The sequence below is a fragment of the Paraglaciecola sp. 25GB23A genome, assembly GCF_040012495.1.
Lineage (GTDB): Bacteria > Pseudomonadota > Gammaproteobacteria > Enterobacterales > Alteromonadaceae > Paraglaciecola.
In genome coordinates this window covers 57,672-115,342 of the sequence record NZ_JBDYKM010000002.1, presented here as the reverse complement: position 1 = coordinate 115,342, position 57,671 = coordinate 57,672, and the positions used below count along the sequence as shown (strand labels likewise).

Genomic DNA, 57,671 nt, shown 5'->3' with positions numbered 1-57,671 from the left:
ATCCACAATCAACCACTGCCCCACCTAATACATTGCCATGGCCAGCGATATATTTAGTTAACGAAGTAATAGTGAGTGATGCCAACACTGATTTGGCGTCAAACAGATTGGGTGGAGTCATGGTGGTATCAATCATAAACAACAAATGATTAGCCTGACACCATTGTCCTATAGCCCTTAAATCAGCGACTTGAGTGACAGGATTGGCGATAGTTTCCAGATACACTGCTTTTGTATTGCCTTGCAGTGCCTTTTCAACTTGCTTGATATCGGTCACATCTACAAAACTCAGTTCAATGCCTAAGCTTTCCAAGGTTTCAGATAAACTTCGGGTATTGCCGAACAGAAATCGGCTCAGAATAAGATGATCACCTGCTTTAAATAAGCTCAACATCGTGGCAGTAATGGCTGCCATCCCTGTCGCAAAAGTTATTGCACCAACACCACCTTCAAGATGGTTTAAAATATTTTGCAAAGCAACTGTTGAAGATGACGAGGAGCGTGAATAAACGTGGCCCATCTGTTTACCCTGAAATACGTCAACCAACTCTTGTGCCTGTTTAAATTCAAATAATACTGAGTTATTAGTTGATTGGTGAACGGCGCCGAACTCAGGCTGGTTTATTAAACGGTCTGCGTGGATCAGGCGAGTGGTAAAGCCTTTGTTATTCAATCTTTATCTCCAGTGTGAGGTACAACGATGGTGGCCACATTGTTGGGATACTTTCCGTGCACATGGCTAAAATAGGTATATATTCGATTTAACTCGTATTGCATATCATCACCGATCATGAGCGAAGGACCAAATTCAATCTGTTTTTTCTTATAATCAAATGCGACTAAAACTACCGGTACATTGGCTTTGTAGGCAATTTGTAAAAAGCCGGTTTTCCAGCGTTCAATTCGGCTGCGAGTTCCCTCAGGCGCTATACACAATACCATTTTATCGGCATTAACCATGGCTTGTGCCATTTGCTCTACAACACCATGTGACTGTGAGCGCTCTACCGGTATACCACCCCACTTTCGCATAAAATAAGCAAAAGGAGGTATAAACAGGCTGTGTTTGCCAAAAAAGGTGATTTTTAAACGCAGAGAAAATGCGACAGCAATACCAATAACAAAGTCCCAATTTGAAGTATGCGGGGCAACAGCAATAATCATCTTAGGATGAGCTGGAAATTCTCCAGAAAAACCCCAGCCCATTGATTTAAGTACGCGCTGCCCTAACCAACAGCTAAATTTATTACCTATTCTAGGAATTTCTGCTGATAGAATCGGAGTATTTAATAGTTTTCCCATTTCATTCTTGGCTTGTGCAATCAAAACTGTGACAATGTTCGCACTAACTAGTGCATTTTGTCGAGCCACAGCATCACCTAAATCAAAAGCTTGTGCGGAACAATCTACGTTACTTTTTTTACAGGAAGATTCTATTGAGACATTTTTTAATTCTGTTGTTTTTGTTTAGTGCCTATGCCCAAAGTCAACAAACCGCGCAAAACCTATTTAGCCAGTACCAATCCGCCCTTTATCAAATTCGTATAATAGAGTTGGAGTCGGGCAATAAGTCTTCCATCGGCTCTGGATTTCAAATCGACCCACAAGGCAACATGATCACCAATTACCATGTTGTATCAGAGTACGTTTACGATCCCGATAAATATCGGATTGAATACCTCACTATTGATGGTGAGAGTGGTCCCCTGCAGTTAATTAATTTTGATGTGGTCAATGATTTGGCTCTTGTCCGAAAAACAGAATTAAATGCCTTGGAAGATATCTTTCCTATTGCTACTAGTTTACCCAATCAAGGTACCACCATCTATTCTCTAGGAAACCCTCATGATCTTGGCATGATAGTCGTTCCTGGTACGTTTAATGGCATTAAGAAAAACAGTTTTTATCAGCGTATTCATTTTACTGGCTCAATCAATCCTGGCATGAGCGGCGGCCCAGTGGTTAATGAAAATGGCCACGTGATGGGAGTCAATGTCGCGACTGCGGGTAATCAAATCGGTTTTTTAATCCCTTTAAGTAAAATTGAACAGCTTTTAACAAAACATGCTGACGAGCCTCTCCCTATTAGCGAGTTCAAATCAACTATTCAGCAGCAATTAATGCAAAACCAAACAGAATTGTTGAGCAAGTTGCAAAATGCGACTTGGCAAATGGCACCATTAGGTCAGGCAAATGTGCCGACTAAAATTGGCGAGTTTCTGTCTTGTTGGGGAGATTCAAATACCAATAATGAAGAGGCTCTATTCCTGTCAGTAGAAAATCGCTGTCGTTTGGATGAACAGATTTTCTTACATGGTGGCTTACGAAGTGGTGGAATTGAATTAGAGTTTGAATGGTTGAATGGCCAAAAGTTGGGAGAAAACCGGTTTTATTCACTGTATAACAGTAGCGTTATCGGAGCTGGGGCTGGCAATGCCGCCACTAAAACCGATGTGACTAATTACCAATGTGAAAACAGTAAAGTCACAAATAAAAATAACGTTTCGAGTAAAACTGTTTTGTGTGTACGCGCCTATAAAGAATTTGCTGAACTCTACGATGTGCTATTTATTGGCGCTACCTTAGATCATAAAGAACAAGGTCTGATTAGTCACTTTACCCTCGCTGGCGTAGCAAAAGATTCAGCACTTAGTTTCACCAAACAATTTATGGATGCTATCGAATGGCAATAGTATTAGAGCTGTTATCACGCAAAAACATGCCACTTAAGCATTATAAATTTGACCAGGATTATGTATGTGTAGGCCGAGATTTTAATAATGACCTGCGGCTCGATGACCCTTATGTATGTCCAAGTCACATGCTAGTTGCGATAGATCCAGAATCAGGCTTATTAATGGTTAATGATTGCCAATCAACCAATGGCATTAAAATTAATAATAAGTTTATGAAACATGCGACTTTACAGCCAAATGACATCATTAAAATTGGCCGAACTCGTCTTAGGATCATAGATACCAAAGCCCCATTACCTAAAGCGATGCCCTTAAGTGAACTTGAAGAAAACCTCAGTTGGTTGAACAAGGCTTTTTTAGCCGTGTGTTTAAGCTTTGCTTGTCTAAGCTATTTATTACTGTCTAAATACATTGGCACCGTGAGTGAATTTAAAATCATTGCAGCCTTGCCCAGTGAATTAGGGCAACTAGCGGTTATTAGTTTATGGCCTCTGAGTTTTGCGGTTCTAGCAAAAGTAGTAAAAAAAGAAAGTCATTTAATTAATCAAATAAACCTTACTTTAATTATTACCCTGGTCTTTTTTGTGCTGAATTTATTACAGTCTTTTATTATGTTTAACATGAATCCTGGCTCTTGGTTTATGTGGTTAGAACTGGTTATTGTTGGTTTAATTATTGTAGGTTTTCTGTGGCTCAGCTTATTTATTGCCTTTCATCAGCCTCCCATCAGACGCAATGCCATTGCTCTGCTTATGTCTACGCTGATACTGGCACCGCTAGTAATCTTTGGCTTCTTTAACAGTGATGATTTTAGTAGTCGTCCTAGTTACAATTTGACCCTCTTACCACCGGCTTACAATATTAGTGGTTCAGTGGAAACCACCGTTTTTATTGATAAAACTCAAGCGCTCTTCAAGCGTGTTGACCAACAAAAAAGTAAATAATCCCTGTGTGCATACTCTTTGTCGCCATTGAACAACATGAGCATTACCCGCTAATTATAGCGGCAAATCGGGATGAGTTTTTTAATCGCCCGACCTTGCCCTCACATTTTTGGGGCGAACAAAAGCAAGTTCTGGCTGGCATTGACGAGCAAGCAGGTGGGACGTGGATGGGCATTAATCAAGCGGGAAACATTGCAGCACTGACCAATATTCGCGCACCTGACAGTATTCAGCAGGATGCGATTAGTCGTGGTAAACTTGTCAGCCACTATTTATGTCAGCCAAAAGTTGACTATGAAGTTGATTTACAGCGAACTAAACAGCACTACAACGGCTATAACTTGCTTTATGGGCCGTGGAATAATCTCAAAGTATATAACAACCATCTTGACCAAATATCGACTTTGACTCAGGGTTTTTATGGCTTATCAAACGCCAGTTTAAACAGCCCTTGGCCCAAGCTGAATAAGGGTGTAACAAGATTAAAAGCCTACTGTGAACAAGGTGAGCAAGACAGTCACAACGTTGAATTTACAGCCTTATTTGACTTATTGTTAGACACAACTCCCGCATTAGATCACGAACTACCTCAAACTGGTGTGCCAATCGATTGGGAACGCAGACTTTCATCCATCTTTATTCAGGGTGAAAACTATGGAACACGTTCATCAACAATATTAAAAGTAGACAAGCACAACCGTGTAAGTTGGTGTGAGCGCACATTTAGCAACACAGCAAACTGTGTTTCTGAACAAAACTATCAATTCAACATAAATTAGTTACTATTTGTCTCGAAATTTGCAGCGTCGGTGGCATAATGACCACCCTAACCTGCCTATCATCTTGAGTTTTTGAGGAACCCTATGTTTGAAGTATTACCGCAACTTCCCGCCGATCCTATTTTGGGCTTATCCGCCGCATTTAAAGCCGACCCTAACCCACTTAAAATTGATTTAGGTGTAGGTGTCTATAAAGATGAAGAAGGCCGGACTCCAATTTTGAGCTCGATTGCCAAAGCACAAAAGATATTGCTCGATACAGAAACTTCTAAAACCTATATCACTCCACAAGGGGTTCAAGGCTATATCGATGGCATGATTGAGTTGTTACTGGGTAAGGCTAATCCGGTTGTATTAGCAAACCGTGTGGCAGCTGTGCAAGCCCCAGGTGGCTGTGGCTCTTTGCGTATATTGTCAGAACTCATTAAGCGTTGTAATACAAATACAACAGTATGGGTTAGTGATCCGACTTGGGCGAATCATATTCCCTTAATTGGTAATGCCGGATTAAAAATTGAAACCTATCCCTACTTTGATAAAAGCCAAGCCAGCATCCGCTTTGATGCCATGGTTGAATGCTTAGAAAAAGTTAAAGCGGGTGATGTCGTCTTGCTTCATGGATGTTGCCATAATCCAACAGGCGCTGACTTAACTAAAGAGCAATGGCAAATTGTACTTGAGTTAGCCCAGAAAACCGGCTTTATACCGTTTATAGACGTTGCTTATTTAGGTTTTGGTGACAGCTTAGAAGATGATGCCTTCGGCACACGTTTGTTAGTTAACAACTTACCCGAAGTAATTATTGCTGCGTCATGTTCAAAAAACTTTGGTTTGTATCGTGAGCGTGTTGGTCTAGCCTTGATGGTTACGCAAAACAGCGTGACGCGCAATGCGATTCAAACTCAAATTCAATCGATCGCTCGAGCTATCTATTCTATGCCTCCTTCATATGGCGGCGCCTTAGTGGACATCGTCTTAAGCAATGCTGATTTGCGCGCCGAGTGGATCAATGAAGTAGAAATGATGCGCAGTCGCATGCAAGATTTAAGAGCACTATTAGTCAATAAATTAAAAGAGTATGGCGCTGACCGTGATTTTGATTTTGTTAATCGCCAGAAAGGTATGTTTTCATATTTATGTATTTCACCCGAGCAAGTGATGGCTATGCGGGATAAACACAGTGTTTATTTTGTTGAGTCAAGTCGCGTCAATATTGCAGGGATAAGCCTTAAAAATGTCGACAGCTTAGCCAAATCACTGGTATCTGTTTTATAGCTCTATCTTTAAATTAATAAAAAACCGGCAAAATGCGCCGGTTTTTTATTACCCTTAGATTCAGTTACTCTATGGGTTTGGTATTTTCAACCCGACTTTTCAGTTTTTGACCCGGTCTAAACGTCACTACACGGCGCGCTTTAATAGGAATATCTTCCCCCGTTTTAGGATTACGCCCAGGTCTTTCATTTTTCTGACGCAAGTCAAAATTACCAAAACCTGATAATTTTACCTGCTCTCCAGATTCTAAAGCTTCACGCACTTCTTCGAAAAAAGTTTCAACGAGTTCTTTCGCGTCTCGTTTATTCATTCCTAACTTTTCAAATAAGTGTTCAGCCATTTCGGCCTTGGTTAACGCCATATCGTCAATCCCTCAAAGATGCCCCAAATTTTTCTGACAATTCCGTCAGAATGCCATCAACAAATGTTTGAATTTCGTGTTCTTCTAGTGTTCTGGTTTTATCTTGTAATATTACAGATATTGCTAAGCTCTTAAAGCCAGGTGCAATCCCCTTCCCTCTATACACGTCGAATAAGTTTAGGCCAACTAATTGATTTGCGCGAAATTTTTCTATGCAACTCAAAATTTCACCAACAACTTTATCATCGTCTACAACGATTGCAATGTCACGTCGATTTGCCGGAAATTTTGAAATTTCTTTTGCTTGAGGTAGTTTTTTTAACCCTAACTGGCTAATTTCAAGTTCAAACACAAAAGTACGACCATTAATTCCGAGTTTTTTCTCAAATTGCGGATGAATTGCACCCATGTAACCAATACATTGATCACCACAATAAATGGCCGCAGCCTGACCACTATGCAGAGCACTATGAGAACAGGCTTCAAATCTAAAATCAGAGCGACCAGTTGTCGCCAACAAACGCTCAACATCAGCTTTAAGATCGAAAAAGTCTACAGGACGTGTTGCTTGTGCCCAATGTTCATCGCTCACCAAGCCACTTACGACACCACCAATAACTGCTTGCTGTAACACCCCAGTTTTTTCATTTGCATTGGGGATAAAACGTAAACCCGACTCAAATAATCTCACTCGGCCTTGCTGGCGCTTTTGATTGTAAGATACTACCTGTAACAAACCTGGCCACAAGCTAACCCGCATGCTCGACATCTCTACCGAGATTGGATGCGGCAATACTAAGCCACTAACATCAGGAAAAAGCAGACTTTGGATCTTAGGATCAACAAAAGAATAGGTAATTGCCTCTTGATAATCATTATCCACTAAGCTACGTTTTAGCTCATCCAATTGCACCTTTTGTTCTTGATGTTTGGACATACTCAAGCTGGCAACCGGCGCAATGTTAGGTATTTGGTTATAGCCAAATACCCGCGCTATTTCTTCAATAAGGTCTTCTTCAATACTAATATCAAAACGATATGCAGGGACTATTGTTGTCCACTTACCTTGTGCAAAAGTAACATGAAAACCAAGGCGAGTAAGAATATCACTTACTTTGTCTTTCTCGATTTCTATACCTAAGACTTTACTTAAGCGCGCTTGACGCAAACTTACGGGCTTCTCTTGAGGGATGTTTGACTCGCTCACTGCTTCAACAATGGGACCCGCCTCACCACCAACAATATCAAGCAACAAATTGCTCGCTCGTTCCATGGCTGTGCGTTGTAATTGTGGATCGACACCACGTTCATAGCGATGAGAAGCATCAGTATGCAAACCATAAAGTCGCGCTTTACCACGAATTAAATCAGGCGCAAAAAAAGCACTTTCTAAGAAGATGTCTTTGCTTTGTTCAGTAACACCAGAGTCCAATCCACCAAAAATACCAGCCATCGCTAAGGCCTTATTTTCATCGGCAATAACCAAGGTATCTGGTTTCAGCGTGACTTCATTACCATCTAGCAGGGTTATCTTTTCATCTTTATGCGCTAAACGCACAATAACCGCACCTTGCAGCTTGTCGTTATCAAAGGCGTGCATGGGATGGCCTAACTCTAATAATACAAAGTTAGTCACATCTACCACCGGATCAATGCTTCTAACCCCTGAACGACGCAGTTTTTCAACCATCCAAAGTGGGGTAATTGCATCAAGGTTAATATTTTTAATGATACGACCTAAATATCGCGGGCAAGCTTGTGGTGCATCTAATTTAATTGCACGGGTATCGTCAATTGATACTAAGGCAGGCTTGACAACAGGTGTGCACACTTCAAGGCCATTGAGTACGCCCACTTCACGGGCCAAACCTTTAATACCTAGGCAATCGGCGCGATTAGGCGTTAAATCAACTTCTATGGCTAAGTCATCCAATTGCAAGTAGGCACGAATATCGACGCCAACTGGAGCGTCTAATGGCAACTCAATTATGCCACTATGATCATCTGAAATACCTAACTCAGAAAAACTACACAACATACCATTAGAAGGCTGTCCGCGTAATTTAGCTTTCTTGATTTTAAAATCGCCAGGCAACACAGCACCAATTTTAGCGACGGCGACTTTTAAACCTTGGCGACAATTGGGAGCACCACAAACAATATCAAGCAATTCATCTTCGCCAACATTAATTTTGGTCACGCGCAGTTTATCCGCATCAGGGTGTTGGCCACATTCAACCACTTCGCCCACTACAATGCCGCTAAAATCACCTGCGACCGCATCCATTCCATCAACTTCAAGGCCAGCCATACTAAGCTGCTCAGACAACTGCTCACTGCTGATACTCGGATTGACCCATTCCCTTAACCACTTTTCACTAAATTTCATATTCTCAACTCGACTTAATTAAATTGCTTAAGGAAACGTAAATCATTTTCAAAAAATGCGCGTAAATCATTTACTTCATAACGCAGCATCGTTAAGCGCTCAACGCCCATACCAAAAGCAAAACCCGTGTAAATTTCAGGGTCAATATTCACCGCTCTAAGTACATTGGGATGGACCATTCCACAACCCAATACTTCCAACCATTTACCATTTTTACCCATGACGTCTACTTCAGCAGAGGGCTCGGTAAAGGGAAAATAAGAAGGACGAAAACGAACCTGCAGGTCAGCTTCAAAAAAATTGTTTAAAAAGTCATGCAGTATGCCTTTCAACTCAGCAAAACTGACATTTTTATCGACCATTAAACCTTCAACCTGATGAAACATGGGTGTATGGGTTTGGTCGTAGTCGTTCCGATAAACGCGACCGGGCGATATAATCCGTAAAGGTGGTTTTTCCACCTCCATGGTTCTAATTTGCACGCCAGAGGTTTGCGTTCTGAGCATTACATCTGGATTAAAATAAAAGGTATCATGATCGGCTCTAGCAGGATGATTAGCCGGAATATTCAAGGCGTCGAAGTTATGAAAACCGTCTTCAACCTCTGGCCCTGTTTTAACTTGGAAACCCAATTCATTGAAGAAACTTTCGATACGATTAATCGTGCGCGTAACCGGATGCAACCCGCCCATACCAAGGCCACGACCTGGTAGGCTAACATCGATCTTCTCACTGGCTAGTTTAAGCTCTAGCTCTGCGCTGCGTAATACCTCACCACGAGCTTGTATCAACTGTTGCACAAGTTGTTTGGCATCATTAATACGCTGTCCAGCCGCCGGGCGTTCTTCCGCACTTAATTTACCTAGGCTTTTAAGTTGCTCAGTTAATAAGCCCTTTTTACCCATGAAATCAACACGTACTGAATCTAAGGACACTGCATCTTGTGCCTCATTAATCTGTGCTTCGGCTTGTGCAATTATGGCATCGAGATCCATACTTTCCTCAATTTGAATTAGATAATACGTATCTTATAAAGATACTTAAAAAATGACCGGTAATTCTACACGATCCGGATATAGACCCGCTACCGATAAAAAGAAAAAGTCTTGATAAATTAACACTCTAAGGCTTAATTGTGAGATTTTTAGACTTAAAACGAAAAACGGCGAGCATCATGCTCGCCGTTTTCCGAAAGAACTTAAACTTAGTGTTTAATATTAAGCTAATGCACCTTTAGCGGCATTTACTAATGCGCTAAATGCATTTTTGTCATGAACCGCGATATCGGCCAGTATCTTACGATCGATTTCAACAGAAGCTTTTTTCAAGCCATTGATGAAGCGACTATAAGACAAACCGTTTTGACGTGCGGCAGCGTTAATACGTGCAATCCACAATTGACGGAATTGACGTTTTTTCTGACGACGGTCACGATATGCATATTGACCTGCTTTTGTTACTGCTTGTACAGCAACACGATAAACTCGACTACGAGCTCCGTAATAACCTTTGGCTTGCTTCAGTACCTTCTTGTGACGGGCACGTGCAACAACACCACGTTTTACTCTTGCCATTATTCAGTCTCCTCTTAAACGTACGGTAACATGCGTTGGATAAGTGCTGTATCCGACGTATGAACTAATTTTTTGCCACGTAGGTGACGTTTACGTTTAGAGCTCTTTTTTGTCAAAATGTGACGCAAATGAGACTGCTTGCTTTTGAAACGGCCAGAAGCGGTTTTTCTAAAACGCTTGGCTGCTCCACGGTTTGTTTTCATTTTAGGCATTGCTAAAACTCCGCATTGTTAATAACTTAAAGTTTTGCAGAAACGATAAGTTTAGTGATTACAATGTAGCAAGGTGAGTCAGGGGGCAGAGTCCTGATTACTTGTAGACCTTAACTACTTCTTAATTGGGGCAAGCACCATGATCATCTGACGACCCTCTACCCTATTAGGGAAAGATTCGCAGTTGGCAATATCATCTAAATCGGCTTTAACTCGAGTTAATTGATTAATACCTATCTCTTGGTGGGCCATTTCACGTCCGCGGAAACGGATCGTTACTTTAGCCTTGTCACCCGCTTCTAGAAAGCGACGCAGGTTGCGCAGTTTTACCTGGTAATCGCCTTCATCAGTGCCAGGGCGAAATTTAATCTCCTTGACCTGAATTTGCTTCTGTTTTTTCTTTTGCTCTTTTAGAGACTTGCTTTTTTCGAAGATGAATTTCCCGTAATCCATTACTTTGCATACGGGCGGCTCTGCATTAGGGCTAATCTCAACCAAATCTAAACTTGATTGCTCAGCAGTTTCAATCGCTTCACGAATTGACACTACGCCAATCTGCTCACCATCTTTACCAACCAAACGGACTTCTTTTGCCGTTATTTCATCGTTAATCCGAGCTTTATTCGGATCTTTAGCCTTAATGTTAGCGCCTTTAATATGTCATTCCTCCACGAAATTTATCGGATTTGTTTGTTTGCGACCTCAGCACTTGCGTGCTGGATAAATGCCTCTATTGACATTTTCCCTAGGTCATCACCCTTGCGAGAGCGTACTGCAATTTCGCCGGCTTCCATTTCTTTATCACCAACGACTAACAAGTACGGGACGCGCTTAAGCGTGTGCTCGCGGATTTTAAAGCCAATCTTCTCATTTCTCAAGTCAGACTTTACTCTAAATCCACTTTCTTTCAGTTTTTTCACCACAATTTGACAATATTCAGCTTGATTGTCGGTAATATTCATTACAATTGCTTGGGTCGGGGCCAACCATAGTGGAAATAGGCCCGCATACTCTTCAATTAGAATACCAATAAAACGTTCAATCGAGCCTAAAATAGCCCTGTGGATCATTACTGGGACTTTTCTTTCGCCGTTTTCAGCAACATAAGTTGACCCTAAACGGTCTGGCATAGAAAAATCGAGCTGTACTGTACCACATTGCCACGCACGATCTAAACAATCATGTAAAGTAAATTCAATTTTAGGACCATAAAAGGCTCCTTCACCCGGTAAATAGCTAAAATCTATGTTTTTACTCTTCAACGCGGTGGCTAATGCTTGCTCTGCTTTGTCCCAAACTTCTTCACTACCTACTCGTTTTTCAGGTCGCGTCGATAATTTAACCACAATTTCTTCAAAACCGAAGGTTTTGTATGTATCGTAAATCATATCGATACAGCCACCGACCTCATCTAACATTTGTTCTTCGGTACAGAAGATATGAGCGTCATCTTGAGTAAAACCACGTACCCGCATTAAGCCGTGCAAGGCACCTGATGGTTCGTTGCGATGGCAACAACCAAACTCAGCCATACGCAAAGGCAGATCACGGTATGACTTTAAACCTTGATTGAATATTTGAACGTGTCCAGGACAGTTCATCGGCTTGATGGCGTATTCACGTTTTTCAGATACCGTGGTAAACATCGCATCAGCGTATTTTTCCCAATGGCCAGAACGCTCCCACAAAGAACGGTCCATCATTAAGGGGCCTTTTACTTCGTCGTAGTCATAGTTGCCGAGTTTTTCACGCACGAACTTTTCAAGCTGGGTATAAATAGTCCAACCGTCGTTGTGCCAAAACACCATACCTGGCGCTTCTTCTTGCCAGTGAAACAAATCAAGTGCTTTACCAATTTTACGGTGGTCACGCTTCTCGGCTTCTTCTAAACGTTGTAAATAAGCCGCTAGCTGTTTTTTATCAGACCAAGCAGTACCATAAATGCGTTGCAACATTTTATTGTCACTATTACCGCGCCAATAAGCCCCGGCCACTTTCATTAATTTGAATTGCTGGCAAAAACGCATGTTAGGTACGTGGGGACCACGACACATGTCGGTATATTCATCGTGATGATACAAAGCAGGTGTGCTGTCTTTCGGAATATTTTCATCCAAGATCTGCATCTTATACAATTCGCCACGTTGCTCAAACGTGTCGCGGGCTTCTTGCCAACTCACAACTTGTTTAACAACATCGTAATTTGTTTTAGCCAACTCCAACATCCGTTTTTCTATTTTGACTAAATCCGCTTCATTTAAGGGCGTATCTAAATCCACGTCATAATAAAAACCATTATCAATAACCGGCCCAATAGCCATTTTAACGTCAGGATAAAGTTGCTTAATAGCGTGACCAATTAAGTGTGCACAAGAATGTCGAATGATTTCGATCCCTTCTTGGTCCTTCGCGGTAATAATCTGCAGTGTTGCGTCTTGGTCAATAAGATCGCAGGCATCAACCAAGACGCCATTAACTTTACCAGCGATAGTTGCTTTAGCTAAACCGGGACCAATATCGAGGGCAACATCTAAAGTTGAAACGGCTTTGTCGAATTGACGTTGACTACCGTCGGGAAGTGTAATTATGGGCATATTAAATCCTTACGCAGTGGTGACACCTACCAAGCGCCACGTGCAAGTTGCAATGCATTAAGAGTCGAGCTCTAGTTGCAATTCATAAAAAAACACCCATTTGGGGTGTTAAGATAATAAGCTCTGTTACCATTCAGAGCGGTAGGCGATTATACAAATAAGAGAGCACTTGATGCAATGCACAATGACGTTTAACAGGAAGATAGCGCTATTGCTGTTGTGTTTTTTAACGATTAACCCCGCCCATAGCGAGGAACAATGGGTGCTAGAAAAGTCTAAAGGTCCAATTGAGGTATTAAGCCGCCATATTTCTCAAGATGGTAGTTTACAGCCTCAGAAAGAAATTTGGGCTAAAACCGTAGTTAAAGCATCACCTAGTTCATTACTGCGTTTGCTGAATGACTTAAGTCAAGGACCCCAATGGATAGATAATTGTATTGACCTTAGGTTAATAAAAGGTGGTGATTCAAATATTAATATTGTGCAAAGTACTTTTTCAGCGCCTTGGCCTATGCAAAACAGAGACATGGTGACACAGTCTATTACACATATAGAAGGCGACAACATCGTCATTAATATCCAAGATGTGGGTCAACAATACCCAAAGCAAAAAAACACAGTGCGGATGACCAATATTCAAGGACAATGGACGGTAACTAAAATAGATCCCGACTTAATCGAAATTAACTATCAAGGCACCGGTAACGCCTCCGGTAACGTCCCCTGGTGGCTCGCCAATAAAGTCCTTATTGATTCAACGTATCAGACCTTTTTGCAACTCAGTGACATCATTAGCCATAATAAATATCAACTGGCTTTAATTACTCATTAATCTAAAAAATCTAATATAAATAGCGTAATCGAACATACAAAAGCAAAACCTCGACCATAATTAGGCAAAACACTTGCTTATGGTTAACTTTATGTGGCATTTCATCAGTGAAGAAATATCAAAGACACTCGATAAAGAATTTATCTGTGATGACATTAGAGAAATTACTACAGGGAACTCACACAAAGCCTTTAAAATTACTGACGGGCGCAGGCGCTTTTTTGTTAAAACTAACCAAGATGTTTATCAAGCAAACTTTCAAGCCGAAAGTGATGGGCTTGAACATTTAGCAAAAGCACAATTGTTTAAAGTTCCAAAAGTCATTTGCTCTGGGGTTGTCGAAGAAAGTGCATTCTTAGTACTCGAGTATCTTACCTTTAGCGAAGGCCAGTCTGGCAACTGGTATCAGTTTGGACAATTATTGGCTCAGCAACATAAAACCCAGACTCAAAATATGTATGGCTGGCAAGAAGACAATTTTATTGGCTTGACGCCCCAGCCCAATCAATGGCAAAAGAAATGGTGTCACTTTTTTGCAGAACAACGCATTGGGTTTATGCTGCAACTGCTTGCGGAAAAAGGCCATCAACTGGCAGACATCAATAAAGTCGTTGTCACTATAAAAAACTTACTCGGCGGGCATTCACCTGTATCAAGCATGTTACATGGGGATTTATGGTCAGGAAATAGCGGATTTTGCAAAAACACCCCTACACTCTTTGATCCAGCGCTGTATTTTGGTGATCGCGAAACAGATATTGCCATGACAGAATTATTTGCTCGCTTACCTGATGCTTTTTATCAGGGTTATCAAGACTATTGGCCACTCGATGCAGGTTACGAATATCGCCGACCCGTTTATCAACTCTACCATGTTCTTAATCACGCATTAATGTTTGGTGGCCATTACCTTCAGTCAGCACAGGCTACCTTAAAAAACATGGAATAATATACTTCCAGATCAAAAGGCTGACACGGTATGCTTACACTAAGTTAAAAAGAAAATAGAAATGTAAATGAATGCAAAAGTCATGTTAGTTACCGGTGGTGCAAAACGCATCGGTGCCGCCACCGTTCAATACTTCCATCAATTAGGATGGAATATTGTCTTACACTACCAACAATCTGAACAACAAGCGATTGCTCTAAGTAATGAACTAAACGCAGGCAGAGCCGATTCGGTTAAGTTAGTGCAAGGATCGCTATCCAGTATCAAAGATACCGAAGTTGTTGCGCAAAAAGCCATTGAGGCTTTTGGAAAACTAGATGCCTTAATTAATAATGCCTCTGCATTTTACCCTACCCCTATTGGCACCATAAGTGAAAACGACTGGTTTAATTTAGTAGGCAGTAATATGCAAGCCCCACTGTTTTTAGCGCAATATTGTCACGCCACCTTACAACAAAATAAGGGGGTTATAATAAACATGGTCGATATCCATGCAAGCCATCCACTTAGAAGCCATACTCTTTATTGTATGGCAAAATCAGCATTGGTCACTATGACCAAATCCTTAGCACAAGAACTGGCTCCACAGGTCAGAGTGAATGGCTTAGCACCTGGGGCCATACTTTGGCCTGAAAACCCATTAGCTGAAGAAGACAAAGCCAACATTTTAAAACAAATCCCACTGCAAAAACTGGGATCAATGTTAGACATCGCTCATGCGATAGAATTTTTAATCAACGCAAGTTATGTCACGGGCCAAATCATAGCCATAGATGGAGGGCGCAGCATAGCTTCTAATACAAAAGCATAAATTGAGGTAGTTTATCCATGAACATAAAACATACCACCATTACCTGCCCCCATTGCGGGCATCCTATGCATATTGACTTAGACTATAGTGAGGGAGATCAGGACTATTTTGAAGATTGTGCGAATTGCTGTAGTCCAATCCACCTTAATATGCATATAAACGCACTGTCGAGAAAATTAGAACTAGGCGTAAGTGCCGATGACGAGCAACTGTATTAGCCATAAACGCAATTATATTAAGCTATTTTTAACTGGTCTAATTTGTCTGTTAGTGGCCTGTAAACCAAGCCAACAATTAGCCGAAGACCTAAAAACATATCAACAAAGAATGGCCTCAGTGCTTGAGCAGCCAAACGCTGCTTATAACAATGTGTCTTTGCCCGCTTATCCTACCTTATCTGACTTACGCCAAGACCAGCCAGAAACCACAATCAAACTCGCCGAATTTTACCAGCTGCAACATTGTCAGTTAGCCACCATAATTGCGCAGCGCAATACGACGCTAGGCAAACTACAATTGCCTTCCACCCGCTTTCTGTATGAAAAAACCATCATAACAAGCCTCGAAGACTGCATTGCTCAAACTCAAGATGCACAGCTCAAGATAAAGCTGCAAGCTTGGTTAAATGTTAAAAGTCAGTCTTTAATCATTGCTTGGGCAGATATGTTACAAACCAGCACAGAAATGAAACAAGGCTTGAGTTCAAACAGCGGTTTTATCATCGGCGATGAGCGTGATGGCCTAGGTGAAACACTCTTGGCCTTAACTTTTTTAGCGCAAAGTCTACAAAGCTCGAGTATCGACTCTCATGAGCTGGAAACCCATCTACACAATGTCGCTAAGTCCGCTTTATTAGCCAATCTATGGCGCAGTCAGATCTTACTGAAAGAAAATTTAGAAAATACAACATCTTGGTTACACCAACAAAAATTAGCTGAAAAGTGCCCTTCTGCTAATGCTAAAACTAAACAAAATCTCAGTTATTTACTTAACGTTTTCCAATTATATTTTATTGAAAAAATTCAAGTAGTGGCGAGTCAGCTAAATAACTACCACTATCAAATAAGCCCGAAACTAGAATCACTGTTAAAACACCCTAGCCTCTCACCCGCGTTTAAAGACTATATTCAACAACAGCACTATCAACACTTTGCTGACTACCAAATCGCAATGAAGGAACATATTGATTATTGGCAAAAGATATTTAGCCAATGCCAAATTAAACCAGGAAAACGCTAATAGTCACTGCCTGAATAGAGCCGCACAGAGCAAATTTAATGCTGCGCTAAAGTGATTTGTTCATTTGGCCAGCAACTAACTCACATTTATGTAAAAAGCGCTTGCACAGGGCTAGGCTCATCGTTATTATACGCGCCGCTTCAAGGGATTACCTTTAAGTATCTATATAATACAACCGTAGCTCAGCTGGTTAGAGCACTACCTTGACATGGTAGGGGTCGGTGGTTCGAGTCCACTCGGTTGTACCAATTCTAAAGGCTTTCAGCCAAAGTACACACTAACAAAAAAAGTATAAATCAAAAAATGGGAACGTTTCGGGAACATTAACCACTTAAATAAATCGCCTAAATTTTTTAATCTGCTCCAAGCGTTTAATTTTAGTTTTATGCTCCTTCTGATTTTTCTCAATTTGATCTAACGACATAGGCAAATCCCAAAACTCCCTAAAATCGTTTACTGATTCAAAATTGTATTTATTACCTAATAAGCGACTTAAATGGTCTTCAACTATGGATTTCAAATGATATAAAATCGTTTCAATGTCTTGGCTTGATGAATTGTGATGAACTGCTTTATCCCTGAAGTTACGCAGATAATTAATAATCTCGAGGCTAAAACCAAAATTTGAATAAATGCGCGCAGCTCTTCCAATTTTTTTATCTTTAAAAGTAGTACCTGTTATTTGTTCTAATACAACCCACAACTTTAAAAAAGAAGAATGAAGATCATCTGAATCTAAAGCTCGGACGTAATTAATTAAGTATTTTTCCAGTTCGCTTTTATATTTAAGTTTTTTAAATTTTACTAGAGTTGATAGGAATGATTTTAGGGCTATTTCATAAGTATTTTCAGAAATGTGACCACTGTTAGATTGACTGAAACTTGGCTCGTACCACCAAGTTTCACTTGCTAAGCTTCCATTGGAGTTATGTATAGAATGATATTGACCCAATTTGGTTTTATTTACAGATTTGTGCTGATCAAAAGATATTCTCCAAGTTTGATTAAGATTGAAGAAAAAATTCCATATCGCTCTGATTAAGTCGAGTTTATCTAGTGCAGAGTCTACAGCTTCATTTATTGTTTTACCAAACGTAGTAACAACTACAAATTGATTATTTAAGCCACCCACATCAAATTCGCTCCCAGTAATAGTTTTGATGATTTTCTTGCGCGCAGATGTGTATTTTTTAGGAAGTAATGGTGATATGGATATTCGAACTCCATCAATATTAATTACTGGAAATTTAACGTCTTGACCAATTGAGATTGATGTAACCAAATGAAATTTTTCTATTGGTTTGATAATGTAACTTTGCTCTTCAATAGATATGTGTTTCTGCAAATTGGAAAGGTTTACGTTCCCATCTTTTTTTATTTTATCAAACGCAGTTCGTAAAAGTCGTTTCTTTAAATATTCTGGTACCTGTTTGTTAAAATTAAACATATCGGCAATAACACCAAAGATATTGCCTGCCTGTATACTTTTAGATGAGATTTGACCTTTTTCATCTACACTAAATCGACTATTCAACTCCTCAAGAATTACCTGAGGATTGGTTTTATCTTTCCATCTTGTCATAAAATTCCAAAAACTTTTTTCTTAACCTTAACTTTGAAATTCTGACGAGTAAATTAAAACTCGATAATCAGGTTAGTTTTTAGTATCAACTTGCTTTCTTCATCTGGCATTGTTCAAGATACATAACAGCCAAGTCAAGACTTCCAAAGTTCAGATTAATCATTCTTTGGGCGTGTGCTATTGCTTCTGGCTCTAAATCTGAGCTGATTAGTTGAATCCAAGTTAATACTAGAATGGGTGGAGGGGTGTATGCGGCCATGGCTTTCTTCCTTGAATAGTTTGAATATTAAACCTAGTTCAAGATTTTTTATGCGTCAAACATTTTGCCATTGGCCGATATTATTTTTTTATCAGCTTAATCTTTTGAAAATCAAACTTTCTGCCAAGTAAAGCCGCGGCCTTAATCAGTGCAAGCATTGATTCTTCTCGAGTCATTCCCCAACGTTCACGATCAGCTAATTCAAGATCACCTTTGTGAATTGCATTCTCTGGCAAATAATGAAACAACCAACCAACTGAGGCTTGCACTTTTGGATCAATGTATTGTTTTTGAGTATCAGAAAGACGCTTAGCGCCAAGAAAGTAATTGATAGCAAAGGAAGTGTCATATAAGCCCCTTTCTGGCCTTACAAGCTTTCCTTCTTCTGCTAGCTGTCTAATACGTCGAGGGCTTACACCAACATGTTCAGCAAGGTCTGTGGCTGTTAAAAATAGTGCTCTGGTCATAATTGTTTACTCCAAACGGAAACGGAAACCGATTAATTTTTTCTCGCACAATTGAAACGTTGCGCCGCTACGTACCCATGGGGGAAACCTCTAGGGAGGACCCGTTGAAAGTAATACCACTGTCTTTTAATCGATTGTGTGCGTGTGCGTTTCATAGATAAAATAAAGGGGCTATGTAAGCCCCTCCGTTTATGCTGTTGTTGCTACACAGAAGCTTTCAGGGCGTCTGACATTCATATCAACATCGAGCATGGCTCTTACCGATATGTTGCCCTTCGCGAAGTTGGTCCCGTATGGGTCGACGTTAATATCAATTGAACCCCAATACCCGATCATTAAGTCGCTAAACTTAGCAAGTAGGATTGTCGAGGCTGGCATGTTCTTGGTGTAACAAGCTTTGTAACCGTTAACCGTTCCCATGTTGTCTGCGCCTTGTGTCCAAATGAATTGGCCGCTACCTGTGGCTTTCTCCGTTCCTTTCATCAACATTGCATAAGTTGGTGTAGTTACGTAAACAGCCCCGTTTGTATTGATATTGGCTTCGGCTAATTCCGCTTCCATATCAAGTACACTGGTAAAGCCGGGAGTACCACCGTGGACTGTGGTTAATATACCCGTTTGATTCAGTATGCCTTTAGGTTGATTACTGGTTCCTGAGCCGTTAAGCGCTGCCCGGTCAATCTCTGCGGCAAATAGTTCAGAAAGGTCTTGAATAATGAGCTGTTCAATATTCGGTAAACCTTGCTTTAGCATCTTATGGGTGTAGGTCGTCATTGCCGTAAGCGTTTTCATTTGAAGTTCTACTTGATCAAATGATTGGTCGCTTGCCGTTATGCTGTCCGTACCGTCTAAGTTCAACCATGTTGCTGTAGCTGTTCCAGTTTGGCGAGGGATTACAACATTACCACCTTCGTTTAGCTGGATAGTTTGAGCACCATTGTTAAGCACACAACTGTTATTCCTGAGAAAATCAATCATAAGGTTAGGCTGATAAATGTCGCTAATCAGATTGGCCCCGGCTCCCGCTGCTGTCATTGTGCGCTTAGCTAGTTGTTCCATTGGTATTGAAAAACCATTACCGCGCTTGCCTTTTTGGTGCTGCAATTCTTGGTTAAGCTCGTTTTCGTATCCAATATCAACGCTTCGATCACCGCTTAGTGAGCGTATAACATTAACAATTGAGTACTCTCGTTTGCTTGCTTGGCTTTTACGGTCGTAGGGGTTAGAAAAGCCGCCTGTGGTATTTACAGTGCCGCCATCTAATCGACTTTCCAATATAGCCTGTCTTAGTTGTTCAGTGTTGTAGCCTTTTGCGATTGCTTCATTTGCTAAGTCTTGCACGTTGAATTGATTGCCAATTGAACGAATTTCTTCAATTCGGTTTACTTCTTTGTCTCTTGTGCTTTGTATGATTGAGTCTGACATGGTTTTATTACCTGTATTATTTGTTTCAAGATTTCGCCCAATTCCAACGCTGGTATCAGCGGGAACACTTACGATTGATATTTCGTAGGGCATCCATTTTGTAACTCTATAGGTGTCAAGCTCACCAGCCCTGCTAGTGCGTTCGTCTAAACTTGCATTTATTATCTGATAGCCTACAGATACATGCCGCCTTATTCCGTCTGTTACGTCGTTATAGACTTCATTGGCTCGAGTTGAACTGCCAAACCTGACAATTACCCGGCCGACTCTGTCTGAGCCTATTGAAACCCTTTCAACTACGCCAACCTGATCCGTAAGGTCATGATCTACCAGTAAAGGCGCGCCGGCCTTTAATCTGCTTAAATCTATCGATTCGGGGGAGTGGTCGAGGACTTCATAGCCAAAGTCCCGCTGTACTGGGAACTCTGAGCTGAAAGCTAATGAAATTGTGCGCTGTTTGTTATCAACGGTCGTTTCACTAGCATCTAAAAATCGTGTGAATTTTCTATTTTCTATATCCATTTTAATATTACTGATTTGGTCTATTCGTATGGTTGAATATTAACCTTTTTTCTAGTACCATTCAAGATGTGAATCTGATCCCTTCTTTGCATTCACAATATGAATGATACTGGTCGCTCGTTCATTTTAACGGGGCTAACTTTACTGAATTGGTTAGCCCTGTTTTTTTATGTCTGCGTTTTACCAACAACTAAACAACAACCTAACTTTAAAATCTTGTAGCTAGAAAAATAATGAGCCGATAATCACCCGTATTGGAATATCCTTTACAGTACCTTTCAGGCACAAAAAAGCCGGAATTAATCCGGCTGCTTTGAAGCTGATGCGCTAATTTATGAGCAAAAAAAAGCACCTACCGATTGGCAGATGCTTCTTGAATAGTTTTAAACTAAATTAAGATTTTTTCATAAATCTACGTGATGCTAAACCCATTAAGCCTAATGCGAAAATGGCTAGTGTTGATGGCTCTGGTACATCTTGAACAACACGCTGCCACGTCCCGATTAATGAGGCTTGTGATTCATCAGTAACAATAAGATTATCAAACGGAGCTAAAACATCGCCGCTGATTTGTCCAGCTAGCAAATTCGCATATGTCGCAGCATCGACATTCGTTATCACTTGACCGCTAAAAGCTAATGAACCGGCGGTAAAGGTCATGAATTGATCACCTGTAAAACTCCATACATTTAAATTGTTAGACCCACCGAAATTAGAAAGAATTGGACTTCCATCGCTTGTTTGATTTGCGCTTGTGAGACTTCCAGACACCAAAGTACCGATGAAACCCGGGCTACCAAGTAAATCCATCAGACTAAATCCTACATTGTCGGAGCCACTTACAGTTGCAAGAGACAAACCTGATGTAGCGCTAATGGTCAATTGGTTTTCAACCGTAAGGTCCACTAATAAAATCAATGCAGAATTAGCAAAGCTACTAACACCCAAAACCAAACCAGCAAAAGCCATTTTCAAAAATTTAAATTTCATTTGATATTCCTTTTAATCCCTTCACAACAGTCTTGGAAGGTAATTGCTAAAGTGATACTTCATCGTGTAATAAGCATAGAGCACCAAGCGTGCCAGAATTATTATATTCAATAATTACAATGAGTTAAGGGTTTTCAATAAGTTTAATTTTTCGGGTATGTAAAATAACCCGACACGAAAGCGCGTGTGTATGAGAACTTGTTCGAATCACACCCGATATTACAAGAGTTATTTTAAAGATTAATATTACAAGATTAATATTACATCTCCGGACATTTTGAACAGGGTGACCGGACATTTTGAGCAAGTTGCCCGGACATTTTGAACATAGTGACCGGACATTTTGAACAATCAATGCGCACATTAGTAATTACCTGCCATGATTAGTTCTTCTCTAAGTTCTTTTTTTTCAGCTATCCAATCATTCATTAATTCGTATAAATCACTTTCGCCATTGATATTAATTACAATCCCTTTAGTTCTGCTGAAGTGCTCTAAATAGTTATTTTCCTGCAATAAATCGAGATAACGCATTAATGTTGTGCGATTCATAAACATGGCTTTTGCTAACTTATTTTGTGAGCTAAAACTAAATTCTAAGCTTGGATTTTCTGAAAAGGTTATCCAATATAATCTAGCCAGTAGATAGGCAAGCTCAATGTCTTTCAAGCGCTCAATGTATGCCACTGGCAATGTTACATATCTCTGAACTTCTATTACTTCGCCGGCCATATATTCTCCAAAATCAGTTTTTTTGAAACCGCGATTAAATAAAGCCTGGTACTGTTCTTTTAGTGCTTTTGAATTACCTGATTTTTTTGCGAAGTATTTACAAGCTCCCTTCTTGCCATTTTTGAGCATTGAATCTCTGCGACCAAAGCATTGATGTTTATTAGCTAAATCAATTGAATGTCTGCGAATGGTTTTTTCATTAACAGCAAAGAGATCGGCATGTTCTTGTGCTTTTCTCCATGGTTCATCACCTTGTGCTATCCAGTAGTAAAGCTCTGCTAAGATTGCAGCATCAAGAACGCCAAACAATTCAACACATTGAGTCAGTAAAAATAGATTAGTAGGGCGAGCAGAAGTAGCCCGCTTTTTTATCGGTACAATATCGGCCATATAAAGCCCCTAATAGCCCCGAAGGGCTAAACCATTGAATAAGGTAAGTGAGTAGGCAAAATACCCAATAGTGGCGCATAGCCTCGTTTAGACCTTAAATAATTGAGCCGATTAACTGCGCGTTGCTTAGCTACATCATCCATCAATCGATAGTGCGTAAAGCGGGTTGTTCCACCGTGTCGGTGTGTGTGTGGCTTTGACTCTCTGGCAAGAAAAATATTATGACGGTTTTGCAAAGTGCTGATTGAGCTATGTAAGCAGGTTTCGCCATAATCGTTCGAGGCTTCTAGCTGAAATAACCCGCTATTCTGTGCGCGTAGTAAGGCCCAAATACAGAGTTCTTCTTTAGCCGGGATTGGGTTTAATTTTATTTTATGGTCGCTCATTTTATTGTCCTCCTATGCGTCAAACGTTGCGTTATTTGAAATAAGTAAGCCTTGCTCATACAGTGCAGCCTCTACTTTGAAATAGTCTTCAGGTGGCGCAAGCTCACCAAAAAGCCCAAACAGAATGGCAAATTCAGCCCCGTCAAATTCCCCGGTGTCTTTTGCTTCAATTTGGATTTCTGCCATGCGTTGAAGTACTAATCCGTACATAACTATTTTCGGCGTTAAGCCTTGATCATTGCTCATATTCTGGCCTCCATTGTTTTGCACTGACTAACCTTTGTTGCTGCTTGGCTCTTGATACAATCCAAGAGTTCGAGAACGCTAAAAACAATCTTTCTGTCTGTATTTAGCTTCTCTAATTCTTGCAGTTGTTCGGGTTCAGGGTCGTTACAGTGGCGCGATGGGTAAAGCTTGGCTGTGAGTTCGTCTATATCTTGAACAATGCTGTCGTATTGCTCTGTGAGAACGTCAACGCCATGATCTGAGATAGCCTGAATAATTGAGAAGCTGTTCGCGGTTTTTCTGGCTCTGATTCTATCGGTTGGAATATCAACACAAGAGAAAAGCGCTTTAATTGCTGGTTTGATTTCGCTAGACATCACGCAGCCTCCGCTTCTTGATTACTACCTTGCTCATGCCATTCCATTAAATCGGCTGCGTAATACCTTACAGTCCTTCCATATTTTTTATGCTTTGGTGCTGGGGTTCCTAATAGCTGACCAGTTGAGCGAGAGAGGCGCATAGTAAAGTCAGACACCCTACATGCTGCTGCGGCTTCTTTACTTGTGTTTACTTCTTGGAGGTTATGACGTTGCTTAAATGCTTGAAGTCGTTCTTCATAAGAAGAATTAACTTGTGTTAGTTGTTTCATGTAATCACCTTTTTGCTTGCCGTTGTTGACGGTAGTGATTACACAATTAAATTGATGCTCGGTCGAAAGCGTTACTAGTAAAAGCAGGTAGATACTAGTAACTACTTTTACTCTTTATTTAGGTTAGTTAGCCATTTCATAACTGTATCAAAGCTTGGAATATCTCTTTTCAACTTGAATTTTGAAGGATTTTCTTCCATTGATGAAATAATTTTTATTGTCAAATCTGGCTTGGTTAAGTGTTTATTTTTTGCTTTTAGCTCTACTGCCATTTTTCTTGAAATATCTCTTGCTTCAGTTTCAGCTTTATTTTGTCCCCCCTTGCTTCTGTCCTGTTGGTAACTATCTAGCTTAGCAACAACGCTATTGTAGTCTTCCTCTGTAATTTTCTCTTTTAGAGTTACGGTAAGCATGTAGGTTAACAATGATGCTGATTGCCCCCCTGTTTTATAAGCAAGCCTGCAAATCTCTGAATCAAAATTTCTGTCCTGATTGAAAAGCATAGCCTTTAATTCAGAGAACTTGAAACAAGCTTTATAAATATTAATTAATATTAGTGCTCTAAAAAACTCTGATTGTGAAGGGTTAAATTTCTTAAAAATGGCAAAATCAAACGGTCTTTTAAGTGGAGTTGGATCAATTCCATATTGAGCTAATTCATCAATACAGAAATGAATTATTGGTAAATAACCGTTTTTTGTACACCAAGTGTCTTCATCTAAAATTAGGTCGATTGTTTTTTGATTCCAATTTTTGCTCATTTTGTAGCCCCACTCTTTTCATCAGCAATTTGACCAAAATCACCAGATATTAAACTAAGTGCCTCTGCTGCTGCGTGTGGTGACAAGTGGCCATAGTGTTCTTCAATCATCTTTATTGATTTATGGCCGCTCAATTTAGCAACTGTAAAAAGTGGGATGCCCCCGGCTACCAGTTTGCTTATATAGTGGTGTCGTAAACTGTAAAAATCTAAATTTGATTTGACTTGCCCTAACTCAAGAACGGCTTTCCAGTGCTTAACATGCGCTTTTTTATCCATTACGCGACCATTGACGGGACTAGGGAAAACAAGCCCTGAAACGGGGCTTCCTGATTGCCTGTGCCAGCCTTTTAATACTTCGGTAATGTTATCGTCCAAAGGAATATCAACCTTGTTAGGATTGCTGTGATGGCGGGTTTTGTTTGGTGTTTTAACAAGGCGTTTAAACTGAAGGTTTAATTCTTGCCAGTTCAGCGTGTAGAGATCCCCTGGTCGCATTCCTGTGTAAGCTGCAAGTCTAAAAAATGGGAAAAACCAATGTGGGTGCGCTAAGTCCTTAAATGATGGTAAATGTCCTTTACCGTGGCTAATGCTGCTCTCTCTGCCCTGTATAAGCTTTTCTCGATAAAGATTAACGCCTAGGTTAATTCCTTCAAGTTCTTGCTTTGTGAACATTCGGCGCGTTGCTAAATCATCGCCGTTAAGCCTTTTATCCTTATCTTGCGATGATTCTTTCTCTAGGCTGAAATTTGATGTGGGGTCTTGCTTTATAACATCGTGTTTTACTGCGTGTCGTATCATCGTTCTAAACGCAGAAAATGAGCGGTTTATTGTGGTGTGTGCTCTGACATTGCCCTTTGCGTCTTTTCGATAATTAGTTTGCCATTGTTTCAAATCGTCCTTGGTTAACTCGTCCATTGTTTTATCCATCAAATCAGCAAAGGCGCGCTTGATCATATCAATGGTATGTTTGCCTTCATCCTTCTTTTTGGCTTGGTGTTTGGTATATGGTCCTTCGAGATAGGTTTTTACTAATCGACTGTGTTTAGATTCTGCGTCGTTTTTAAACGTTAATTTTGATGCGTCAATCTCTGCGGCCGGGTCAATTCCTTTTGCTATTTGCGCTCGATATTCAACAGCAAGATCCACGGCTTTCATTCTGTCGGTGGTACCGTCGATAAGTTTTCCAAGATTTAATTTTCTGACCTTCCCGGCAAAGTTTGTATATCGCAAGCGCCACGTCGAACCCTTTTGAGTTTTAACTAAGTGAAACCCTTTAATTTTTGAGCATGACAACTCGACCATGCTTGCTGCTTCTCGATTAAACGTAAGCGCTTTAGTTTTAGTAATTGAAGTGTCACTTGTGTTTGCCATTGGATAAAAACCAAAAGTGGGAACGGAATGGGAACATTATGGAACAACAAGCAAAAACAATCAACAACTACTACAACATGGTAGAGGTCTATTAATATCCATATTAATCAATACTTTATATTGTTTTTATGTTTATATTTGTTTTTTGAGGATTGTAAAGATTTGCGGCAATCCTACATTGACATGGTAGGGGTCGGTGGTTCGAGTCCACTCGGTTGTACCAATTCTAAAGGGCTGTAGCCCGATTCAAAAAATAAATCACACTTATTTTCTAAATCTGCAAACAAAACGCAAACATTAATCTGATTACCCTGTTTGCATGCAAACATTTTCCTACATCTAAATAGCACGCAAAAAAAAAGCACCTACCGATTGGCAGATGCTTGTTGAATAGTTTTTAACTAAATTAAGATTTTTTCATAAATCTACGTGATGCTAAACCCATTAGACCTAATGCGAAGATGGCAATTGATGATGGTTCTGGTACTTCAGTTAATCTAGCTGTGAAAGAACCAGCGTGATACCTGTTTCCAATGTTGCCACTAGGAAAAACAAAATTTCCTGCCTTAAATGAACCCGTTGATTCAACGTTCACCAATGAGGGCGCTAAACTGATATTTTCCCCTCCAAAAAACCAAGAGTCAGTCGCTTGCTCTATTGCCACACCAAAAACATAGGATTCAGCGCTTAAAATGTTAAAATCAGAAATCTGAGCGAACCTAAATTGTCCATTATTAATGATCCTTCCTTGTAATGTACTGTTGTCATTGGTTATGGTGACGCTGGTTAATAAATCGCCATTGAGAGACCAAATGCCTGCGCGATGAGTAGAGGCTAAGCCATTTGAACCATAATCATAAAAACCAAGTGAATCTATCGTAATATTATCTAACGCCGTAAACTGAAAGCCATATGTAAATAGTTGTCCGGAAGTAATATTTCCGCCAGAAAAGCCGTAGATAATCGCAGCGTTAGCAAACCCACTAACCGTTAATACCAAACCAGCAAAAGCCATTTTCAACATTTTAATATTCATTTGATATTCCTTTTAATCCCTTCCTTGGAAGGTAGATAAAAAAAGTGATACTTCACCGTATACTTTTGGTTAAGCACTAAGTGCGCCAGCATTGCTTTATTCCATAATTACAATGAGTTAAGGATTTTTAATGAATTTGTTTTTTAGAACGTGTAAAATAATTCGACACAAGGCATGCTTACTCTAAGATAAAGTTCAGTCAGTTCGAGTCCAAGCTACCGCAGCCAAATCATTCACATTTTGCAAACTATCAAATAAGAACCTATCTAGCTTTGCTATCTCTTTTGGAGTTTTGCCAATAGAGCGCATGCGAGTTACAAAATCTGCTCTTACATCAATTGCTAGAGTTTTATTAATTCTTGGCATTTTTTCGTCTCTTTTTAACATTAACCATACTGTTTTCTTAGCCATATAAGCCTCTAAAAAAACCGTTTTAACACAAGCTTAGGTGTCGCGCCTTAGTGGGTGCGCTGGGGCTTTAAATATCAACTCTCATAGCATTAACGTGATCTACATCGTCTTTGCGGGCCATATTCTGGCTTAGGTTCTGCGTATTAGTTAACAAAGCTACATAAGCTTTGATGTAATGATCTCCTGATTGCTTAATTGCATAAGCGTCTGGGTTTTGTTTGTTTAATAACCCTTCTCTGATAGCTGCTTATCGTCTAAGTTATAAAGCATTACTGGATCTTGTAACCACACACCAGCGACGTGCTCGTCATTATTCAACACTGTTTGAAGCTCTGCATATTCCATATTTTGTAGGCGTTCACGTATCGCTTGGCTGCGTGAGTGGTTGCTGGTATCGCCTTTAGCTTTCATATCGGCAACCGCGCTTTTGCCCGTTACATCATTAGATTTGATTTGCTCGAATATCTTGCCGCTAATTACTTGTAATCGTTTCTCGGCATCTTTAGCCAAGAGTGAAGCTAAGCCATGGTATTTTCAACTTATGCAACTGACCCGAGTAAATTCGCCTAAATACACATTAACCTAAATTTTGAACACAAATGACCCTGTCCCATTCTGCGAGGGAGCGATCTCGTAAAGCTCTATAATGCGTACTTTTGAGTAAATGCCGGCCAAGCCTAAATAAATTATTAACCACACCATGACAGGAGAGAAATCGTTGGACCTGACCTTGGGATTTAAATTTCCTCATCTGACTTTCCTTTTGTCGACTAGGTTGATGGGATAACTAGTATCTGTTAGTTTCATATTGCTTGGTAGAATGTCCAACATCAGATATCAGTTCTTTCATTGCTCCTGAATGGTTGCGCAATTTATCGGTGAATATACTGATTGATGCGGCTTGTTGGAGCGTATATTAGGCCTTAATCGTATTTAAAAAATTTATTAAATGGAGATAAAGATGGAAGAATTATGGTTTTTACTACCCTTAGGAGTTCTAGTTTTTGGCTCATATTGGATAGTCAATAACTTTGCCAATGAGAAAGATCAGTAGTTTTTAATCAGTAACAAATCCTCCAGTTTCACTTTGCAGCAACACTGGCACAAACCTGTTATTCAAATTTTTTATTAACCTGAAGGTAGCTTAAACTTGAATTTTTAAAGCGCCATATTAAATACCGCTAGACCTCAGGAAAGTAGATTGTCAGCCACATAAATCAGCCACCAAATAACGTTAGAGAAATGAAAAATGATTGAGCATAAAACCACTCCAAGCATCGCGACGCTTGACGAACTCGCAAAGCTGGCAAACTACTCGCTCATGGACACTCTCAACTGCGATCCTGAGGCGAAAACAGACGGCGTCGACCACAAACCCCGTCAAGTTTTTACTGGCCATTATGTTCCCGTTAAGCCTACACCAATCAAAGATCCCGAGTATGTGGTGCACAGCAAACACTTTTTTCACGAACTTGGCTTGGCCGACGGCATGGCAGAATCAGCAGACTTCGTCCGGTTATTCTCAGGTGACATCTCGCAAGTACCAAAGCCGATGCGCAAAGTTGGTTGGGCGACTGGATATGCTCTTTCCATCTATGGCACCGAATACGTTCAGCAGTGCCCGTTCCAAACCGGTAATGGATATGGAGATGGTCGCGCAATTTCCTTGCTTGAGGCAGTCATCAAAGGTCAACGCTGGGAAATGCAGCTAAAAGGTGGCGGCCGAACACCATATTGTCGCGGTGCTGACGGTCGCGCCGTTCTGCGCTCGAGTATCCGAGAGTTTTTGGCCCAAGAGCACATGCACTCGCTTGGCGTCCCGACGTCACGGTCTTTGAGTTTGTATGTGTCGAAAACCGAGAAGGTCAAGCGGCCGTGGTACTCCCATACGACGCACTCAGAGGATCCTGACATTCTTATATCGGAGCCAGTCGCCATATCGACACGAGTCGCACCGTCGTTCATCAGGGTCGGCCAAGTTGAACTTTTCGCTCGCCGTGCTCGCAAAAAGGCACACCCGAAAGCGATGGAGGAGCTTGAGAAGATTGTATTGCACTTGATTGATCGTGAATACGCTGCCGTTATCGACAAGAAACTAAGCACCGCCGAAAAAGTGGTATTACTGGCTCATGAGTTTCGCAGCCGACTGACCTCACTCATAGCCAACTGGGTTCGCGTTGGTTTCTGCCAAGGCAACTTCAACAGTGACAACTGCGCAGCCGGCGGCTTTACCCTTGATTACGGTCCATTCGGTTTCTGCGATGTGTTCAATCCGCACTTTCAATCGTGGACGGGGGGCGGACATCACTTTTCGTTCTTAAACCAGCCAGAAGCAGCACAACGCAACTTCCAAATGTTTTGTACTGCGTTGCGGCCTTTACTAGACTCTCAGCAGGACTATCTGCAGCAGCTTGAAGAGATCCAACTTGGCTTTTCGAAAGTGATGCAAACTCAAATGGAGAATATGTGGGCGACCAAACTTGGCATTGGCACATTTAACTTGGGGTTATTCAATGAGCTCGAAACTCTCATGGTGCAAACGCCTGTCGATTACACTATCTTTTTCCGCGAGCTTTCTACGGTGCCTGATGATATTGGCCCACTCAAAAAAAGCTTCTACAACAACGCTAAGGGAATGGAAAAACGCTGGGAAGAATGGCTCACAAAATGGAAATCACTTATCGCCAGCGCCAATCTAAATTCGCCCTCTTCTCGAGCCGAACTCTCTAAGCGAATGAAACTGGTAAACCCAAAATACAGTTTACGAGAGTGGTTTGTTGTGCCTGCATATCAGCAAGCAAATGTCGGCAACTACTCTCTAGTTCGAGAGCTGCAGGAAGTCATGACACAACCATACGCCGAGCAGTCGAAGGAAGTGGAGGAAAAATACTATAGGCTCAAACCACCTGAGTATTTTGATGTCGGTGGTTTGTCTTATTACAGTTGCTCGTCATAATTGTCGAAAACTGAGCTGCCAGGGATGGCACTCTTTAGGCGTCTAGATTTTTTAATTGCAAGTATGACCTCCAAACAAAACGCTTAGTTTTCACAATGAAAGCGGTATATACCACTCGAAATCAACAACTAGGCTCCCCTAATTGCCATAGCTTGTGAGTTTTTGTCTCGAGATACTTTTTTATATCTTACTTGCCGCTTTCCGCCTCTGAGCCAGAGCCCCCTTACAGAGAGAACCGTTTTCTCTTTAACTCTGTGTTTTTGCATTAAATATATCCAATAACCCCGGTTTTGGGGCTAAGACCTTGCAAGGTGAGTTCATTTAGATATGCTTGGCAGACTTGATTAAAGCGAGTTTGCTCGTTGATGTTCATAACAACACTGCTTAATTTACCTTAAAAATTGAAGGGCAGAATAAGTGCAAACGATTATTCACTCTGTGGCTTTGTTCAAAAAAGATACCATAATCACACGGTTAAACTGTGTTGACACACCAGCAAGTTGGCTTTCGACATTTAAACCGTCATGTGCAATTTAATAAAGGCTTAAATTCAAATAATATGACCATGAAAAAAACAAAACGATTTCTCAGAATAGTCTTTATTATTGCCAGCATAAGCTCGTTGTACTTCGTGCCATGGATTTTAGTAAAGGCTTGGTTATTACCACTACCGAATACGGTTCAAGAACAATTAAATCAGGCAATTGATCTTGGATTTGATGGAATGATTGTATACGTTGAACAAGCAGGCAAGCTACCAGAGTTTTATGCCGCAGGCTGGCATGACCGAAAAAATAAGATACCTGCCTATCCACAAGCCTTATTTAAGATTGCCAGCATTACTAAGTTATATGTGGCAGTGGCTGCTGCAAAATTAGTCAAGGACGGGCGTTTGTCTTTGGACAAAACACTGGCTGATTCCTTTCCAGAACTAGTGGGAAGAATTGAAAATGCAGACACGATAACCTTGAAGTTAATGCTGCAACATCGAAGTGGTATTCCCAATTTTGTCGACCATCCTGACTACTGGGTAAAACCGCCAAAAAACAAACAAGAAACTCTTGAATACGCATTGGATTTACCCGCTGACTTTGCACCGGGTGAAGATTATGGCTATTCAAATACGAATTATATGTTGATTTCTGACCTCATTGATAAAGTGTTGGGTTATCCGCATCAGCAATATATAAAGAAGGAAATTTTGCAGCCGCTCAAGCTCAACAATACCTTTGGCTCACTGCATGAAGTGGATATAGACGATGTAATGAGCGGATATTACGTTGGTATTGAGAACGATCTAAAGACTGAATTTTCAGGCTTAATGATCGCTACCGCTGAAGATGTAGGTATATTCTTGCGAGCATTAAACGATGGCTCGGTGTTCAGTGAGGGGGAACAAGAAATCTATTCCTCTATTTACGTTTATGAACACACAGGTCTGCTTGTTGGCTATCAGAGTTTTGCAAAATACCACGAAGACATTGATACCGTTGTTATTCAATTTAATAATACAACTAACTTTGATGGGTATGACTGGAATTTAGCGCAAATCATTAATAGTCGTATAGTAAAAATTCTTCGAAGTAAAAAAAATGATAACAACACGCCCTGAAGTGGGCAGAAAGTATTGCAACTTGCTTTCCACGGCAGATTTTTACAGGGGCGAACCACAGCTTTTTAACGCATTTTAGCGTTTTTATCTTACCTCGTAATTTGCCACTTATTTAACACACTTAGTTTCGCGCAAGACTTCAATAGCTTCAGTGTCATAGCCAAGCTCTGCAAGCACGGCAGTAGTGTCTTCGCCAAGACCTGAGCCTGCTTGATGGACTTCTTTGCGAAACCGCAGCGCTGAATTTATTTGTTTAATTACGTTTCCTTCCTTGTCGATTGCGCTGGTAATCATACCTCGTTCGATGAAATGTTCATTGGTAACCGCCTCATTCAGCGTCAATACCGCTTCAACACACACATCAATCTGGGCGAATACTGCTTGCCAATGAGACAATGGCTGAGACCTTATTTTTTCAGTAATTGCTGCTTTAACTGCTGCCTGAGCTTTAGGCCTAACATCAGCTATTGTTTCAATTAGATGTTGCAGGTCCAGTTGCTTGAGTAAACCTGCGGCAAAGTTTGGCTCGAGACTGCCAATAGACAAATAACGCCCATCGGAGCTTGCATAATAATCGTAAAACGAACCACCATTAAGCATTTCCTCACCGCAGGTCGGATCCTGCTTACTGACTAAGGTGCCAGCACCAAACATGGTATTTAGCGCAAGTGCTGCATCACTCATGCTGATATCGAGGTACTGCCCCTGCCCTGTAACTCCACGCTGGATCACCGCGGCTAAAATCGCCATAACAGCGTGATGAGAGCCACCTGCAATATCACCAATCTGTGTACCCGACAGCACTGGCCCGGTTTCTTTGCGGCCTGAGTAACTCGCCAAACCTGCAAGGGCTAAATAATTAATATCGTGCCCTGCCCGGTCTTTGTAGGGGCCAGTTTGACCATATCCAGTAATTGAACAATAGATGAGTTTGTCCTGTATTTTGCTAAGTTGCTGGTAATCTAAGCCAAGGCGAGTCATGACGCCGGGGCGAAATTGTTCTATCACGATATCGTACTTAAGCACCAGATCTTCAATAATCGGCTTGGCACATGCATGTTTAAGATCAATAGCAATCGACTTTTTATTTCGATTGATTGACGCATGGGCAGCGGAAACTTTGCCGACCATAGGTGGTACCATTTTTAACATATCAGGCCGTGAGGGCGATTCGACACGCAAAACCTCAGCCCCCATGTCTGCGAGTAGTTGTGTCGCATAAGGACCGGGAAGTAAGGTGGAAAAATCCAAAACTTTCAAACCAGCAAGTGGTAAAGACATAATAATTTCTCTTATTGCTAAACCTTAGAGGAGTAAATTACCTGCGCCAAAAGACGCAGTTAATACGGATGCATTACTGCAAGATAGCTTGAACACGAGATCCAAGCCTTTGCTATATTCTTAAACCATCGAGCGCCCAATAATTAGCTTCATAATTTCATTGGTACCCGCATAGATTTTTTGCACCCTCGCATCGGCATAAGCACGTGCAACGGGGTAATCAAGGATATAGCCGTATCCTCCATGCAACTGGAGACATTCATCTATCACATCACATTGAATATCGGTAGTCAGCAACTTCAGTTTCGCCGCAGTAATCGCATCTAGCTCCTTGGAGATATGCAAGTCTAGACACTTGTCGACGAATACCCGCGCCATGGTAAGCGTGGCTGACATTTCGGCCAGTTTAAATTGGGTATTCTGGAACGATGCAATATTACGACCAAACGCCTTGCGCTCTTTCACATAGTCAACCGTTTGCTGCAGAATGGATTCGGCACAGCCGATCGCGCTAAGGCTCACCGATAAGCGCTCTTGTGGCAATTCCTGCATCAGATAGACAAAGCCCATGCCGTTGGTACCTAGCAAGTTGTCTTTGGGTACTTTTACATCTTGGAAAAATAACTCAGAGGTATCCTGTGCCTTCATACCGATTTTATCGAGGTTTTGGCCTTTCTTGAATCCTTCACTGTTGGCCTCAACAAGTAACAAGCTTATGCCCTTGGCTCCCGCGTCAGGGTTAGTTTTGGCAACAACTAAAACGAGATCCGCCATTTGACCATTTGTTATAAAAGTCTTCGACCCATTCAAAATGTAATATTCGCCCGACTCATCAAGCACGGCCTTAGTTTTGATAGCTTGTAAATCCGACCCAGTGCCTGGCTCTGTCATTGCAATTGCCGTGATAATTTCACCGCTTACACAAGCAGGCAAATATCGCTGTTTCTGCTCTTCAGTCCCGTAAGCCATTAGGTATGGAACTGCGATGTCTGAGTGCAAACTAAAGCCAATACCACTTAGACCTAGACGAGCGACTTCTTCATCCACAATTGCGTTATAACGAAAATCAACACCGACTCCGCCGTATGCTTCGGATACGGTAGGGCAAAGGTAACCATGTTGGCCAGCTTTTGTCCAAAGCTCGCGGGATACCTGTCCATCTTTTTCCCATTGTGCATGAAAAGGAACCGCTTCTTTAGTCAGGAATTTTCGAAAACTATCGCGGAACATTTCGTGTTCAGCTTGAAATACAGTACGTTTAATCATGTATTCATTCTCTTGTAGTTAGTAGCGGGGGCTTAACTAAGCAAGCGCCCATAAGCAAAGTTAATATCGAAAAAGTTCCCGCGATCTGCATTGCCACTAACATGAGTCAGCCTGATGCACGGGTAAACTTTTAGCACTAGTCCTTAAAAGTCCTCCCCTCTTTTGCCATGTCTTGCAAAATGCTCGGTACCACATAGCGCTCTCCATACTGATGTGCTAATTCTGCTGCACGCGTGACAAAGGCAGGCAAGCCAATTTGATTAATAAATTGCAGTACTCCCCCCGTCCAAACTGGCATGCCTATACCCATGACCGAACCGATATTGGCGTCGCGAACACTTGTTAGTACATTTTCTTCCATACAGCGCGCCGTCTCTATGGCCATGATATACAGCAAACGATCCTTAAGATCTTGCAACTCAAATGCAGCCACGCCGCCAAATATTTCTTTCAGACCTGACCACAAGTGTTTCTTTTTATTTGCTGGATATTCGTAGAAACCTGCTTTGGCTAACTTGCCACAACGATTAGCTTCAAGCATGCGGTCAACCACAGGATCTGAAGGATGCAATACATACAACTCACCCACTGTTTGCATATCTTTTATGGTTTGATTACGGATTTTTTCCATCAAGGTAATACTGACTTCATCAGTAACAGCGAGGGGTCCCACGGGGAATCCAGACAGAAATGCTGCGTTCTCTATCGCCGCAGCAGGAATGCCCTCACCCAACATGGCAATGCCCTCCAGAGCGAAGGTGGCAAAGACACGCGACGTAAAGAAACCACGACTATCGTTGACAACGATCGGCGTTTTCCCAATTTGAAGCACATAGTCATAGGCTTTTGCCAAGGTTTCGCTTGACGTTTCTTTGCCTGTAATAATTTCTACTAGTGGCATTTTGTCTACCGGCGAAAAGAAATGCAGACCAATAAAATTAGCAGGACGTTCTGCGGCTTGTGCCAAGCCCGTGATAGGCAGAGTAGAGGTATTGGTCGCGAATATCGCCCCAGGTGCTAGTTGGCTTTCAGCTTCTTTGGTGACCCGAGCCTTTAAGTCACGATCTTCAAATACCGCCTCGATGATCAAATCACACCCCGCTAAATCACTAGTATTTTCAGTCGCTAAAATACGTCCTAGAGTGACATCACGCTGCTCGCTAGAAAGCTGTTGTTTTTGCACTTTTTTATCTAACAGACTTTGTGAGTATGCTTTACCTCTGTGGGCATGCTCAAGCGAGACATCTTTGAGTACCACCTCAATGCCTTTACATGCACTCGAATACGCTATGCCTGCACCCATCATACCCGCACCAAGAATACCAACCTTAGTAACTTTCGCACTAGCAAAGCCCTGGGGACGGGAAACCCCTGCTTTGATTTCGTTAAGCTGATACCAAAACGTACCAATTAGATTCTTAGCAACTTGACTGCACACCAGCTCGACGAAGTATCGCGTTTCAATGCGCAATGCCGAATCAAGATCCACCTGCAGGCTTTCAACCATCACGCACAAAATAGACTCAGGTGCGGGTAAAGTACCCTTCGTTTTTTCTCGCATCATCGCGGGCGCGATAGGTAACATTTTCGCCAGCGACGGGTGACTTGGTGTCCCCCCTGGTACTTTGTAGCCTTTCACGTCATAAGGCTGCTGGGTCTTAGGGTTTGCTTTGATCCAGGTCACCGCTGCATCAATAAGCTGTTGGGGTGTTTCAACGATTTCGTTTATCAAACCCAATGTTTGTCCTTCTTCAGGTTTGAACTGTCGACCCTCGGTCAAAAATGGCAAGGCTGCTTGTAAACCAAGTAGACGAGACATTTTTACCACGCCGCCGCCGCCCGGCAACAAACCCAGTGTCACTTCCGGCAGGCCAAGTGTGACACCTTGGCTTAATGCAACACGGTAGTGACATGACAATGCCAACTCCCAGCCGCCACCTAATGCGGCCCCATTAATACAGGCAACAACGGGTTTGCCTGCCGTTTCTAAGGTGCGCATTGCCCCCTTAAGACTGCTGAGCATATTATATAATACCTGTGCATTCTCGTGTGTCGTTGCATAAAGATCATCCAAATTTCCACCAGCAAAAAAGGTAGATTTAGTTGAGCGTAACAACACCCCTGCCCAATCATCAATTTGTAACTTTTCGACCGCGGCAACAAATGCGTCAGTGAATTCCTGATCCATTAAGTTGGCAGCCGCATTGGGCTTATCAAAAATCAAATGGACAATGTTATTGTGATCTTTTTCATATATAACTGAACTCATTATTTATTCTCCTAAACCCAAACTATATTCGCTCGATGATCGTTGCGATGCCCATACCACCGCCCACACATAAAGTCGCCAGACCTGTTTTTAGGTCTCGCGCTTCCAGTTCATCAAGCAGGATTCCCAGAATCATTGCGCCAGTTGCACCAAGCGGATGTCCCATGGCTATCGCACCACCGTTTACATTTACTCTGTCGTGACTCACCTTCATCTCGTCCATAAAACGCATGACAACAGATGCGAACGCTTCGTTGACCTCAAACAAATCGATATCAGACACATGCATGCCCGCCACTTTTAGCGCCTTACGCGCTGCAGGAGCCGGTCCTGTGAGCATAATGGTTGGATCTGAGCCTACAACTGCCGTCGCGATAATACGTGCACGGGGCTTCATACCAAATTTCTTACCCACGGCTTCGCTACCAATCAATACTGCACTCGCACCGTCGACAATCCCTGAGGAGTTGCCCGGCGTATGAATATGGTGAATGGTTTCGACTTGTGGATAACGTTCGCGAGCAACGCCGTCAAACCCCATTTCTCCCATGACCTGAAAAGAAGCTTTCAAGTTGGCAAGGGTGGCTACAGAACTGTCCGCGCGGATGAGCTCGTCATGGTCCAAAATCATCAAACCGTTTCTGTCCAAGACCGGAATGACCGACTTGCAAAATGCTCCTTTTTTCCAGGCCGCCGCCGCACGATGATGTGAAGTTGCTGCATACAGGTCGACATCAGTGCGCGAATATCCGCCTAATGTCGCAATTAAATCTGCACCGATGCCTTGTGGCATAAAGCCCGTGCGAAGGTTTGTTTCAGGATCCATCGCCCATGCGCCACCATCGCTGCCCATTGGAATTCGAGACATAGACTCAACGCCACCGGCGACAACGAGGTTTTCCCATCCAGAACGAATTTTCATTGCCGCGATGTTTACCGCTTCAAGGCCTGAGGCGCAAAACCGATTGAGTACCATACCGGCAACATCATCATTCCACCCGGCAGACAAAGCAGCAGTCTTGGCTATCACTGCGCCTTGGTCACCCACGGCGGTCACACAGCCCATCACGATGTCATCAACATCTTGGGTATCAAATTGATTTCTTACTTGCAGAGTATTTAAGAGCCCGGTCAATAGCGTGACAGGTTTTACTTCATGCAGAGCGCCAGTCGCTTTTCCTCGACCACGAGGAGTGCGAATAGCATCAAAAATTAGCGCATCATTAGTCATTATTTAGGTCCCATATCGGATGACTTAAAGTGAAGCCAAAGCATAAGGCAGCAACATGCAGCGCCTCAATGACCAACTATTGCATCCTAACTGACTTTTTCTTGCAGGAGAGCAGCATGGGCTCAATTGATGATCGCTATAGCGTCTAATTCATCAAGCGAGGCACAGCCTACACTGAGTGATATGCGATCGTTTAGGTAGACTACACTTGACAGTAGAGTACGACGCTAAACTGTTTGCTGGCGATAGGCGCCAGGCGAGAAGCCGGTCCATTTTTTGAAGGCCCGTGCGAAGGCTGCTGACTCTGAAAAACCTAACTGTTGTGCAATATCTTGTATCGAAAAATCGTGTTCTTGCAATAAGTGTTGCGCTCTGTCACAGCGCAAGCTGTCTTTTATTTCCTGAAAACTGCTGCCCTCGTCTTTGAGACGCCGGCGCACAGTATGGGTGGTCATGTGCAGCTCCTCAGCAATCGCTTCAAAACTCATATTTTCTAATTCCGTTTGCATACCATGACGATTTAATAGCAGCCGTTTCACCTGCCCCGTTATGCTGACGTCTTCTCTAAACTGGGTCAGCAAAGACTCAGGGGCGTGACTTAAAAATGGCAACAGAGTTTCAGGGTTTTGTTGAATAGGCAATGCCAACAAATATCGACTAAAAACCACACTATTCTCAGCCTGAGCAAAGCCGTGAGGACAAGGAAACATGCGTGGAAACTCATCAGGATAGCTGGGCTTTGCAAAACGAAAATTAATTCGTTCTAACATCATCGGCTTATCTATTAACCAACAAGACAGACGAATCCAAATAACAAAAATTGAGGTGACGATAAAAGATTCGTCTAGTTGGTGCGGGTTATCTAAATGAATAAGCAAGCGCGCTTCAGTGCCCGATTCTTTTAACTCAAGGGTTAGATCATCCGACATCAAGCCAATATAACGAGCGCTGCGCAACAGCGCGCGGCGCAAATTTCCGGAGGTAATAATCGCATGACACATCATGCCGAACGTGCCAATTTTTAGGGGGCGACCTAAAAAACCACATGACTCGTCACCTAGGTGGATCCACATGGCCCGCAGTAGCACGCCAAAGTCATCTAAACTCACACGCTTATGGCAAGCAGAATCGTTTAGCATCACCTTTAGATATGCCAAGCCCGATTCTTCTAACAAGCGTTCGATATCGATGTTTTGTCGAATGCTCCCCGCTAACGCTGAACGCACCAGCTCGATGGGGACAGAATGTTTCTTTTCCATAGGTTTGCAATCATCAGATAGTTAACGGGCACCCAAAACAAAGTCATCACCGTCGCACATAGAAATACCAAGACATCAAAAATAACATACTTGGTCAGTGCAGCAAATCGAAGCATCTTTGAGAGACTAAATTACGTGATTATCAGGGGGGTAAGCCTAGCGATGGTGCTATGAAGTTAAGCAGCAGACTCAGAAACATAGCTTGTTCAGTAGGCTTCGATTAGATTGCGGTTTGCTCGGGTCAATAAAATGTAACCCAAGCTTGAAAGGGCAGCAGCTGAAAGATAGGCAAAAGCACCATTGTCTGCTTTTGAGCCAACACCCGAGTATCTAAAGGCCAATATGTCTTAACTTGTGGGTTCATAACGCTAAAACGACCTTAGATAGTAAATAAGTAAATATACCTATTTTAAATTTTCAACCATAACTTAAACTCCACCATATCATTGAATAAATCAACAGCAAACTAGGTTTAACGATCAAAGCCGTTATTAATATAGCCACAAGAATTAGGGAGATAGCTGGCAAAACGGACAAACTAACTTGCTCTTTTTTGAAAGTTTAATTTAGTTAAGGGCACTTGTTTGTATTGCAAATTAGGGCCGTAGTATGGTGAATGAGACTAAGAATATTTATGAGTAATGTAAGTTTAGAGTTTAAGCTCGAAGAGATAAAAAAATTGTTTTTATCAACTTTACCCAGCAAGTTGGCAGAAATAGATAGTTTGTTCGAGACACTGACAAAACTTTGGTGTTGGCAAGAATGTAAAAAATGTCTGTTTGAACTGCATAGTTTAAAAGGCAGTAGCGCTGCTCTTGGCTATACTGAACTTAGCAACCTTATAACTCTATGTGAAGGTAGGTTAAAAGAGCGATTAAACTCTGGGCTTACACCGGAAACTCAATTTATAGCCGAGGTGACCATTTTATTTGAAAAACTCAGTCAGTTTAAAAATACTAAACCTATGATTTCAATTGAAAAAACACATCATGATTCTGAAAAAGAGCAGCAAGACAAGCCTAAACTTTTTCACTACAACGAAGTAAATATTGGTTTGTTTAGTGCAAAATCAACGCCATTATCTGATTTATCAAATGCCTTATCAGACTTCGGTTTCACCACTCACTTCTTCGATGATTTAACTAAGCTCAGACTATTAATTGCACAAAATATTCCCCACTTAGTTATATTTGAATTTAGTAAATCAAAAGAGCAAAACAGCCATATATTTGAATATGCCACAAAACTTGAATCGTTGGGCATTAGCTGCTTTTTAATATCAATCGATAACCACATTGATATGCGATTGTCCGCTATCAGGTCAGGTATAACCGAAGTTATTTTAGCGCCATTTTGTCTATCGTCGTTAATTGCAAAAATAATCAAAGCAGTAAAACTTGAAGTTAAACAACCTTTGAAAGTCGCATTAGTCGATGATCAACTACCAGTCTTAAAGTATTTCAAATCGACGATGACAGAGTACGGCATAGAAGTTAAAACCGCATTATCGGCAAAATCAATGCTGCAAGAATTAGCAAACTTTACCCCAGATATTTTTATCTTCGATGTATTCATGCCGGAGATTAGTGGTATTGAATTAGCTAAATTACTTCGGCAGATCGAAAAATATGATAAAACTCCCATTATATTTTTGTCGTCTGAAATCAGCTTAGAATTAAAGCGTGAGGCCTTAGAAGTAGGTTGCGATGACTTGCTCCCTAAAGACATTTCACCCGATGATTTAGTCAAACAAGTCACTGGCCGTGTGACTCGTGTTTCAACTATTTTAGGGCTTGCACAAAGTGACCCCTTAACAAAATTACTCAGTCATGCGCCCATTATGGAAATGGCTTTGCATCAATTTAAGCAAGCGACTCGTAACAATTCCTCTATGGCAATCGCCATCTTGAATATCGACAATTTCAAATCGATTAACACTGATTTTAGTCGAAAAATAGCTGACCAAGTACTTCTGCATTTAACTCAACTGCTCGTTGCTAGATTTGGGCATAGCAGTTTTATTGGTCGATACGGTGGAGGAGAATTTATGTTGGTCTTTCCCGAGTCGGCCTTAGTGAACCTCAAAGCCTCACTAGAAGATATTCGCCAATCCTTTGGCAAATTAACCTTTGGTCAACCGCAAAACATTTTTAATGTATTTTTCAGCGCAATCCTAGTTTTTAAAGATAACGCAACTACTATTGAAGAACTAATAAGTGTGGCAAATGCTCGCTTAAATATACTCAAATCAAGAGGGGAAAGCGGCATTCATGCAAGCACTTTACAGTGACTACAGATTATTTATTGACTTATCTGCCTAAAAAAAATCAAGATTTTAAGAGAATTACTTATTTCGACCATTAACGAAAACAGTAAATGAAGTAAAGGTTGTTTATTTGAGGTTGCCCGGTGTAATGCAAAGTAAATTAGGTTTAAAAGCAATATTTAAAATTGCAGATTCTATAAAGTCATGTATTTGTCTGATCTCTGATGATGGTTATTTTTTATATTTAAATAACTACTGGCAGGAGCTTCTCGGCTGGACAATCGAAGAGTTGAAATCAAAACCTTTACTGGAATTTATTCACCCCGATGATATTAACTCAACTAAAGAGGCAGCAAGTGCCATTTTAACTGAGCAAAAGGACCTTACTTTATTTAGAAATAGATATGTAAAAAGAAATGGTGGCTACGTATGGATAGAGTGGAAAGCAACCCCTTCGGATGCTGGAACAATTCTCGCTAGTGGCTTAGATGTTACAGAGAGAGTTTTAATTGAACATCAGAACAGCGTTAATATTAGGCAACTAGAGCAGGCCTGCACCATTGCCAAAATGGGATATTGGAGCATCGACCTCAAACATAAAACGCTCTATTGGTCTGATGAAGTTTTTTCTATACATGGTGTGACTCCTGATCAATATACCCCAGAAATTGCAACTGCAATTGAGTTTTATCATCCCGAGGATATTGATGGCATTACCCAAGTAATTGATGAGGCAATAACACAGCAAAAAAGCTGGCAAGTGAGCCAGCGCATTGTTCGGGCCGACGGCGAAGTTCGACATGTTTTAAGCAAAGCAGAGGTTTCTGTGGATGCTGAGGGTGTGCCGAACTTAATTTTTGGCGTCTTTCAAGATATTACTGAACAGGTTCAGTTGACTGAAAGAATTAAATTACTATCAAAAGTAGCGGAGACCACCAGCACCGGTGTGGTTATTACTGACAGCTCTCGACGCCTGATTTGGGCAAACATTGCCTTTTCTAAGTTAACTGGGTATTCGTTTGAGGAGTTACAAGGGCTTGATATTGGCAAAAAACTACAGGGTGAACTGACTTCGCAAGAAACCGTTAAGCAAATTCGTGAAGGTCTGAGTAAGGGTGAAAACATTGATGTCGACATTGTCAATTACGACAAAAATGGTGCTCAATATTGGATTAATTTACTTATTTCACCCATTTTCATTGATCAAGAACTTAGTTACTTTATTGGATTTCAACAAGACATAAGCAAAAGAAAGGAACAAGAACTTGTTATTGCCAGTGCTCAGCGCCGAGATGCAGTTAACCACCTTGCGGCGGGTATTTGTCACGACTTCAATAACATACTAAGTATTATTGGAGGAAATATAGAATTAATTAAGCGCTCAAATACTGATGAGTCTTTAACTCCCTTTGTGGATAGGATTTTGACCTCAGCAGACAGAGGAGCTGCAATTACGCAGCGACTCTTACAATTAACCAAACAGTCGGTTCAAATTCCAAATCAAAGGCTAAATATAGATACTGAAGTGCATGATGTTTGCTCGTTGATGAGTAAAACCATCCCAAGCAATATTACTATTAGCTTAAATTTAAACGCTAATACCCACATTATTGTCAACAAGGACGATCTTATCGACTGTCTTATAAACATAGTTATCAATGCCAGTAAATCGATCGAACACCATGGAACCATAACAGTATCGACCGACTTAAAATCGACCTACAAACAAATTGGTGTGCACATTATTGCCGCGCCTAAAAACGCTGAAAAGTATATTTGTTTAAGCATTCATGACACCGGCTGCGGTATCCCAATTACTGAGATTGCCAATATTTTCACCCCTTTTTACTCTAAACGAGATGGAGAGCAAGGTTCAGGATTAGGCTTAAGTCTTTTATATGACTTTGTGATCAAAGAAAAACTTGGATTAACCTTGAAGAGTCAATTGGGTATTGGCAGTGATTTTTGCCTCTGGTTTCCTATTGAAGCTGAAATTCAGGCTGTAAAATCTCAAGAAGAAAAAAAGGAAGTGATGACTTTGCATGATAAGTCTATCGTGTTAATTGATGATGAAAAGGAGTTACTAGAATTAAACAGTATGTCGCTAAACAGCTATGGAGCGCGCACGCATTCTTTTGTTGAGCCTCTTGAAGCCCTCAAATTTATTCAACAACACAGTAAAACGATTGATATTGTGATAAGTGATCAAAGCATGCCAGGAGAGCTCCAAGGCTCTGACATTGCCGCTATTATCAATGACATTTATCAACACATCCCGTGCATAATTTTGTCAGGTAATCTTTCTGATAAAAACTTAGAAAACGTTAACACTAAAATGCTTAGCAAACCGATCAAGCGCGAAGCCTTGGTAGAGGAAATTTTGAAATCATTAAAGTAATTCACTTGATTTTGACTAGGTAATGTATGTTGGTAATAATGTTAATGGAAGACCAACAAGCATAATTCATTTCTGAGGTTAACTTGTTTAAATATCACTATATGGTCTTCCCCTAAAACTTTAGGCCTATTCTAGAGACTGCAGGAAACAAAGGCTAATTCAGAATGAGAATGCGGCAATTTGTCGCGCCCTCTTGAGGACAAGCTTATAAACTCATAAACACCGTTTCAATGACAGTGCTGACCATTGTTGGTTTTACACGCTATCAATGACATTACAACTGGGCAATGGAGTCGTCAAAGCGTTGATAATAGCTATCTATAACCGCGCTACATAGTTCAAAATACTCACTACTTGCAAGGCTCATTGATTGGGTTTGAGAAGCATTAATAATTTCAATTTTAATACAGGCAATTAGTCGATTAACTTGACGTTTTTGCTCGTCAGTCACTGCTATACCTCGCCACGCAATGTTGGTTGTTTCTATGATTTTTTCGTGTAAGTACATCATGCGATTGCGAGACATCATACTGCAGGTGCCTTCAGCCAAAATAACGGCTCCCATAGCCCTTGCTTGGCCCATACTTTCTATGGCACTTAACCACTCTCGCCATAGCAAACGAATATTGTCGATATTAGACAACTTTAAACGCGCCAAACCATGACTAATGGCTACGTCATCTATCAAATACAGAAGATTTTGGATCATCGTGTTGTGCTGCAACACATTATTTTCAACTGAATGATGTTTGTAGTTGTGACTCAAACGCTGCCAATGCTCATTTACACTGACCCACAGAGCATTGCTCATTATGTTGCTATTGGTGCGCACTACATCTGCCAAAATCCTATTAAGTTCTGTTTGTATAGCGTCGATTTGAGTCTCTACATCAGGCTGGCCTTTAATGTACGTTGAGCTAAAACCGCGATGTTTTTGCAATAAACACAGCACCGAACGTAAATTTTTAATATGACTGATACCCTCGGATTGCAGCACTTTGACGTCTTTAATTTTATGATAACGGTAATATGCCGCTAAAAGCAGGAACGATATCAGACCACTTACGATCATCCAAAGATGAAACATTATTTTAAATTCTCCTTTTAATAAAAAGATTAATACGTATTGAATATGTCGATATTAGTTTTTAATGGATAAAACAATTAGTTTGAGAGACTAAACAAATTAATATCTTAGTTGCTGCATAATATTGCGCATTAATTCTAACAGAGCTGACTCAGAGCTTTTAGTTATCTTCGTTTTTCTTGTTTTTGCAGTATTTATGCCAAGCCTTAAAATTCACTCAATGTGGACTTTGAAGTAGCTAATGGCACTATTGGGCCTAAAACAACGCATCATCAAGGCGCAATAATTTGAGACTACCGGTTTAGCGCACCACTGCAGTGCGCTAAATACAAGCTGCTTTGGATGAAGTAATACGGCTACTACAACAACTTATCAACTGAAACCTTGGTGGCAAAAATTAAAGCTTTAATTTTTTTAAAAGGGGTTAATACGATTATGTTACCAGTAAGTACTAAAATAAAACCCAAGAGTGAACTGGCTTGTAATTCAAAACCTTCAAACAAGATACTCAAAATCACCGCAACCACTGGGAATAACACTACCGTATAACTGGCTTTTTCTGGGCCGATGTCTTTGATTAAAATAAAGTAAAAAGCAAAAGCCAATACGGTACCAAACACGCTTAAATAGAGCAAAGAAACAATGTAAGGCGCACTTGGGTCAAAGCTAAATTTGCCACCACTAAGCAATACAAAGGCACTGAGAAATATGGCGGCATACAACATGCCCCAAGCATTGCCCTGTAGCACCCCAATATTATGTTTTGAATTACGCACGCTGGTCATATTGCCGAATGATGCTACTGCCGTGCCTCCTATCGACAAACCTAATCCAATCATCGCCTCACTCGACAAATCAAAGGTTTGAATATCCTGCCAAAATAACGCCACAATGCCAGCCAAACCAAGGATGGCCCCAACAAACATACGCGGCGCAATAGCCTTACCAAAAAACAAACGAGTATTAATAATATTCATGATCAACAGAGTTGAAAATGCTATGGAAGTCATGGCAGAGGTTAAATGGGCTTGTGCCCAATACAACATCAAATAATTGCCACCAAAATTACACAGGGCTAAGATCATAAAAAATAGATGATCCTGACGACTAAAGGCCAAGGGTAATTTTTTAACCAGACAATAAGCCCACATCAATACGGCAGCGATAGCAAAGCGATAAAACAATGAAACCTCAGGTGCAACTACCCCTAACTGATACTCAATCGCTAACCACGTTGAACCCCAGATTAAGACTGTCATAACATATAATAACGCACTGCGCATTTTGGCTCTTAACAACAAAAATAAAGAGAGCAATTGTACTATAAGATGTAAGTTATTTACCTAATTGCGTGAACAAATACTAAAAACAATTAACCCAAGGCTATCGACTCAATAGCAGTTAAGTGTGGCCACGTTTAGCGCTTAAATTTGGTTTCAAGGATAACCGAGGAGTTAGTGCGCTCAACCCCTTCTAGGTTGCCAATATCATCCAATAATTTACTCAATTGTTCTAAGGATTGGGCCTCTAGCACCGCAATCAAATCGAACTCACCACTAATCGCATAAAGTTCGGCAATTTGGCTAATTAAACGTAATTGCTTATTGGTTTTAGCAGTTAACTTTTGGCGCACTTTGATCGCGACATGTGAACACACTCGTTCACTTAAATACTGACTGCCAAATTCGAGTGAATAGCCTTTAATAACACCTGACTGCTCCAGTTTAGTCAGGCGATTTTGCACAGTCGACCGCGATAGATTAAGCACTCGAGCCAAGTCGGAAATACTTGCGCGAGCATTGGTACGTAAGATAGATAGTAGCTGTTCATCTTTCTCATTTATCATAGTGACTACAAAGTTGGTTAATTTGTCATATTTTACCGTCAATTTAATCAGGTTAACACTGCAAATTTACGCATAATTTCTGAATAATAAGTCATTATTTTTAAAGCCAAAGAAAATCACAAGGTATCTGCTCTGCCCATGCAAATAATTAGACCCATCCGTTTTGATGACTTTAGCGCTCTACAACAAATTTCTATTGAATCAGGACATGGTTTTACCTCTTTACCCCAGTGTGATGATCAACTCAGCGCAAAAATAAAAGCTGTTGAAGATACAGTGAATAACGCTCAGCCGCTGAATCACAATGGCAGCTACTTATTTGTATTAGAAGACACTGATAGCAAAGAAATATTGGGAACCACTGGCATAGAAGCCGCGGTAGGCATTAGCTCGCCGCTATATCACTATCGTTTAAGTAAAATTAAACAACGCTCAAAAAGTCTTGGGGTTAATCGCACGGTCAGTACTCTTAATTTGTGTAACGACTATCATGGTACGACTGAAATCTGTACCTTGTTTTTACGGGAAGCCTATCGTAAAGGTACTGCAGGTCGGCTGCTGTCGAAGATCCGCTTTTTATTTATGGCCCAACACCCTCAACGCTTTTCGCCTAAGATCATTGCTGAAATGCGCGGGGTCAGTGATGAACAGGGAAACTCTCCCTTTTGGCATTGGTTACAAGAGCACTTTTTTGATATTGAATTTAGCGAAGCAGTCCACTTAGTGGGAATTGGTGACAAACAATTTATTGCAGAGCTGATGCCCAAATATCCAATTTATGTGAGTCTGTTAAGCCAAGCGGCTCAATCGGTTATCGGCACTGCGCACAACAATACGGTACCAGCACTGCGCTTATTGCAACAAGAAGGTTTCACCCATAAAGGCTATGTTGATTTGTTTGATGCAGGACCTACCGTTGAAGCTCAACTCAGTGAAATAAGCAGCGTTAATAATAGTGTATTGGCTAAGGTCAATATCGCTCACATAAGCGACAACGCCGATAATATTATGTTGTGTAATACAAAAATAAGCGATTTTCGGGCGACCCTATCTAAGCAAGTCAGTTTTGATCATGCCAAAAACACCTTAAATATCAGCCCTGAGATTGCGGAACATTTATTACTGCAAAATCAAGATGATGTCAGATTTTTAGTGTTATAGGTTTATGAGCCCCTGCGTCACTAACCATAAACTTGCCTCTAAACATCCAAAAGCGTTTGAGTAATAACGACGCTTAATTTGCTGGACTCATTTGCTGACAAATAGGCTTATCAGCAGAGTCATTCATGACGTGTAATTGCTGTTGGGTATCTATGACATTTTTTTCATTAGGGGCCAATACCAAGGCCTGTTCTATGATAGTCGTCGCTTCAGCATAACACTGTATTTTACCCAGAGCGTAAGCATAGTTATTTAAGTAAGAGGCTTGATTTTTGCCAAAGGCATAACCCTGTTCAAACCACCTTACCGCAAGGCCGGGGCTTTGCTCTAAGAAATGGTTAGCCAATAGAAAGTAGGGCAACCAATAGTCTGGCCATTGCTTAATGGCATTTTGTAGTGCTGTAATTGCAATCTCATCCTGACCGGTATCAAGTAAATCCTGACAGGCTTTGGTATATACAAAAGGCTCCAGCAGGGGGTTGCTTATCGTCGCTGGCAACATAGCTAACATCCAATACTGACCGCGCTGCCATGTGCGCTCAAAAGTTGCAAAATTTAAAGTATGATTAGGTGTGACACCACTATGTAAGGTCACTTGTTGAGCATTCAAATCATAGCCAATAACCACGGCGTAGTGCCACTGAGGAAACAAACTAATACTGTTGTTTTGCAAAACAATAATCGGAATATCTGCAGCGACCAAACTCAGTAGTAATTCCAAATTCCCCTGTTGCGCATAAGCTAGCATACCCAGTTGCCGGGTAGCGGACACCAACTCAAGTTGCAAACTGCCTTCTAATCCAGGCACAAAGGTTAAGGGCGCGATATCGTCTGGACTGAATGGTAGACCGTAATAATTAGCCACTTCAGATAAGGTAGTAGGCCCACAAAAATATTGTTGCTGTGGATAAAAGGGTACGCTATTAATGAGATGTTGTTTATTAATTACTGGTGGTTTAAGTAGCAATGCTCTGGTTTGTGGCGGTGTTTGACACCCCATCAATAAAAACAAGCTGACCATGAGGCCAGCTAATTGTTTATAAGCACTAGTCACTCAGTGTTAAATGGGGCGGATAAAGGGATAAACATCTGTGATACCCATCAAATCCAGTACCGCTACCACCACTAATACCGTGACAATGGTGCCAACAATACCACCAGCGGGCATATCATTCATTTGCTGATTAAAGGTGATAAGTTCGTCGTTGGTCATGCTATCAACACGCATTTGAGCTTCTGCTGGACTAACGCCAAGAGTCATTAACCTCTGTTGCACTTCAGCACTATTTACCAGTGTGAGCACTTGTTGTTTGTTGTATTGATATTGTTGACTCGATATGGCTTGCTCAGAGGTATAAACCCCCGCAGTCGCCTGACCTAGACTAAACAGCAAAACCGACGCAGCTATAGTGGATTTTAAAAATGAATTCATCATTATGTATTCCTTGTTATTATCGTTATAAGACCATAGATAAAAGTCTCACTCTGCTGAATAATTCAAATGCAGATAATGAGTGTATGCAATTAGTAGCCCAATATCGCACAACCATGATAGAAGTACAGAAGATAAGACTAGATGATTTAAATAGCTGACTTAATAAACATTGACCCTCATATCAGATGCAATATTTGCGGCGGTTAATGTAATCTTTACACATTCTAAGATAAGGGCCATTTGCCCCTCTGCTGCACATATCTAACTCAACTCCATGGCCAGAACATTTAGAATTACAGTTCAAATACTCCTCGTTGGCAAATACAGATAAATTTATGACTTATTTTCAGAATTTGACGCTTTGTCATTTGCTTTGAGGCATTATTATAATAACGTCTGCCTGTAGACTTTTATTTTGAGCTAACGCTAATAGTAGACTCAAAAAGCCGAGGTATTCATTTTTATGTTTAAACCTTTTTTCACAAGCATGCCAATAAAGACACGTTATATTTCAGCGCTGTGTCTTATTGCTTTAACGGTATCTTCCTCGGCTTTGATACTTAATTACATTTTCAAAACTCAAGAGAATGACGCGAATATAATTAATATTGCTGGCCAGCAGCGCATGTTGTCGCAGCGCATTGCATTATTTATTACCCGTTTGTCATATTGTCCAGCCGATAGCCTTAGCTTGCAGGATTCATTAATCACAAGCATTGAGCAATTTCAGAATAATCTGCTCTACCTTAGTACTTTAGACTCACTTCCCCTAGAAGTTAAAGCACTTTACTTTGGCCCAGCCACTTTGGTTAAGGATAGCGACACTTACGTGCAGCAAGCTAAGGAGTTTCTTGAGTCTGCACAATCCTGTGGACAATTACCTCTGCATTTTACGACCACACAAAGCGATAGCTTGCTATTTAGACTCGATCAGGTGGTACAAGCCTTCGAAGCTGCTGCTAGTCAAAGAGTATTACATGTCAAACAAATAGAAATGTTCTTATGGATTTTTACCTTACTACTGCTTTTGCTGGAAGGTTTATTTATTTTTAGACCGATGGAAATGAAAATCAAACGTAATCTCGCATCATTAAATTCAGCCCTACAAAAAGCAGAAGAAGCTGAACAACAAGCGCTTAAGGCAAGCAAGGCTAAATCTGAATTTCTCGCGAGTATGAGTCATGAACTGAGGACTCCAATGAACGGTTTGTTCGGTATGATCGAATTGGCTATCGACAATCCAGTTAAAAGCAATGAATACCTTAAGAAAGCAAAAAGTGCGGGCAATCAATTGTTAGTGCTGATCAATGATTTACTCGATCTTTCAAAAATTGAAGCAGGCAAGTTACGTATTGAACGTGCTCCTTTCGACCTATTGCAATTGATTGATGATGTAAGCTCGATTCAATCAGCTACGTGTCGACTAAAAAATTTAGACTTCATTTATAACAAACAAACCGACTTGCCCCTGCATATTATTGGCGACCCAACTCGGATCGCCCAAGTCATGCATAATTTACTCAGTAATGCCGCTAAGTTTACTGACAAGGGAAGTGTTGAGCTGCGTATCGGTATTTATATTAAAGACAAAAAATCGTGGCTTACAATAGCAGTTCAAGACTCTGGCATCGGTATATCTGCAGGTAAAATTCAGCACATTTTTAATAAATTTGAACAGGCTGATCAAACTACAACACGACTCTATGGGGGTACCGGTCTTGGTCTTTCAATAGCCAATGAATTAACTCACTTAATGCAGGGCTCTTTGACCGTAGAAAGCACTGAAGGAGAAGGGAGTTGTTTTACCTTTGCACTGCCTGTTGAGATAGACCATACAAACAGCGAGAACTTTGCACCTCAAGTGAAACTTCATTGTGCCATTGTAGATGACTTGCAAACCAGTAGAGATTATTTGTCTCACTTGACGACCTCAAAAGGGTTTTATACCACGACCTTCAGCGACGCTAACTCGTTTTTAAACAGTAATATCAACCAATTCGACGTACTTATTCTCGATCTCTCTATGCCAAATATTGATGGCGTGGAGCTGATAGAAAAATTGATAGAGCGCGACATTACCCCCTTGCCCCATATTATTTTAATTTCGGCGGTGATTGAGCATTTAGATTGTAATGATAAAATCCGCAGTCTGATTTGGCGTACGCACGCTAAACCAATCCACCGACAAGAACTTGAAAGTGACCTGCGAGAACTACAAAATCTGCACCATCGCGTTGATGCTGAAAACACCGAATTAAGCAGTCATCATCATATTTTGGTTGTTGAAGACAATGAGATCAATGCCGAAGTAGTCAAAACCATTTTACAGACCAGTGGGTATCAAGTCTCTGTTGCGAGTGATGGTCAAAAAGCGGTTAATGCCTGTATTTTTGAAAAATTCGATTTAATATTAATGGATATGCAAATGCCTGTTATGGATGGCATTAGTGCCACCATTAAACTGCGAACCGAGTTAAACTTTACTCAGCCCATCGTAGCATTAACTGCCAACGCATTTGCCGAAGACAGAGAACGTTGCATACAAGCAGGTATGGTAGACCTTATCGCCAAGCCGATTGATAAGGTCGCCTTACTCAGCTGTATTCGAAAGCAACTCAAGATAAACAATTAACTTAGCTTGAGGTAGGTCAAAATAGGCAATAATAGGCCAGGGCTAGTTTGACGTGTTACCTACCATATTGGCAGGAACTACCCAACGATCGAAGTCTTCAGCACTTACATAACCTAAGTTCATAGCGGCGGTTTTTAATGTCACACCTTTTTTATAGGCTTCTTTGGCGATTTCAGCGGCCTTAGCGTAACCGATATGTGGGTTAAGACTGGTGACCAACATTAACGAATTGTTTAGATGAGCTTGTATCACCGGTAAGTTAGGTTCTATGCCTTGCACACAATGCTGATTAAAACTTTGACAAGCATCACCAATCAAACGCGCACTTTGCAGCACACTGGCGGCAATCACCGGCTTAAAAACGTTGAGTTCAAACTGCCCCGAACTGCCTGCAATGCCAACGGTTACATCATTACCCATCACCTGCGCCGCGACCATAGTCAAAGCCTCAACTTGAGTGGGATTAACTTTACCAGGCATAATGCTTGAACCAGGTTCGTTTTCAGGCAGCAGTAGCTCACCAAGCCCGCAGCGTGGGCCACTGCCGAGCATGCGAATATCATTGGCAATTTTCATTAAACTAACTGCTAAACGACGAAAGGAACTACTTAGCTCGACCAATGCATCATGAGATGCGATAGCTTCAAACTTATTAATAGCGCTAACAAAAGGCAAGCCAGTCAAATTCGCTATTTTAGCCGCCACCGCTGCAGCATAGCTCTTTGGCGTATTTAAGCCCGTGCCCACTGCTGTGGCGCCCAATGCTACTTCAGCCACCACCTCTAAAGCATGATTAACAGCGCGTATGCCGTTATCCAATTGCCGCACATAGCCACTAAATTCTTGTCCCAAGGTTAAAGGTGTGGCATCCATAAAATGTGTCCTACCTGTTTTAACAATGTCATTGAAGGCCGCAGATTTTTTTGCCAAAGTATCACGCAGGGCCATCACCCCAGGCAGAGTCACCGTAGCAGTAAGATGGTAAGCAGCCATATGCATGGCTGTCGGAAAGGTATCATTACTACTCTGACTTTTATTGACGTCATCGTTAGGATTAAGCAACTTGTCGGCATCGCTCAGGCTCCCACCGTCAAGCACATGTGCCCGATTGGCAATAACCTCATTAATATTCATATTGGTTTGGGTACCACTACCGGTTTGCCAAATCACCAAAGGAAACTGATCGTCATGTTTACCCGCTAGAATTTCGTCACACACTAGGGTAATCCAGTGGGCTTTTTGTGCAGATAATACTCCCAAACTTGCATTCGTTTGGGCTGCAGCTTTTTTTAACTGAGCGAAGGCATAAATAAGCTCAATGGGCATACTGGCCGAGGGGCCAATTCGAAAATTATTGCGACTGCGCTCTGTTTGGGCTCCCCAATAAACGTTAGCAGGAACGCGCACTTCACCTAAAGTATCAAATTCGAGCCTATATTCCATAATATCCTCCCCTGTTGATTGACTAATTGACACAAGGAAACACTAGCACATCTGTTAAATGAAACTCATGACAATTAGTTGCGATTATCCAAACACTGCTCTGTGACCAATGCTAATCGGTGAACAAATACCTCTAATACGGGCACAGTAGTCACACAAACTATCAGCATTAAAAGTTGACTGCCAAAAGATAACAAGCACCTTATAGGTTAATTAACCAAGCGGAGGTAATAAAACACAACAAAGAAATGAGGATCCCAAACAGCGGTATTTTAAACCAATATTTTTTGGCTAAAATTAAGTATGAAATAGCAACGATAACGGGGAGAACAGAGAACCATAACGAGTCCCTGATCACTTCGAAGTGGAAAATAATAAGAGGAAGGTAAATAGCTGCAAACAGCATAGCACCCATACTATGACTCGCATTAAACCCGAGCCAAGCTCGCCAGATAGTTGTTTCTTGGGTGAGTCGCAGTGAAGTGCCTTTCATGACCTCAACTACCTTAGGATCATAGGGATGTAACTTTGTAGTAAAAAACGTGTAGAGCAAATGTATCGTGCCAAGTAAGCCAAAAATCGACACGCCAACTATCAATAATATTTTATCCATGTGAATTCACTTTTTAATACCTCTAATAATAGCCGCCGCACCGGCGGCGAGGTCAATTATCGATAGTGGCAGAATACAGCCCGCCCTCTGTTAACCAGTCACTTTGTCTAGCATATGAGCGATAACATGACTGTGCTGCTGTTGGGGGCTAAACATCACAAGTTCTGCATCTGCTGTGACCTTCACATTGTGTCCGGGGGGCCAATAAAAGAGATCATTCATGTTGACTGTTTCTTGTACGCCCTTTGCATCTGTGGTGGTGAGTTGGCCACTTAAAACATAGCCCCAATGTGGACACTGACATAAATCTCCCTCCAAGCCTTGAAATAAAGGGCTAGTATCAACCCCTGCCGAAAGGCTAAAGTACTCACCACTGATCTTGCCTAAACCTGTGGCATCACCAAAGTCTGTTTGCTGACGAATTACTGCACCAGGAATCTCCATCTTTACGTCAATGTCTTCTTTCGCTATACGCATGTTTCTTGCCTCAATATTGATGGGTGCTTTAGTCTCTGTGGTCTGTATATCGAAAGTTCCCACTGAGCTAACACATCTAACACCGTGATAGTTTTTCGACTGAAGTATAGTGGAAATCCCTCAACTTGCCCTGCTTATACAAGCGGTTTTCTTCCCCCTCATACCACAGCAAGTCTTGTTGATTGATGAGGTCCGGGACTCGAGGTCCGGGACACGAGGTCCGGGACTCGTAATTTCCGACTCGTCGTCCTTGTTTGTATTGCTAAACGACTTGGGACATGCGTGTATTGTGTGTTTCGCTTGGTAAATAGGCATCAAATACACTGGCTATATGCCTGACCAATAATCGCCCTTGACTTGTTACTTGAATAATCTCGTGGCCAAGAGTCACTAGGCCATCTTGTTCCAACAACGCTAGTTCGTTCAACTCCTGGGCAAAATAGTCTTTAAAGCAAATATTATATTGCTGTTCGACACGTGCTTGCGTCACTTTGCCGTTACACATTAATTCTTTGATAACTAGAGCACGGATCTGATCATCATTAGTCAGTATCACCCCCTTTTCTAGTGGGCTTACTTCTTCATCTAAGCTGGCATAATAGCCCATCAAATCTTTTTTATTCTGACTGAAGGTATTGTTGATTGAGCTAATACTCGACAAACCTAAGCCGAGCAAGTCGCAATCACCTTGGGTAGTATAACCTTGGAAGTTACGATGTAATTGACCAGCGCTACAGGCTTTACTGAGTTCATCTTTTGGCAAGGCAAAGTGATCCATACCAATAAACACATATCCGTTTTGGGTGAGTGTTTCTATAGCTTGGCGCAACAATGCAGCTTTTAAGTCTGTATTGGGTAACCAATGATCTAAAATCTTACGCTGGGCAGCAAATCGAGACGGCATGTGTGCATAACTAAACAATGAAATACGTTCGGGTTTCATTAACATTATGTCAGATAAGGTTTTGCTAAACGTAGCTTCATCTTGCCACGGTAAACCATAAATAAGATCTAAATTAACCGAGCTAAAACCCAACTGCTGTGCTCGCTCAACTAAGTCTGCCACAAATTGAGTATCTTGTGCCCTATTGATGGCTAACTGAACTTTTTCATCGGTATCTTGCACACCAATGCTAAGGCGGTTAAACCCCTGCTGTTTCAGCATATTCACATAGTCGAGTTGCATTTTTCTAGGATCAATCTCGATACTCATTGCAGCATCATCAGCAATTGTAAAATGGGTACTTAACATATTCATTAAACGTAAGATTTGTGTTTCATTTAAGAAACTGGGGGTGCCGCCGCCTAAATGAACCTGGCTCACAGTATAATGTCGAAATAAGCTCACCTGCCCCGCTATTTCTTTTTCAAGATAATCCAGATAAATATCAGCTTTATGCTGATGACGGCTAACAATTTTATTGCATCCGCAGTAATAACAAAGGCTATGACAAAACGGGATATGAATATATAAAGACAGAAAACGGCTCTTGGAAAGCTGCACGGCGTTAACAAATTGCTTACGAGAAAATTTATCAGTAAATGTTAGTGCTGTTGGGTACGAGGTATAGCGTGGAGCGTGGGTATTGTACTTTTTCAATAGTGCATTTTCGGTTAAGTCTAACATCTTTTTACATCATCCTAGTTTAAATGCGGCTATTTTGACGTAAGTGAGACTTCAGACTTTGATCAAGCTCAAGTTTTGCTGCTTTATGTTCTGTAAAGCAGCCGCAGTCGCAATAATTGGTGAATCCAAAACAGTAGAACTACACTAAAATATGAGTAAATTAACCAACTAATAGTTTAAACCTGATTAACTCACACCATGGCATTAGCTAAGCCATTGAAATAGTTGATAATTAATTATGGCCTAAGGTTTGCAAACATGATGTGTATAAATTGGCGAGTAACGCCACTACTTACATAGAAGGACTTTCCCATGTCAAATAAATCCGTATTTTGGTTGATATTTTTTAGCTTAACCCTAATTGAAATAGGTCAAATGGCTGACTCGCAGGAACATCCAGTGGTGATTGACCATGAGCAATTTGAACCAAATAGAACCGCAGCAACTGAAAGCCATGTCGACAAAACCCGGCACATTCCTTATCTATCACCTACTGATTGTGAAAATAATTTTAGCGGCGAACTATTAGTTTCCACTACTGAACAAGCCACTAAAATCAAGGCAGGCGCAACCCTGATTAATCAACTTTGGATGCCTGCATATTTGCAATAATATGTGCTTTTTAAACCATGATAATCACTGGTCTAATTCAGAATAAATAGGTGAGCTTAATTCTGTTGTTTTTAACTTAAGTTTTGGGCTAAATATTGCTTAAATATTGCTAAAGGTACCATACATATTTTTAAGCTCACTTTGCATGTCGAAACTTCTGCGCATCCCCCTTATCAATAAAGGTTCACCAACAAGATGCCCCGAGTCAAACTAAATCAAAAAATTTGAAATCTACTCATTAAGACCATTATAAGCCTTTCACATGTTTATCTATCATTTGACTCAATTCATTTATATTATAAGGCTTGCTCATAATGGCATCACATCCCCATTGCAA

General features: G+C 41.1%; 54 protein-coding genes and 2 tRNA genes (2 of these 56 cut by a window edge). 18 read left to right on the top strand and 38 right to left on the bottom strand.

Annotation, left to right across the window (positions count from 1 at the left end; genetic code table 11):
• On the bottom strand, nt 1–673 hold the 5' portion of the coding sequence (locus ABKW31_RS05695; protein WP_348615309.1) for a cystathionine gamma-synthase family protein. It extends 566 nt beyond the left edge of the window; 673 of the gene's 1,239 nt are visible here — the first part of the coding sequence; its start codon is at nt 671–673; its stop codon lies off the left edge, out of view.
• On the bottom strand, nt 670–1,302 hold the full coding sequence (locus tag ABKW31_RS05690; RefSeq protein ID WP_348615649.1) for a lysophospholipid acyltransferase family protein: 633 nt from the start codon (nt 1,300–1,302) through the stop codon (nt 670–672). Before ABKW31_RS05690 ends, ABKW31_RS05695 begins: the two co-directional genes overlap by 4 nt.
• 134 nt (nt 1,303–1,436) lie before the next feature.
• Here ABKW31_RS05690 and ABKW31_RS05685 point away from each other — a divergent pair, with 134 nt between their 5' ends.
• From ABKW31_RS05685 to ABKW31_RS05670, 4 genes are all read left to right on the top strand, one after another.
• Complete coding sequence (locus ABKW31_RS05685) at nt 1,437–2,693, top strand: serine protease (protein WP_348615308.1); 1,257 nt, start codon at nt 1,437–1,439, stop codon at nt 2,691–2,693.
• Nucleotides 2,684–3,640, top strand: coding sequence for an FHA domain-containing protein (locus ABKW31_RS05680; protein ID WP_348615307.1), 957 nt, complete (start codon nt 2,684–2,686; stop codon nt 3,638–3,640). Before ABKW31_RS05685 ends, ABKW31_RS05680 begins: the two co-directional genes overlap by 10 nt.
• A 5-nt stretch (nt 3,641–3,645) precedes the next feature.
• Entirely contained in the window at nt 3,646–4,419 is a 774-nt protein-coding gene (locus tag ABKW31_RS05675; RefSeq protein WP_348615306.1) for an NRDE family protein, read from the top strand.
• Nucleotides 4,420–4,503: 84 nt separating this feature from the next.
• Entirely contained in the window at nt 4,504–5,694 is a 1,191-nt protein-coding gene (locus tag ABKW31_RS05670) for an amino acid aminotransferase (protein WP_348615305.1), read from the top strand.
• Between the two features lie 64 nt (nt 5,695–5,758).
• On the opposite strand, the gene ihfA is transcribed toward ABKW31_RS05670, so the two are convergent.
• The 7 genes from ihfA to thrS form a co-directional block, all read right to left on the bottom strand.
• Nucleotides 5,759–6,055 (bottom strand): integration host factor subunit alpha, encoded by a 297-nt coding sequence (ihfA, locus tag ABKW31_RS05665; protein WP_348615303.1) that lies wholly within the window; start codon nt 6,053–6,055, stop codon nt 5,759–5,761.
• Nucleotides 6,056–6,059: 4 nt separating this feature from the next.
• Complete coding sequence (gene pheT, locus ABKW31_RS05660; RefSeq protein WP_348615301.1) at nt 6,060–8,444, bottom strand: phenylalanine--tRNA ligase subunit beta; 2,385 nt, start codon at nt 8,442–8,444, stop codon at nt 6,060–6,062.
• 14 nt (nt 8,445–8,458) lie between these two features.
• Nucleotides 8,459–9,439: a phenylalanine--tRNA ligase subunit alpha gene (gene pheS / locus ABKW31_RS05655; protein WP_348615300.1), complete on the bottom strand. Its 981-nt coding sequence runs from the start codon at nt 9,437–9,439 to the stop codon at nt 8,459–8,461.
• Between the two features lie 222 nt (nt 9,440–9,661).
• Nucleotides 9,662–10,018 (bottom strand): 50S ribosomal protein L20, encoded by a 357-nt coding sequence (gene rplT, locus ABKW31_RS05650; protein ID WP_068375759.1) that lies wholly within the window; start codon nt 10,016–10,018, stop codon nt 9,662–9,664.
• 14 nt (nt 10,019–10,032) lie between these two features.
• Nucleotides 10,033–10,230 carry a 50S ribosomal protein L35 gene (rpmI, locus tag ABKW31_RS05645; RefSeq protein ID WP_348615298.1) on the bottom strand — a complete coding sequence of 66 codons (198 nt, stop codon included), beginning with the start codon at nt 10,228–10,230 and terminating at the stop codon, nt 10,033–10,035.
• A 114-nt stretch (nt 10,231–10,344) separates the two neighbouring features.
• Entirely contained in the window at nt 10,345–10,872 is a 528-nt protein-coding gene (gene infC, locus ABKW31_RS05640; protein ID WP_348615648.1) for a translation initiation factor IF-3, read from the bottom strand.
• A gap of 35 nt (nt 10,873–10,907) precedes the next feature.
• Nucleotides 10,908–12,824 carry a threonine--tRNA ligase gene (gene thrS, locus ABKW31_RS05635; protein ID WP_348615297.1) on the bottom strand — a complete coding sequence of 639 codons (1,917 nt, stop codon included), beginning with the start codon at nt 12,822–12,824 and terminating at the stop codon, nt 10,908–10,910.
• 184 nt (nt 12,825–13,008) lie between these two features.
• On the opposite strand from thrS, the gene ABKW31_RS05630 reads away from it, so the two are divergent.
• From ABKW31_RS05630 to ABKW31_RS05605, 6 genes are all read left to right on the top strand, one after another.
• The gene (locus tag ABKW31_RS05630; RefSeq protein ID WP_348615296.1) at nt 13,009–13,656 is read left to right on the top strand and encodes a hypothetical protein; all 648 of its coding nucleotides are present in this window, start codon (nt 13,009–13,011) and stop codon (nt 13,654–13,656) included.
• 79 nt (nt 13,657–13,735) lie between these two features.
• The gene (locus ABKW31_RS05625; RefSeq protein ID WP_348615295.1) at nt 13,736–14,605 is read left to right on the top strand and encodes a fructosamine kinase family protein; all 870 of its coding nucleotides are present in this window, start codon (nt 13,736–13,738) and stop codon (nt 14,603–14,605) included.
• A 67-nt stretch (nt 14,606–14,672) separates the two neighbouring features.
• On the top strand, nt 14,673–15,416 hold the full coding sequence (locus tag ABKW31_RS05620) for a pteridine reductase (protein WP_348615294.1): 744 nt from the start codon (nt 14,673–14,675) through the stop codon (nt 15,414–15,416).
• A 17-nt stretch (nt 15,417–15,433) separates the two neighbouring features.
• Complete coding sequence (locus ABKW31_RS05615; protein ID WP_348615293.1) at nt 15,434–15,634, top strand: CPXCG motif-containing cysteine-rich protein; 201 nt, start codon at nt 15,434–15,436, stop codon at nt 15,632–15,634.
• The gene (locus ABKW31_RS05610) at nt 15,615–16,655 is read left to right on the top strand and encodes a DUF3080 family protein (protein ID WP_348615292.1); all 1,041 of its coding nucleotides are present in this window, start codon (nt 15,615–15,617) and stop codon (nt 16,653–16,655) included. The genes ABKW31_RS05615 and ABKW31_RS05610 overlap by 20 nt, the downstream gene beginning before the upstream one ends.
• Nucleotides 16,656–16,826: 171 nt before the next feature.
• Nucleotides 16,827–16,903: transfer RNA gene (locus tag ABKW31_RS05605), tRNA-Val, on the top strand.
• 83 nt (nt 16,904–16,986) lie between these two features.
• On the opposite strand, the gene ABKW31_RS05600 is transcribed toward ABKW31_RS05605, so the two are convergent.
• The 11 genes from ABKW31_RS05600 to ABKW31_RS05550 all read right to left on the bottom strand — a co-directional run bounded on the left by ABKW31_RS05600 (nt 16,987) and on the right by ABKW31_RS05550 (nt 26,347).
• Complete coding sequence (locus ABKW31_RS05600) at nt 16,987–18,237, bottom strand: hypothetical protein (RefSeq protein ID WP_348615290.1); 1,251 nt, start codon at nt 18,235–18,237, stop codon at nt 16,987–16,989.
• A 339-nt stretch (nt 18,238–18,576) separates the two neighbouring features.
• Nucleotides 18,577–18,963, bottom strand: coding sequence for a type IV toxin-antitoxin system AbiEi family antitoxin domain-containing protein (locus ABKW31_RS05595; RefSeq protein ID WP_348615289.1), 387 nt, complete (start codon nt 18,961–18,963; stop codon nt 18,577–18,579).
• 189 nt (nt 18,964–19,152) lie between these two features.
• Complete coding sequence (locus ABKW31_RS05590; protein ID WP_348615288.1) at nt 19,153–20,910, bottom strand: phage major capsid protein; 1,758 nt, start codon at nt 20,908–20,910, stop codon at nt 19,153–19,155.
• A 393-nt stretch (nt 20,911–21,303) separates the two neighbouring features.
• Nucleotides 21,304–21,900, bottom strand: coding sequence for a PEP-CTERM sorting domain-containing protein (locus ABKW31_RS05585; protein WP_348615287.1), 597 nt, complete (start codon nt 21,898–21,900; stop codon nt 21,304–21,306).
• 363 nt (nt 21,901–22,263) lie between these two features.
• Complete coding sequence (locus tag ABKW31_RS05580; protein WP_348615286.1) at nt 22,264–23,022, bottom strand: hypothetical protein; 759 nt, start codon at nt 23,020–23,022, stop codon at nt 22,264–22,266.
• A 26-nt stretch (nt 23,023–23,048) separates the two neighbouring features.
• Nucleotides 23,049–23,408 carry a hypothetical protein gene (locus tag ABKW31_RS05575; protein WP_348615285.1) on the bottom strand — a complete coding sequence of 120 codons (360 nt, stop codon included), beginning with the start codon at nt 23,406–23,408 and terminating at the stop codon, nt 23,049–23,051.
• Nucleotides 23,409–23,420: 12 nt separating this feature from the next.
• Nucleotides 23,421–23,654 (bottom strand): hypothetical protein, encoded by a 234-nt coding sequence (locus tag ABKW31_RS05570; RefSeq protein WP_348615284.1) that lies wholly within the window; start codon nt 23,652–23,654, stop codon nt 23,421–23,423.
• Nucleotides 23,651–24,010: a hypothetical protein gene (locus ABKW31_RS05565; protein WP_348615283.1), complete on the bottom strand. Its 360-nt coding sequence runs from the start codon at nt 24,008–24,010 to the stop codon at nt 23,651–23,653. Before ABKW31_RS05565 ends, ABKW31_RS05570 begins: the two co-directional genes overlap by 4 nt.
• Nucleotides 24,010–24,282 (bottom strand): hypothetical protein, encoded by a 273-nt coding sequence (locus ABKW31_RS05560; protein ID WP_348615282.1) that lies wholly within the window; start codon nt 24,280–24,282, stop codon nt 24,010–24,012. The genes ABKW31_RS05565 and ABKW31_RS05560 overlap by 1 nt, the downstream gene beginning before the upstream one ends.
• 107 nt (nt 24,283–24,389) lie before the next feature.
• Nucleotides 24,390–25,043 (bottom strand): hypothetical protein, encoded by a 654-nt coding sequence (locus ABKW31_RS05555; protein WP_348615281.1) that lies wholly within the window; start codon nt 25,041–25,043, stop codon nt 24,390–24,392.
• Complete coding sequence (locus tag ABKW31_RS05550; RefSeq protein WP_348615280.1) at nt 25,040–26,347, bottom strand: tyrosine-type recombinase/integrase; 1,308 nt, start codon at nt 26,345–26,347, stop codon at nt 25,040–25,042. Before ABKW31_RS05550 ends, ABKW31_RS05555 begins: the two co-directional genes overlap by 4 nt.
• A gap of 217 nt (nt 26,348–26,564) precedes the next feature.
• Between ABKW31_RS05550 and ABKW31_RS05545 the strand changes: the two genes are divergently transcribed.
• Nucleotides 26,565–26,639, top strand: a tRNA-Val gene (locus ABKW31_RS05545).
• Nucleotides 26,640–26,822: 183 nt separating this feature from the next.
• On the opposite strand, the gene ABKW31_RS05540 is transcribed toward ABKW31_RS05545, so the two are convergent.
• The 3 genes from ABKW31_RS05540 to ABKW31_RS05530 form a co-directional block, all read right to left on the bottom strand.
• On the bottom strand, nt 26,823–27,452 hold the full coding sequence (locus tag ABKW31_RS05540; RefSeq protein WP_348615279.1) for a PEP-CTERM sorting domain-containing protein: 630 nt from the start codon (nt 27,450–27,452) through the stop codon (nt 26,823–26,825).
• A gap of 195 nt (nt 27,453–27,647) precedes the next feature.
• Nucleotides 27,648–27,863, bottom strand: coding sequence for a hypothetical protein (locus ABKW31_RS05535; RefSeq protein ID WP_348615278.1), 216 nt, complete (start codon nt 27,861–27,863; stop codon nt 27,648–27,650).
• A gap of 222 nt (nt 27,864–28,085) precedes the next feature.
• Nucleotides 28,086–28,373 (bottom strand): hypothetical protein, encoded by a 288-nt coding sequence (locus ABKW31_RS05530; protein WP_348615277.1) that lies wholly within the window; start codon nt 28,371–28,373, stop codon nt 28,086–28,088.
• A gap of 739 nt (nt 28,374–29,112) precedes the next feature.
• Between ABKW31_RS05530 and ABKW31_RS05525 the strand changes: the two genes are divergently transcribed.
• Both ABKW31_RS05525 and ABKW31_RS05520 read left to right on the top strand, forming a co-directional pair.
• On the top strand, nt 29,113–30,819 hold the full coding sequence (locus ABKW31_RS05525; RefSeq protein ID WP_348615276.1) for a protein adenylyltransferase SelO family protein: 1,707 nt from the start codon (nt 29,113–29,115) through the stop codon (nt 30,817–30,819).
• 559 nt (nt 30,820–31,378) lie between these two features.
• The gene (locus tag ABKW31_RS05520; RefSeq protein WP_348615647.1) at nt 31,379–32,431 is read left to right on the top strand and encodes a serine hydrolase domain-containing protein; all 1,053 of its coding nucleotides are present in this window, start codon (nt 31,379–31,381) and stop codon (nt 32,429–32,431) included.
• Between the two features lie 108 nt (nt 32,432–32,539).
• Here ABKW31_RS05520 and ABKW31_RS05515 read toward each other — a convergent pair whose 3' ends face one another.
• The 5 genes from ABKW31_RS05515 to ABKW31_RS05495 form a co-directional block, all read right to left on the bottom strand.
• Nucleotides 32,540–33,712, bottom strand: a complete 1,173-nt coding sequence (locus ABKW31_RS05515) for a CaiB/BaiF CoA-transferase family protein (RefSeq protein ID WP_348615274.1) — start codon at nt 33,710–33,712, stop codon at nt 32,540–32,542.
• A 120-nt stretch (nt 33,713–33,832) separates the two neighbouring features.
• Complete coding sequence (locus ABKW31_RS05510; RefSeq protein ID WP_348615273.1) at nt 33,833–34,978, bottom strand: acyl-CoA dehydrogenase family protein; 1,146 nt, start codon at nt 34,976–34,978, stop codon at nt 33,833–33,835.
• 136 nt (nt 34,979–35,114) lie between these two features.
• Entirely contained in the window at nt 35,115–37,247 is a 2,133-nt protein-coding gene (locus ABKW31_RS05505; RefSeq protein WP_348615272.1) for a 3-hydroxyacyl-CoA dehydrogenase NAD-binding domain-containing protein, read from the bottom strand.
• A 22-nt stretch (nt 37,248–37,269) separates the two neighbouring features.
• On the bottom strand, nt 37,270–38,478 hold the full coding sequence (locus ABKW31_RS05500; RefSeq protein ID WP_348615271.1) for an acetyl-CoA C-acetyltransferase: 1,209 nt from the start codon (nt 38,476–38,478) through the stop codon (nt 37,270–37,272).
• A gap of 227 nt (nt 38,479–38,705) precedes the next feature.
• Nucleotides 38,706–39,737 carry an AraC family transcriptional regulator gene (locus tag ABKW31_RS05495; RefSeq protein ID WP_348615270.1) on the bottom strand — a complete coding sequence of 344 codons (1,032 nt, stop codon included), beginning with the start codon at nt 39,735–39,737 and terminating at the stop codon, nt 38,706–38,708.
• Between the two features lie 634 nt (nt 39,738–40,371).
• Between ABKW31_RS05495 and ABKW31_RS05490 the strand changes: the two genes are divergently transcribed.
• A complete protein-coding gene (locus ABKW31_RS05490) occupies nt 40,372–42,027 on the top strand; it encodes a response regulator (RefSeq protein WP_348615269.1) in 1,656 nt (551 codons plus the stop codon).
• Nucleotides 42,028–42,151: 124 nt separating this feature from the next.
• On the top strand, nt 42,152–44,401 hold the full coding sequence (locus ABKW31_RS05485; RefSeq protein ID WP_348615268.1) for a PAS domain S-box protein: 2,250 nt from the start codon (nt 42,152–42,154) through the stop codon (nt 44,399–44,401).
• A gap of 274 nt (nt 44,402–44,675) precedes the next feature.
• On the opposite strand, the gene ABKW31_RS05480 is transcribed toward ABKW31_RS05485, so the two are convergent.
• The 3 genes from ABKW31_RS05480 to ABKW31_RS05470 form a co-directional block, all read right to left on the bottom strand.
• Complete coding sequence (locus ABKW31_RS05480; protein WP_348615267.1) at nt 44,676–45,488, bottom strand: hypothetical protein; 813 nt, start codon at nt 45,486–45,488, stop codon at nt 44,676–44,678.
• 359 nt (nt 45,489–45,847) lie between these two features.
• A complete protein-coding gene (locus ABKW31_RS05475) occupies nt 45,848–46,771 on the bottom strand; it encodes an EamA family transporter (protein WP_348615266.1) in 924 nt (307 codons plus the stop codon).
• Between the two features lie 134 nt (nt 46,772–46,905).
• Nucleotides 46,906–47,334: an Lrp/AsnC family transcriptional regulator gene (locus ABKW31_RS05470; RefSeq protein ID WP_348615265.1), complete on the bottom strand. Its 429-nt coding sequence runs from the start codon at nt 47,332–47,334 to the stop codon at nt 46,906–46,908.
• A 138-nt stretch (nt 47,335–47,472) separates the two neighbouring features.
• Between ABKW31_RS05470 and astA the strand changes: the two genes are divergently transcribed.
• Nucleotides 47,473–48,495 (top strand): arginine N-succinyltransferase, encoded by a 1,023-nt coding sequence (gene astA, locus ABKW31_RS05465; protein ID WP_348615264.1) that lies wholly within the window; start codon nt 47,473–47,475, stop codon nt 48,493–48,495.
• Nucleotides 48,496–48,568: 73 nt separating this feature from the next.
• Here astA and ABKW31_RS05460 read toward each other — a convergent pair whose 3' ends face one another.
• Both ABKW31_RS05460 and ABKW31_RS05455 read right to left on the bottom strand, forming a co-directional pair.
• Nucleotides 48,569–49,516: a PA2778 family cysteine peptidase gene (locus tag ABKW31_RS05460; RefSeq protein WP_348615262.1), complete on the bottom strand. Its 948-nt coding sequence runs from the start codon at nt 49,514–49,516 to the stop codon at nt 48,569–48,571.
• A 39-nt stretch (nt 49,517–49,555) separates the two neighbouring features.
• Nucleotides 49,556–49,927: a PA2779 family protein gene (locus ABKW31_RS05455; protein WP_348615645.1), complete on the bottom strand. Its 372-nt coding sequence runs from the start codon at nt 49,925–49,927 to the stop codon at nt 49,556–49,558.
• A 466-nt stretch (nt 49,928–50,393) separates the two neighbouring features.
• Between ABKW31_RS05455 and ABKW31_RS05450 the strand changes: the two genes are divergently transcribed.
• Complete coding sequence (locus tag ABKW31_RS05450; protein WP_348615260.1) at nt 50,394–52,562, top strand: response regulator; 2,169 nt, start codon at nt 50,394–50,396, stop codon at nt 52,560–52,562.
• Nucleotides 52,563–52,604: 42 nt separating this feature from the next.
• On the opposite strand, the gene fumC is transcribed toward ABKW31_RS05450, so the two are convergent.
• From fumC to hemN, 4 genes are all read right to left on the bottom strand, one after another.
• A complete protein-coding gene (fumC, locus tag ABKW31_RS05445) occupies nt 52,605–54,005 on the bottom strand; it encodes a class II fumarate hydratase (RefSeq protein WP_348615259.1) in 1,401 nt (466 codons plus the stop codon).
• A 202-nt stretch (nt 54,006–54,207) separates the two neighbouring features.
• Nucleotides 54,208–54,618 carry a hypothetical protein gene (locus ABKW31_RS05440; RefSeq protein ID WP_348615257.1) on the bottom strand — a complete coding sequence of 137 codons (411 nt, stop codon included), beginning with the start codon at nt 54,616–54,618 and terminating at the stop codon, nt 54,208–54,210.
• A 90-nt stretch (nt 54,619–54,708) separates the two neighbouring features.
• Nucleotides 54,709–55,095: a hypothetical protein gene (locus ABKW31_RS05435; protein ID WP_348615256.1), complete on the bottom strand. Its 387-nt coding sequence runs from the start codon at nt 55,093–55,095 to the stop codon at nt 54,709–54,711.
• 262 nt (nt 55,096–55,357) lie between these two features.
• Complete coding sequence (gene hemN, locus ABKW31_RS05430; RefSeq protein WP_348615255.1) at nt 55,358–56,722, bottom strand: oxygen-independent coproporphyrinogen III oxidase; 1,365 nt, start codon at nt 56,720–56,722, stop codon at nt 55,358–55,360.
• A gap of 312 nt (nt 56,723–57,034) precedes the next feature.
• Between hemN and ABKW31_RS05425 the strand changes: the two genes are divergently transcribed.
• On the top strand, nt 57,035–57,334 hold the full coding sequence (locus tag ABKW31_RS05425) for a hypothetical protein (RefSeq protein ID WP_348615254.1): 300 nt from the start codon (nt 57,035–57,037) through the stop codon (nt 57,332–57,334).
• Between the two features lie 247 nt (nt 57,335–57,581).
• Here ABKW31_RS05425 and ABKW31_RS05420 read toward each other — a convergent pair whose 3' ends face one another.
• Nucleotides 57,582–57,671, bottom strand: partial view of an ATP-binding protein gene (locus tag ABKW31_RS05420; protein WP_348615253.1) — the 3' end only. Its footprint extends 1,902 nt past the window's final position; the window shows 90 of its 1,992 coding nt (coding positions 1,903–1,992); the start codon falls outside the window, past its right edge; it ends in the stop codon at nt 57,582–57,584.

Bases quoted from the DNA above. Each gene is read 5' to 3' on its own strand.
- ABKW31_RS05580 (WP_348615286.1), bottom strand. From the start codon at position 23,022: ATGGCCGATATTGTACCGATAAAAAAGCGGGCTACTTCTGCTCGCCCT.
- fumC (WP_348615259.1), bottom strand. From the start codon at position 54,005: ATGGAATATAGGCTCGAATTTGATACTTTAGGTGAAGTGCGCGTTCCT.
- ABKW31_RS05460 (WP_348615262.1), bottom strand. From the start codon at position 49,516: ATGGTCAGCTTGTTTTTATTGATGGGGTGTCAAACACCGCCACAAACC.
- ABKW31_RS05595 (WP_348615289.1), bottom strand. From the start codon at position 18,963: ATGACCAGAGCACTATTTTTAACAGCCACAGACCTTGCTGAACATGTT.
- ABKW31_RS05535 (WP_348615278.1), bottom strand. From the start codon at position 27,863: ATGGCTAAGAAAACAGTATGGTTAATGTTAAAAAGAGACGAAAAAATG.
- ABKW31_RS05555 (WP_348615281.1), bottom strand. From the start codon at position 25,043: ATGAGCAAAAATTGGAATCAAAAAACAATCGACCTAATTTTAGATGAA.
- ABKW31_RS05680 (WP_348615307.1), top strand. From the start codon at position 2,684: ATGGCAATAGTATTAGAGCTGTTATCACGCAAAAACATGCCACTTAAG.
- ABKW31_RS05565 (WP_348615283.1), bottom strand. From the start codon at position 24,010: ATGTCTAGCGAAATCAAACCAGCAATTAAAGCGCTTTTCTCTTGTGTT.
- ABKW31_RS05610 (WP_348615292.1), top strand. From the start codon at position 15,615: ATGACGAGCAACTGTATTAGCCATAAACGCAATTATATTAAGCTATTT.
- astA (WP_348615264.1), top strand. From the start codon at position 47,473: ATGCAAATAATTAGACCCATCCGTTTTGATGACTTTAGCGCTCTACAA.
- ABKW31_RS05520 (WP_348615647.1), top strand. From the start codon at position 31,379: ATGACCATGAAAAAAACAAAACGATTTCTCAGAATAGTCTTTATTATT.
- rplT (WP_068375759.1), bottom strand. From the start codon at position 10,018: ATGGCAAGAGTAAAACGTGGTGTTGTTGCACGTGCCCGTCACAAGAAG.
- pheT (WP_348615301.1), bottom strand. From the start codon at position 8,444: ATGAAATTTAGTGAAAAGTGGTTAAGGGAATGGGTCAATCCGAGTATC.
- ABKW31_RS05475 (WP_348615266.1), bottom strand. From the start codon at position 46,771: ATGCGCAGTGCGTTATTATATGTTATGACAGTCTTAATCTGGGGTTCA.
- hemN (WP_348615255.1), bottom strand. From the start codon at position 56,722: ATGTTAGACTTAACCGAAAATGCACTATTGAAAAAGTACAATACCCAC.
- ABKW31_RS05490 (WP_348615269.1), top strand. From the start codon at position 40,372: ATGAGTAATGTAAGTTTAGAGTTTAAGCTCGAAGAGATAAAAAAATTG.
- thrS (WP_348615297.1), bottom strand. From the start codon at position 12,824: ATGCCCATAATTACACTTCCCGACGGTAGTCAACGTCAATTCGACAAA.
- ABKW31_RS05435 (WP_348615256.1), bottom strand. From the start codon at position 55,095: ATGCGTATAGCGAAAGAAGACATTGACGTAAAGATGGAGATTCCTGGT.
- ABKW31_RS05600 (WP_348615290.1), bottom strand. From the start codon at position 18,237: ATGACAAGATGGAAAGATAAAACCAATCCTCAGGTAATTCTTGAGGAG.
- ABKW31_RS05510 (WP_348615273.1), bottom strand. From the start codon at position 34,978: ATGATTAAACGTACTGTATTTCAAGCTGAACACGAAATGTTCCGCGAT.
- ABKW31_RS05470 (WP_348615265.1), bottom strand. From the start codon at position 47,334: ATGATAAATGAGAAAGATGAACAGCTACTATCTATCTTACGTACCAAT.
- ABKW31_RS05630 (WP_348615296.1), top strand. From the start codon at position 13,009: ATGACGTTTAACAGGAAGATAGCGCTATTGCTGTTGTGTTTTTTAACG.
- ihfA (WP_348615303.1), bottom strand. From the start codon at position 6,055: ATGGCGTTAACCAAGGCCGAAATGGCTGAACACTTATTTGAAAAGTTA.
- ABKW31_RS05670 (WP_348615305.1), top strand. From the start codon at position 4,504: ATGTTTGAAGTATTACCGCAACTTCCCGCCGATCCTATTTTGGGCTTA.
- ABKW31_RS05500 (WP_348615271.1), bottom strand. From the start codon at position 38,478: ATGACTAATGATGCGCTAATTTTTGATGCTATTCGCACTCCTCGTGGT.
- ABKW31_RS05615 (WP_348615293.1), top strand. From the start codon at position 15,434: ATGAACATAAAACATACCACCATTACCTGCCCCCATTGCGGGCATCCT.
- ABKW31_RS05485 (WP_348615268.1), top strand. From the start codon at position 42,152: ATGCAAAGTAAATTAGGTTTAAAAGCAATATTTAAAATTGCAGATTCT.
- ABKW31_RS05560 (WP_348615282.1), bottom strand. From the start codon at position 24,282: ATGAAACAACTAACACAAGTTAATTCTTCTTATGAAGAACGACTTCAA.
- ABKW31_RS05585 (WP_348615287.1), bottom strand. From the start codon at position 21,900: ATGAAATTTAAATTTTTGAAAATGGCTTTTGCTGGTTTGGTTTTGGGT.
- ABKW31_RS05590 (WP_348615288.1), bottom strand. From the start codon at position 20,910: ATGGATATAGAAAATAGAAAATTCACACGATTTTTAGATGCTAGTGAA.
- ABKW31_RS05450 (WP_348615260.1), top strand. From the start codon at position 50,394: ATGTTTAAACCTTTTTTCACAAGCATGCCAATAAAGACACGTTATATT.
- rpmI (WP_348615298.1), bottom strand. From the start codon at position 10,230: ATGCCTAAAATGAAAACAAACCGTGGAGCAGCCAAGCGTTTTAGAAAA.
- ABKW31_RS05690 (WP_348615649.1), bottom strand. From the start codon at position 1,302: ATGGGAAAACTATTAAATACTCCGATTCTATCAGCAGAAATTCCTAGA.
- ABKW31_RS05620 (WP_348615294.1), top strand. From the start codon at position 14,673: ATGAATGCAAAAGTCATGTTAGTTACCGGTGGTGCAAAACGCATCGGT.
- ABKW31_RS05625 (WP_348615295.1), top strand. From the start codon at position 13,736: ATGGTTAACTTTATGTGGCATTTCATCAGTGAAGAAATATCAAAGACA.
- ABKW31_RS05480 (WP_348615267.1), bottom strand. From the start codon at position 45,488: ATGTTTCATCTTTGGATGATCGTAAGTGGTCTGATATCGTTCCTGCTT.
- ABKW31_RS05550 (WP_348615280.1), bottom strand. From the start codon at position 26,347: ATGGTCGAGTTGTCATGCTCAAAAATTAAAGGGTTTCACTTAGTTAAA.
- ABKW31_RS05540 (WP_348615279.1), bottom strand. From the start codon at position 27,452: ATGAATATTAAAATGTTGAAAATGGCTTTTGCTGGTTTGGTATTAACG.
- ABKW31_RS05425 (WP_348615254.1), top strand. From the start codon at position 57,035: ATGTCAAATAAATCCGTATTTTGGTTGATATTTTTTAGCTTAACCCTA.
- ABKW31_RS05570 (WP_348615284.1), bottom strand. From the start codon at position 23,654: ATGAGCAATGATCAAGGCTTAACGCCGAAAATAGTTATGTACGGATTA.
- ABKW31_RS05575 (WP_348615285.1), bottom strand. From the start codon at position 23,408: ATGAGCGACCATAAAATAAAATTAAACCCAATCCCGGCTAAAGAAGAA.
- pheS (WP_348615300.1), bottom strand. From the start codon at position 9,439: ATGGATCTCGATGCCATAATTGCACAAGCCGAAGCACAGATTAATGAG.
- ABKW31_RS05495 (WP_348615270.1), bottom strand. From the start codon at position 39,737: ATGGAAAAGAAACATTCTGTCCCCATCGAGCTGGTGCGTTCAGCGTTA.
- ABKW31_RS05515 (WP_348615274.1), bottom strand. From the start codon at position 33,712: ATGTCTTTACCACTTGCTGGTTTGAAAGTTTTGGATTTTTCCACCTTA.
- ABKW31_RS05440 (WP_348615257.1), bottom strand. From the start codon at position 54,618: ATGGATAAAATATTATTGATAGTTGGCGTGTCGATTTTTGGCTTACTT.
- ABKW31_RS05525 (WP_348615276.1), top strand. From the start codon at position 29,113: ATGATTGAGCATAAAACCACTCCAAGCATCGCGACGCTTGACGAACTC.
- ABKW31_RS05505 (WP_348615272.1), bottom strand. From the start codon at position 37,247: ATGAGTTCAGTTATATATGAAAAAGATCACAATAACATTGTCCATTTG.
- ABKW31_RS05455 (WP_348615645.1), bottom strand. From the start codon at position 49,927: ATGAATTCATTTTTAAAATCCACTATAGCTGCGTCGGTTTTGCTGTTT.